This window comes from Xanthomonas sp. AM6 (genome assembly GCF_025665335.1).
Classification (GTDB): Bacteria; Pseudomonadota; Gammaproteobacteria; order Xanthomonadales; family Xanthomonadaceae; genus Xanthomonas_A.
Map to the genome: position 1 here is coordinate 3,422,127 of NZ_CP106869.1, position 52,129 is coordinate 3,474,255.

Annotated in this window: 70 protein-coding genes and 1 tRNA gene (2 of these 71 only partly in view); 50 read left to right on the forward strand and 21 right to left on the reverse strand. The window is 69.4% G+C overall.

Features of this window, described 5'->3' with window-relative positions; all coding sequences use genetic code 11:
- Positions 1-458, forward strand: partial view of an MASE1 domain-containing protein gene (locus tag OCJ37_RS14455; RefSeq protein ID WP_263110356.1) — the end only. The gene continues 1,108 nt to the left of window position 1, outside the view; only the last 458 of its 1,566 coding nucleotides appear in the window; its start codon lies beyond the left edge, outside the window; the stop codon is at positions 456-458.
- Here the strand turns inward: OCJ37_RS14455 and OCJ37_RS14460 are convergent.
- Both OCJ37_RS14460 and OCJ37_RS14465 read right to left on the reverse strand, forming a co-directional pair.
- Positions 386-817 carry a hypothetical protein gene (locus OCJ37_RS14460; protein ID WP_263110358.1) on the reverse strand — a complete coding sequence of 144 codons (432 nt, stop codon included), beginning with the start codon at positions 815-817 and terminating at the stop codon, positions 386-388. The two genes, OCJ37_RS14455 and OCJ37_RS14460, sit on opposite strands and share 73 nt — an antisense overlap.
- A gap of 38 nt (positions 818-855) precedes the next feature.
- Positions 856-1,386 (reverse strand): hypothetical protein, encoded by a 531-nt coding sequence (locus tag OCJ37_RS14465; RefSeq protein ID WP_263110360.1) that lies wholly within the window; start codon positions 1,384-1,386, stop codon positions 856-858.
- 301 nt (positions 1,387-1,687) lie between these two features.
- Here OCJ37_RS14465 and OCJ37_RS14470 point away from each other — a divergent pair, with 301 nt between their 5' ends.
- The 13 genes from OCJ37_RS14470 (at position 1,688) to OCJ37_RS14530 (ending at position 6,535) form a co-directional block, all read left to right on the forward strand.
- Entirely contained in the window at positions 1,688-1,825 is a 138-nt protein-coding gene (locus OCJ37_RS14470; protein ID WP_263110362.1) for a hypothetical protein, read from the forward strand.
- Positions 1,826-1,828: 3 nt separating this feature from the next.
- Entirely contained in the window at positions 1,829-2,158 is a 330-nt protein-coding gene (locus tag OCJ37_RS14475) for a hypothetical protein (protein ID WP_263110364.1), read from the forward strand.
- Positions 2,155-2,358, forward strand: a complete 204-nt coding sequence (locus OCJ37_RS14480) for a hypothetical protein (protein ID WP_263110366.1) — start codon at positions 2,155-2,157, stop codon at positions 2,356-2,358. The genes OCJ37_RS14475 and OCJ37_RS14480 overlap by 4 nt, the downstream gene beginning before the upstream one ends.
- Positions 2,355-2,693: a hypothetical protein gene (locus OCJ37_RS14485; protein ID WP_263110368.1), complete on the forward strand. Its 339-nt coding sequence runs from the start codon at positions 2,355-2,357 to the stop codon at positions 2,691-2,693. Before OCJ37_RS14480 ends, OCJ37_RS14485 begins: the two co-directional genes overlap by 4 nt.
- Positions 2,686-2,946: a hypothetical protein gene (locus tag OCJ37_RS14490; RefSeq protein WP_263110370.1), complete on the forward strand. Its 261-nt coding sequence runs from the start codon at positions 2,686-2,688 to the stop codon at positions 2,944-2,946. The genes OCJ37_RS14485 and OCJ37_RS14490 overlap by 8 nt, the downstream gene beginning before the upstream one ends.
- Complete coding sequence (locus tag OCJ37_RS14495) at positions 2,943-3,143, forward strand: hypothetical protein (protein ID WP_185823152.1); 201 nt, start codon at positions 2,943-2,945, stop codon at positions 3,141-3,143. Before OCJ37_RS14490 ends, OCJ37_RS14495 begins: the two co-directional genes overlap by 4 nt.
- Positions 3,140-3,361 carry a hypothetical protein gene (locus tag OCJ37_RS14500; protein ID WP_263110389.1) on the forward strand — a complete coding sequence of 74 codons (222 nt, stop codon included), beginning with the start codon at positions 3,140-3,142 and terminating at the stop codon, positions 3,359-3,361. Before OCJ37_RS14495 ends, OCJ37_RS14500 begins: the two co-directional genes overlap by 4 nt.
- 112 nt (positions 3,362-3,473) lie before the next feature.
- Positions 3,474-3,731 carry a hypothetical protein gene (locus OCJ37_RS14505; protein WP_263110391.1) on the forward strand — a complete coding sequence of 86 codons (258 nt, stop codon included), beginning with the start codon at positions 3,474-3,476 and terminating at the stop codon, positions 3,729-3,731.
- Positions 3,732-3,769: 38 nt separating this feature from the next.
- The gene (locus OCJ37_RS14510; RefSeq protein WP_263110393.1) at positions 3,770-4,366 is read left to right on the forward strand and encodes a hypothetical protein; all 597 of its coding nucleotides are present in this window, start codon (positions 3,770-3,772) and stop codon (positions 4,364-4,366) included.
- A gap of 180 nt (positions 4,367-4,546) precedes the next feature.
- Entirely contained in the window at positions 4,547-5,443 is an 897-nt protein-coding gene (locus tag OCJ37_RS14515) for an ATP-binding protein (RefSeq protein ID WP_263110395.1), read from the forward strand.
- A gap of 2 nt (positions 5,444-5,445) precedes the next feature.
- Complete coding sequence (locus tag OCJ37_RS14520) at positions 5,446-6,060, forward strand: hypothetical protein (protein WP_263110396.1); 615 nt, start codon at positions 5,446-5,448, stop codon at positions 6,058-6,060.
- Positions 6,060-6,284, forward strand: a complete 225-nt coding sequence (locus OCJ37_RS14525) for a hypothetical protein (RefSeq protein WP_263110398.1) — start codon at positions 6,060-6,062, stop codon at positions 6,282-6,284. The genes OCJ37_RS14520 and OCJ37_RS14525 overlap by 1 nt, the downstream gene beginning before the upstream one ends.
- The gene (locus OCJ37_RS14530) at positions 6,281-6,535 is read left to right on the forward strand and encodes a hypothetical protein (protein ID WP_263110399.1); all 255 of its coding nucleotides are present in this window, start codon (positions 6,281-6,283) and stop codon (positions 6,533-6,535) included. Before OCJ37_RS14525 ends, OCJ37_RS14530 begins: the two co-directional genes overlap by 4 nt.
- Positions 6,536-6,540: 5 nt before the next feature.
- On the opposite strand, the gene OCJ37_RS14535 is transcribed toward OCJ37_RS14530, so the two are convergent.
- Positions 6,541-7,245 carry a hypothetical protein gene (locus tag OCJ37_RS14535; RefSeq protein WP_263110401.1) on the reverse strand — a complete coding sequence of 235 codons (705 nt, stop codon included), beginning with the start codon at positions 7,243-7,245 and terminating at the stop codon, positions 6,541-6,543.
- A 32-nt stretch (positions 7,246-7,277) separates the two neighbouring features.
- On the opposite strand from OCJ37_RS14535, the gene OCJ37_RS14540 reads away from it, so the two are divergent.
- From OCJ37_RS14540 to OCJ37_RS14585, 10 genes are read left to right on the forward strand one after another with little or no spacing between them, the layout of a single operon-like run.
- A complete protein-coding gene (locus OCJ37_RS14540) occupies positions 7,278-7,436 on the forward strand; it encodes a hypothetical protein (RefSeq protein WP_263110403.1) in 159 nt (52 codons plus the stop codon).
- Positions 7,429-10,029, forward strand: a complete 2,601-nt coding sequence (locus tag OCJ37_RS14545) for a DNA methyltransferase (protein ID WP_263110404.1) — start codon at positions 7,429-7,431, stop codon at positions 10,027-10,029. Before OCJ37_RS14540 ends, OCJ37_RS14545 begins: the two co-directional genes overlap by 8 nt.
- Positions 10,026-10,223, forward strand: coding sequence for a hypothetical protein (locus OCJ37_RS14550; RefSeq protein WP_263110406.1), 198 nt, complete (start codon positions 10,026-10,028; stop codon positions 10,221-10,223). Before OCJ37_RS14545 ends, OCJ37_RS14550 begins: the two co-directional genes overlap by 4 nt.
- On the forward strand, positions 10,220-10,441 hold the full coding sequence (locus tag OCJ37_RS14555) for a hypothetical protein (protein WP_263110408.1): 222 nt from the start codon (positions 10,220-10,222) through the stop codon (positions 10,439-10,441). The genes OCJ37_RS14550 and OCJ37_RS14555 overlap by 4 nt, the downstream gene beginning before the upstream one ends.
- Positions 10,438-11,331, forward strand: coding sequence for a hypothetical protein (locus OCJ37_RS14560; RefSeq protein ID WP_263110410.1), 894 nt, complete (start codon positions 10,438-10,440; stop codon positions 11,329-11,331). Before OCJ37_RS14555 ends, OCJ37_RS14560 begins: the two co-directional genes overlap by 4 nt.
- Positions 11,328-11,594 (forward strand): hypothetical protein, encoded by a 267-nt coding sequence (locus OCJ37_RS14565; RefSeq protein WP_263110412.1) that lies wholly within the window; start codon positions 11,328-11,330, stop codon positions 11,592-11,594. Before OCJ37_RS14560 ends, OCJ37_RS14565 begins: the two co-directional genes overlap by 4 nt.
- Positions 11,587-11,964 carry a hypothetical protein gene (locus tag OCJ37_RS14570; protein WP_263110413.1) on the forward strand — a complete coding sequence of 126 codons (378 nt, stop codon included), beginning with the start codon at positions 11,587-11,589 and terminating at the stop codon, positions 11,962-11,964. Before OCJ37_RS14565 ends, OCJ37_RS14570 begins: the two co-directional genes overlap by 8 nt.
- A complete protein-coding gene (locus tag OCJ37_RS14575; protein ID WP_263110415.1) occupies positions 11,964-12,221 on the forward strand; it encodes a hypothetical protein in 258 nt (85 codons plus the stop codon). The genes OCJ37_RS14570 and OCJ37_RS14575 overlap by 1 nt, the downstream gene beginning before the upstream one ends.
- Positions 12,218-12,589 (forward strand): hypothetical protein, encoded by a 372-nt coding sequence (locus OCJ37_RS14580; protein ID WP_263110417.1) that lies wholly within the window; start codon positions 12,218-12,220, stop codon positions 12,587-12,589. The genes OCJ37_RS14575 and OCJ37_RS14580 overlap by 4 nt, the downstream gene beginning before the upstream one ends.
- Positions 12,582-12,857 (forward strand): hypothetical protein, encoded by a 276-nt coding sequence (locus tag OCJ37_RS14585; protein WP_263110419.1) that lies wholly within the window; start codon positions 12,582-12,584, stop codon positions 12,855-12,857. The genes OCJ37_RS14580 and OCJ37_RS14585 overlap by 8 nt, the downstream gene beginning before the upstream one ends.
- On the opposite strand, the gene OCJ37_RS14590 is transcribed toward OCJ37_RS14585, so the two are convergent.
- The 7 genes from OCJ37_RS14590 to murJ all read right to left on the reverse strand — a co-directional run bounded on the left by OCJ37_RS14590 (position 12,841) and on the right by murJ (position 21,487).
- On the reverse strand, positions 12,841-13,812 hold the full coding sequence (locus OCJ37_RS14590; RefSeq protein WP_263110421.1) for a tyrosine-type recombinase/integrase: 972 nt from the start codon (positions 13,810-13,812) through the stop codon (positions 12,841-12,843). The genes OCJ37_RS14585 and OCJ37_RS14590 overlap by 17 nt on opposite strands.
- Before the next feature lie 153 nt (positions 13,813-13,965).
- Positions 13,966-14,041 (reverse strand) — tRNA-Thr (locus OCJ37_RS14595).
- A gap of 35 nt (positions 14,042-14,076) precedes the next feature.
- Positions 14,077-15,027: a 4-hydroxy-3-methylbut-2-enyl diphosphate reductase gene (ispH, locus tag OCJ37_RS14600; RefSeq protein WP_263110423.1), complete on the reverse strand. Its 951-nt coding sequence runs from the start codon at positions 15,025-15,027 to the stop codon at positions 14,077-14,079.
- A gap of 7 nt (positions 15,028-15,034) precedes the next feature.
- Positions 15,035-15,538, reverse strand: a complete 504-nt coding sequence (lspA, locus tag OCJ37_RS14605; protein WP_263110425.1) for a signal peptidase II — start codon at positions 15,536-15,538, stop codon at positions 15,035-15,037.
- A 95-nt stretch (positions 15,539-15,633) separates the two neighbouring features.
- Positions 15,634-18,465 (reverse strand): isoleucine--tRNA ligase, encoded by a 2,832-nt coding sequence (gene ileS, locus OCJ37_RS14610; RefSeq protein ID WP_263110426.1) that lies wholly within the window; start codon positions 18,463-18,465, stop codon positions 15,634-15,636.
- Positions 18,466-18,471: 6 nt separating this feature from the next.
- Positions 18,472-19,494, reverse strand: coding sequence for a bifunctional riboflavin kinase/FAD synthetase (locus tag OCJ37_RS14615; protein WP_263110428.1), 1,023 nt, complete (start codon positions 19,492-19,494; stop codon positions 18,472-18,474).
- A 400-nt stretch (positions 19,495-19,894) separates the two neighbouring features.
- Entirely contained in the window at positions 19,895-21,487 is a 1,593-nt protein-coding gene (gene murJ / locus OCJ37_RS14620; protein ID WP_263113697.1) for a murein biosynthesis integral membrane protein MurJ, read from the reverse strand.
- 116 nt (positions 21,488-21,603) lie between these two features.
- Between murJ and rpsT the strand changes: the two genes are divergently transcribed.
- Positions 21,604-21,876 (forward strand): 30S ribosomal protein S20, encoded by a 273-nt coding sequence (gene rpsT, locus OCJ37_RS14625; protein WP_003469619.1) that lies wholly within the window; start codon positions 21,604-21,606, stop codon positions 21,874-21,876.
- Positions 21,877-22,000: 124 nt separating this feature from the next.
- On the opposite strand, the gene cgtA is transcribed toward rpsT, so the two are convergent.
- The 3 genes from cgtA to rplU form a co-directional block, all read right to left on the reverse strand.
- Positions 22,001-23,056 (reverse strand): Obg family GTPase CgtA, encoded by a 1,056-nt coding sequence (gene cgtA, locus OCJ37_RS14630; RefSeq protein WP_263110444.1) that lies wholly within the window; start codon positions 23,054-23,056, stop codon positions 22,001-22,003.
- A gap of 259 nt (positions 23,057-23,315) precedes the next feature.
- A complete protein-coding gene (gene rpmA, locus OCJ37_RS14635; RefSeq protein ID WP_263110446.1) occupies positions 23,316-23,588 on the reverse strand; it encodes a 50S ribosomal protein L27 in 273 nt (90 codons plus the stop codon).
- A 12-nt stretch (positions 23,589-23,600) separates the two neighbouring features.
- Positions 23,601-23,921: a 50S ribosomal protein L21 gene (gene rplU / locus OCJ37_RS14640; RefSeq protein WP_263110447.1), complete on the reverse strand. Its 321-nt coding sequence runs from the start codon at positions 23,919-23,921 to the stop codon at positions 23,601-23,603.
- 292 nt (positions 23,922-24,213) lie between these two features.
- On the opposite strand from rplU, the gene uvrA reads away from it, so the two are divergent.
- Positions 24,214-27,180 carry an excinuclease ABC subunit UvrA gene (gene uvrA / locus OCJ37_RS14645; RefSeq protein WP_263110449.1) on the forward strand — a complete coding sequence of 989 codons (2,967 nt, stop codon included), beginning with the start codon at positions 24,214-24,216 and terminating at the stop codon, positions 27,178-27,180.
- Positions 27,177-27,608, forward strand: a complete 432-nt coding sequence (locus tag OCJ37_RS14650; protein WP_263110450.1) for an acyl-CoA thioesterase — start codon at positions 27,177-27,179, stop codon at positions 27,606-27,608. The genes uvrA and OCJ37_RS14650 overlap by 4 nt, the downstream gene beginning before the upstream one ends.
- A 359-nt stretch (positions 27,609-27,967) precedes the next feature.
- Here OCJ37_RS14650 and OCJ37_RS14655 read toward each other — a convergent pair whose 3' ends face one another.
- On the reverse strand, positions 27,968-28,456 hold the full coding sequence (locus OCJ37_RS14655; protein ID WP_263110451.1) for a copper chaperone PCu(A)C: 489 nt from the start codon (positions 28,454-28,456) through the stop codon (positions 27,968-27,970).
- Positions 28,457-28,505: 49 nt separating this feature from the next.
- On the opposite strand from OCJ37_RS14655, the gene OCJ37_RS14660 reads away from it, so the two are divergent.
- From OCJ37_RS14660 to OCJ37_RS14670, 3 genes are all read left to right on the forward strand, one after another.
- Positions 28,506-29,285: an enoyl-CoA hydratase/isomerase family protein gene (locus OCJ37_RS14660; protein ID WP_263110452.1), complete on the forward strand. Its 780-nt coding sequence runs from the start codon at positions 28,506-28,508 to the stop codon at positions 29,283-29,285.
- 73 nt (positions 29,286-29,358) lie between these two features.
- On the forward strand, positions 29,359-30,270 hold the full coding sequence (gene tesB, locus OCJ37_RS14665; RefSeq protein WP_263110454.1) for an acyl-CoA thioesterase II: 912 nt from the start codon (positions 29,359-29,361) through the stop codon (positions 30,268-30,270).
- Positions 30,271-30,280: 10 nt separating this feature from the next.
- On the forward strand, positions 30,281-30,805 hold the full coding sequence (locus OCJ37_RS14670; RefSeq protein WP_263110455.1) for a putative signal transducing protein: 525 nt from the start codon (positions 30,281-30,283) through the stop codon (positions 30,803-30,805).
- 368 nt (positions 30,806-31,173) lie between these two features.
- Here the strand turns inward: OCJ37_RS14670 and OCJ37_RS14675 are convergent, their stop codons facing one another.
- The gene (locus OCJ37_RS14675) at positions 31,174-31,773 is read right to left on the reverse strand and encodes an EF-hand domain-containing protein (RefSeq protein ID WP_263110456.1); all 600 of its coding nucleotides are present in this window, start codon (positions 31,771-31,773) and stop codon (positions 31,174-31,176) included.
- Positions 31,774-31,910: 137 nt separating this feature from the next.
- Here OCJ37_RS14675 and OCJ37_RS14680 point away from each other — a divergent pair, with 137 nt between their 5' ends.
- The 7 genes from OCJ37_RS14680 (at position 31,911) to OCJ37_RS14710 (ending at position 37,163) form a co-directional block, all read left to right on the forward strand.
- Entirely contained in the window at positions 31,911-32,750 is an 840-nt protein-coding gene (locus OCJ37_RS14680) for an arginyltransferase (protein ID WP_263110457.1), read from the forward strand.
- A 111-nt stretch (positions 32,751-32,861) separates the two neighbouring features.
- Positions 32,862-34,094: an endonuclease/exonuclease/phosphatase family protein gene (locus OCJ37_RS14685; protein WP_263110458.1), complete on the forward strand. Its 1,233-nt coding sequence runs from the start codon at positions 32,862-32,864 to the stop codon at positions 34,092-34,094.
- Between the two features lie 150 nt (positions 34,095-34,244).
- Positions 34,245-34,628, forward strand: a complete 384-nt coding sequence (locus OCJ37_RS14690; RefSeq protein WP_317633194.1) for a roadblock/LC7 domain-containing protein — start codon at positions 34,245-34,247, stop codon at positions 34,626-34,628.
- 12 nt (positions 34,629-34,640) lie between these two features.
- Positions 34,641-35,141, forward strand: a complete 501-nt coding sequence (locus OCJ37_RS14695) for a PAS domain-containing protein (RefSeq protein WP_263110460.1) — start codon at positions 34,641-34,643, stop codon at positions 35,139-35,141.
- Positions 35,138-35,893, forward strand: a complete 756-nt coding sequence (locus OCJ37_RS14700; RefSeq protein ID WP_263110461.1) for a PhnD/SsuA/transferrin family substrate-binding protein — start codon at positions 35,138-35,140, stop codon at positions 35,891-35,893. Before OCJ37_RS14695 ends, OCJ37_RS14700 begins: the two co-directional genes overlap by 4 nt.
- 8 nt (positions 35,894-35,901) lie before the next feature.
- A complete protein-coding gene (locus tag OCJ37_RS14705; RefSeq protein ID WP_263110462.1) occupies positions 35,902-36,546 on the forward strand; it encodes a hypothetical protein in 645 nt (214 codons plus the stop codon).
- Positions 36,543-37,163 (forward strand): hypothetical protein, encoded by a 621-nt coding sequence (locus OCJ37_RS14710; RefSeq protein ID WP_263110463.1) that lies wholly within the window; start codon positions 36,543-36,545, stop codon positions 37,161-37,163. Before OCJ37_RS14705 ends, OCJ37_RS14710 begins: the two co-directional genes overlap by 4 nt.
- 43 nt (positions 37,164-37,206) lie before the next feature.
- Here OCJ37_RS14710 and purT read toward each other — a convergent pair whose 3' ends face one another.
- A complete protein-coding gene (gene purT / locus OCJ37_RS14715) occupies positions 37,207-38,394 on the reverse strand; it encodes a formate-dependent phosphoribosylglycinamide formyltransferase (RefSeq protein WP_263110464.1) in 1,188 nt (395 codons plus the stop codon).
- 131 nt (positions 38,395-38,525) lie between these two features.
- Here purT and OCJ37_RS14720 point away from each other — a divergent pair, with 131 nt between their 5' ends.
- From OCJ37_RS14720 to OCJ37_RS14750, 7 genes are read left to right on the forward strand one after another with little or no spacing between them, the layout of a single operon-like run.
- On the forward strand, positions 38,526-39,410 hold the full coding sequence (locus OCJ37_RS14720) for an SPFH domain-containing protein (protein WP_263110465.1): 885 nt from the start codon (positions 38,526-38,528) through the stop codon (positions 39,408-39,410).
- A gap of 58 nt (positions 39,411-39,468) precedes the next feature.
- Complete coding sequence (locus tag OCJ37_RS14725; protein WP_263110466.1) at positions 39,469-39,648, forward strand: type II toxin-antitoxin system antitoxin; 180 nt, start codon at positions 39,469-39,471, stop codon at positions 39,646-39,648.
- Positions 39,645-39,824 carry a DUF4177 domain-containing protein gene (locus tag OCJ37_RS14730; RefSeq protein WP_263110467.1) on the forward strand — a complete coding sequence of 60 codons (180 nt, stop codon included), beginning with the start codon at positions 39,645-39,647 and terminating at the stop codon, positions 39,822-39,824. Before OCJ37_RS14725 ends, OCJ37_RS14730 begins: the two co-directional genes overlap by 4 nt.
- Before the next feature lie 60 nt (positions 39,825-39,884).
- The gene (locus OCJ37_RS14735; RefSeq protein WP_263110468.1) at positions 39,885-40,442 is read left to right on the forward strand and encodes a PH domain-containing protein; all 558 of its coding nucleotides are present in this window, start codon (positions 39,885-39,887) and stop codon (positions 40,440-40,442) included.
- A 15-nt stretch (positions 40,443-40,457) separates the two neighbouring features.
- The gene (locus OCJ37_RS14740) at positions 40,458-41,264 is read left to right on the forward strand and encodes a M15 family metallopeptidase (protein ID WP_263110469.1); all 807 of its coding nucleotides are present in this window, start codon (positions 40,458-40,460) and stop codon (positions 41,262-41,264) included.
- Entirely contained in the window at positions 41,261-41,830 is a 570-nt protein-coding gene (locus tag OCJ37_RS14745) for a hypothetical protein (protein ID WP_263110470.1), read from the forward strand. Before OCJ37_RS14740 ends, OCJ37_RS14745 begins: the two co-directional genes overlap by 4 nt.
- A gap of 39 nt (positions 41,831-41,869) precedes the next feature.
- Positions 41,870-43,306 carry an FAD-binding oxidoreductase gene (locus OCJ37_RS14750; RefSeq protein WP_263110471.1) on the forward strand — a complete coding sequence of 479 codons (1,437 nt, stop codon included), beginning with the start codon at positions 41,870-41,872 and terminating at the stop codon, positions 43,304-43,306.
- A 163-nt stretch (positions 43,307-43,469) separates the two neighbouring features.
- On the opposite strand, the gene OCJ37_RS14755 is transcribed toward OCJ37_RS14750, so the two are convergent.
- The 5 genes from OCJ37_RS14755 to OCJ37_RS14775 form a co-directional block, all read right to left on the reverse strand.
- A complete protein-coding gene (locus OCJ37_RS14755) occupies positions 43,470-44,150 on the reverse strand; it encodes a DNA-3-methyladenine glycosylase family protein (RefSeq protein ID WP_263110472.1) in 681 nt (226 codons plus the stop codon).
- A gap of 4 nt (positions 44,151-44,154) precedes the next feature.
- A complete protein-coding gene (locus OCJ37_RS14760) occupies positions 44,155-44,526 on the reverse strand; it encodes a DUF423 domain-containing protein (protein WP_263110473.1) in 372 nt (123 codons plus the stop codon).
- A gap of 97 nt (positions 44,527-44,623) precedes the next feature.
- Complete coding sequence (locus tag OCJ37_RS14765) at positions 44,624-45,790, reverse strand: polyketide cyclase (protein ID WP_263110474.1); 1,167 nt, start codon at positions 45,788-45,790, stop codon at positions 44,624-44,626.
- 442 nt (positions 45,791-46,232) lie between these two features.
- Positions 46,233-46,874: a response regulator gene (locus OCJ37_RS14770; protein WP_263110475.1), complete on the reverse strand. Its 642-nt coding sequence runs from the start codon at positions 46,872-46,874 to the stop codon at positions 46,233-46,235.
- A complete protein-coding gene (locus OCJ37_RS14775; RefSeq protein ID WP_263110476.1) occupies positions 46,874-48,064 on the reverse strand; it encodes a sensor histidine kinase in 1,191 nt (396 codons plus the stop codon). Before OCJ37_RS14775 ends, OCJ37_RS14770 begins: the two co-directional genes overlap by 1 nt.
- Positions 48,065-48,203: 139 nt before the next feature.
- On the opposite strand from OCJ37_RS14775, the gene OCJ37_RS14780 reads away from it, so the two are divergent.
- The 6 genes from OCJ37_RS14780 to OCJ37_RS14805 all read left to right on the forward strand — a co-directional run.
- Positions 48,204-48,797 carry a GNAT family N-acetyltransferase gene (locus OCJ37_RS14780; protein WP_263110477.1) on the forward strand — a complete coding sequence of 198 codons (594 nt, stop codon included), beginning with the start codon at positions 48,204-48,206 and terminating at the stop codon, positions 48,795-48,797.
- Positions 48,798-48,799: 2 nt separating this feature from the next.
- Positions 48,800-49,552 carry a septum site-determining protein MinC gene (gene minC / locus OCJ37_RS14785; protein WP_263110478.1) on the forward strand — a complete coding sequence of 251 codons (753 nt, stop codon included), beginning with the start codon at positions 48,800-48,802 and terminating at the stop codon, positions 49,550-49,552.
- A 35-nt stretch (positions 49,553-49,587) separates the two neighbouring features.
- The gene (gene minD / locus OCJ37_RS14790) at positions 49,588-50,397 is read left to right on the forward strand and encodes a septum site-determining protein MinD (protein ID WP_263110479.1); all 810 of its coding nucleotides are present in this window, start codon (positions 49,588-49,590) and stop codon (positions 50,395-50,397) included.
- A 2-nt stretch (positions 50,398-50,399) separates the two neighbouring features.
- Positions 50,400-50,657: a cell division topological specificity factor MinE gene (gene minE, locus OCJ37_RS14795; protein WP_263110481.1), complete on the forward strand. Its 258-nt coding sequence runs from the start codon at positions 50,400-50,402 to the stop codon at positions 50,655-50,657.
- Positions 50,658-51,122: 465 nt separating this feature from the next.
- A complete protein-coding gene (locus tag OCJ37_RS14800) occupies positions 51,123-51,614 on the forward strand; it encodes a hypothetical protein (RefSeq protein ID WP_263110482.1) in 492 nt (163 codons plus the stop codon).
- 294 nt (positions 51,615-51,908) lie between these two features.
- Positions 51,909-52,129 carry the start of a beta propeller repeat protein gene (locus tag OCJ37_RS14805; RefSeq protein ID WP_263110483.1) on the forward strand. 688 nt of this gene lie beyond the right edge of the window, so the window shows 221 of its 909 coding nt (coding positions 1-221); it begins with the start codon at positions 51,909-51,911; its stop codon lies off the right edge, out of view.

A 52,129-nucleotide genomic window follows, 5' to 3' on the forward strand; every position in this document is an offset into this window, starting at 1 on the left:
TGGATCTGGATAGTCTGGGGCTGTTCGAGGTGCTGCAGTCGGATGAATTTCTTGCCGTCGCCTATGGCCGCGTGACGATGGTGTCGCTGCGCGGCAGCATCGAGCAGCACAGCTCAACGCTACAGCTCGTCGCTCATCGGAGCATCGCGCATGCGATCGAGCTTTTGCCGCATGGGGAGAGTCGGCTCCAGGTTCGCGCCTGGACCCTGCGCAGGCGGCGCGGCATATCGGTGACGCTGCGATCCGAGTCGAAGACTTCGACTCAGCCTGATGCGCAGCGGTTGCGCCTTGCTGAAATGCAGTTGCAGGCCAAGGTGCAGGCATACGGCGGCGCATTCAAACGCCGTCGCATGCGAGTGGTTTTCACGCTAACCGAAGACGTCGATCAGTTCTTGGAAACCGGCACAATCACCCACGAGACGCCATTAGTGCCCTTCAGCGCCCTCACGACGAAGTGATCCGAGCTATAGACGATCGTGCCGACGGTGCTGCTCGGTGCGATGGTCACGGAGTCGACGTCTGAGCCCATCGGCATCACCCACGCTGTGGAGTCGATGCGACCGACTGCGGCGCGCACCACACCTCGGCTATCGTTGATTTGCAAATAGCTGATGCCGTCACGCAGAAACTCGTAGACGCCCCACTCCGGATCCACAGAGAGATTCGTTGTCTGCGGGGAGCTTTCGCCCAATCCCTTTGCTGCCGGCGTGCCGCTGCCGCCCGAAGGGCAGCAGGCTATCGCGGCAACTGGAGAGCCGATCAAAATAGCCCCCATCAAGATCCTCGGCACTCGATAGTAATGCAGAATTCCAGTCATTGATCGATCCCTCAGTGTCGGTAAAAGAAACGGCTGAATCAGTTGCGAGCGTTGCAAGTCTCGCCGCGGCACTCGATGATCAAAGTTGAGCCCGCTGAGCACTTTGCCTGATAAAGCATGGCCCCGGATGACTCGCCCAACGACGTGGGAGCTTGGCATCCTCGTGCGCTAGCGAACCCCTTAGCAGCGGCGGCATTGCCAACTGCTTCCATGCTTCCCGCTGTCCCGATGTCGGTGTAGCGGATAGCCTCACCTTCAACGGTAATAAGGCGCCGCCCATCGTTAGCCTGCGTGTGGCGAACAATCACTGCATCAGCGCGCACCTGGCTGCCAGCGGCTCGCAACTGCTCAAGGGCGTCGCTGATAGTTGGATCAGTAAAGCCCGGCTTGTATTTCTTGGCGGACACCATTCCCACGGACTGGAATGGTCGCTGAGGCGTCGAATAGAGAATATCCACTTGTCCACTACGCGCACCGGGCTCGCTGTTGGTCGTAGGCACGACCTGATAGCTGGTACACCCGGCCAGCAAAAGCGCAACGACACTTAATCCGACAAACCCCTTTTTCATATCTATCCCCCTGTTTGCGTAGCTTCGCTGCCGAGCCGCCACCGGCTGCGCATTGCACGCAACTTTCGCAGCCCTGATCGATGTCCCAATCGCCGCATCGATGGTAGCAGCCGCCGAACCGAACCAAAGGCCCGTCCAGTTGGGCTGAAATCTTGTCTACGAAGAAATCTATGGGATTCCATTGACATGCAGTTATGGCATCCCATAGGATAGGAGCCGTCAGCCCACCAAGGGCACCCGACGGGACCAGGACATGGCACACGCAGGAGTCAGGCAGTACGCAGAACCGGTTACGGCCGGGGTGGTGGACACGACCGGAGAGGTCCAGGTCGTCTCCGGCTGCATCTACATCAGGATGTCGGTGGCAGACGCCGCTGAACTGGCCCGCCAGCTGGCCGTGGCCGTCGAGCGCGCCACCTGCGCGACGCTGGAGGCCTGAGCCATGGCCCGCCTCTACATCCGCAACACGCCGACCGAGCGCCAGTGCCCGACGTGCCTGGGCGCTGGGGAGCTGATCCGGAACACCAGTTCGAACGGCGACCCGCAGCGCGAGTACACCGTGGCCTGCACCGAGCCGGGCTGCTGCGACGGCTGGGTCCGCTGGGCGGCGATCGATCCGCTGGAGCGGCTGGCCGCGGCGCGCGCCGGGCATCTGCGGCGCAATCCGATCCAGTCCCAGCGCTACGGCGCGGCGTTCGCTCAGGCTTTCAGCGACGTGCGGCTGCCGCAGTGGTCGCCGGCGCCGGCCATGCCGTGGAGGCACGCGGCGTGAACTACTTCGACCCCTTCGCATCGCTGTTCGGCGGCCTGTTTTCCGTTCGCCCCGAGCCGACCACCAACGCCGGCCGCTATCTGCAGCAGTTGGACCACGGAGACAGCCGGTTCGCGCGCACGGGCGAAGAAGTCAGCGACGAGCTGCTGGCTGGCCTGCGCCGCATCCAGATCGTCACCGCCAAGGAGCAGCGGGCATGAGCGCGCAGACCAAGGGCGTGGATGTGCTGGCGGTGATCGCGAAATACGTTGACCAGCGGCATACGGAACTAGCAGAACTGAAGAGCTACATCCGAGGCGGCGTGGTAAGCAAGTTCGAAAAGGAACTGGCCGATCTGACCGGCTGGCACCAGGAGGCTGTGGAGGCCCACGCCGCCGTGGCCGAGCTGATCTCGCTGCTGCGAATCAGCGCCGGGAACGTGCGCTCTCTTGGCCCGGCCGGTGCGCTCGAAGCGCTCCCCCACGGTCCATACGGCGAGTGGCTGCGCCAGTTGGACGCCGCTCTCGCCCGCTGCGGGAGCCAGTCCCATGGGTGAGATCGCCGACATGATGCTGGAAGGCGACCTGTGCGAGTGCTGCGGCGGATACCTGCCCGGCCAAGGTCAGGGCTTCCCGCGCCGCTGCCAGGGCTGCCAGCCGACCAAGGCCGAACGCAAGGCCGAGAACATCGCACGCCACGAAGCGTTGATCGCCCAGCAGAAGAAAGCGCCCTGCCCGACGTGCGGGAAGCGCGTGCGCATCGTCGGCATGGCCGACCACCAGCGTGATGCACATGGGAGCCAGCCATGAGCGCCTACGAAATCAAGGTCACTTTCACCGCTTTGTGCCCTGCCTGCGGAGCTGAGTGCGAGGCGTACACGACGGAGGCGAAGCGGACCACAAGTGTCTTCGATCGCGACAACCCCTACGAGCGGTGCGACCGCCGCGTGTTCGTGAAGCCTTGCGACAAGTGCTTCCAGTTCAAGCCACAGGAGAAGTCGGAATGAGCGCGCAGATCCTGCAGTTCCCGATCCGGGACAGCTACGACAAGCACCAGGTCTCGCACGTGCGCCGGCTGGCCGCCGAACTCGGCCATGACCCGAGGCAGGCCGAGCGCGACTTCCTCGCCGCCGGCTGCCCGCAGGCCCGGCGCAACGAACTTGCGGAGCGCGCGCGCCGCGCCCACATGCACACCCCTGACGACGACGGCCCGGAGGCCGCTTGACCATGGACCTTTTTCTCCTCGGCGCCGGTGCCGGCGTCGTCGGCGGCTTCATCGCCGGCCTCGTGTTCGCATACCGCGCATCGACCCGCCTGATCGCGGAGCTGATGCCGTGATGCGCGCTTTCGCCCTGCTCCGCGTGCTGGCATGCGGCTTGGCCCTGGGCTTCCTGGCCGACCTGCTGCGCCGCTGCGTGATCGTCGAGGCCTGGGCCGTCGGCCCGGTCGTCGCGGTGCTGCTGGTGCTGGCGCTGATCGCGACGCGTTGGTCCTGGCGCGCTGCTCGCCGCGCGTGGCTGCCGGCAGAACCTGCGGCGCCGGCCGCTCCCGCCGCCCCCGACTTCCCCAACCAGCCGCGCCGCGGCATCCGCTGATCCCCGCCGGCGCGGCCGGCACTACCGACGAGGTTCCCATGTTGAACGTGCAAAACCACCCGGCGAAGGTGACCAAGGTCAACCCGCTTTCCGAGAACCACGGCGACGAGGTCGAGCCCGCCGGCTCCATCACCGTCGAGGTGATCGCCAGCAACCAGAAGCTGGACGAACTGCAGCCCGGTCTGCGCGACGCGCTGTGCCGCGCGCCGACGGCCGGCGACCAAGGCTCGCTGATCGAGGCCAAGACCTCGGACGGCAAGACCGCGGTGCGCTTCCCGCTGCTCGGGACGACCTGGGCCGGTGAATACCCCGGCTACGAGGTGCAAATTGCCGGCGGCCTGGGCCTGGAGGATCCCATCGTGCTGGTGGACGCGAAGCTGAAGAACATCAGCTGGAAGCTGCTGGAAGGCGGCAGCGTGGCGTTCAAGGTCACGATCATCGCGCACCCGGATGCCGACGAGGCCGGGCAGCTCTGGTATCTGCAGAAGCGCGAGATCGACCTGACGCTGACCCCGCCCGCGGCGCAGGCGCAACAGGACGACCTCGGCGGCGGCGACACGCTCGACGCCCAGGACGCCGCCGACGCTGCCGCGGAAGCCTCCAGCCTGATCGAAGCCGGCAAGAAGGCCGCCTAACCCCCGCAGGCCCCTCCCCTGGGCCTGCAGCACCCGCGCCGGCCGGGTTCCCCAACGCCGGCAACTGGATACCGCCATGCCAACCGACGAGGACGTGTTCCCGGACGTCACCGATCCGCGCGAACCCGATCTGCCCGACCCGACCTACCCCTTCGACCCAACGCCTTTGGAGTTCTAACAATGGCCCTTCGCATCGTCCGTTCTGCCGACCCGATCAAGGTCACCCGCCTCAACGTCTGCATCTACGCCGCCCCCGGCCTGGGCAAGACGTCCATCTCGTTCACCGCCGACAAGCCGCTGCTGCTGGACTTCGACCGCGGCGCGCACCGCGCCACGAACCGCAAGGACACCGTGCAGGTGGAGTCGTGGGAGGACGTGGCCAGCATCACCGCCGACGACCTGGCCGACTTCAACACGGTCATCGTGGACACCGCGGGCCGCGCGCTCGACGTGCTGACCGCCGACATCATCCGCCGCAATCCGAAGGCCGGCCGCGGCGGCGCGCTGACGCTGCAGGGCTACGGCACGCTCAAGGCCGAGTTCGTCGCCTGGCTGAAGCACCTCAACGGCCTGGGCAAGGACGTGGTGCTGATCGCGCACATGGACGAGCAGCGTAACGGCGACGAGATCATCGAGCGCCTGGACGTCCAGGGCGGCAGCAAGGGCGAGATCTACAAGGCCGCCGACGCGATGGGCCGGCTGTCGATCCGCGACGGCAAGCGCGTGCTGAACTTCAGCCCGACCGATGCCGCGTTCGGCAAGAACCCTGGCCAGCTGGACCCGCTGGACGTGCCGCGCCCGGACCTGGCGCCCACGTTCCTGGCCGACGTGATCGATCGGATCAAGGCCCGCTTGAACGAGCTGACCGAGGAGCAGCGCGAGGCGCAGGCGCTGATCGAGAAGTGGCGCATGAGCCTCGCCGACGTTGAGGACGCGCAGGGCATCAATGCGCTGGTCGCCAGCGCCGGCGACGCGCCGCTGGTGGTCAAGGCGCTGATCAACGACCGCGCCAAGAAGCTGGGCCTGAGCTTCGACAAGAAGGCCGGCGAGTACGCATTGCCCGAGAAGGCGGCCTGACCATGCGCGTGTCTGCCACCGATATCGATGCGTTCCGGTACTACCGGGACAACGAGGACGCTGAGCTGGAGCCGTTGCTGGCCCAGCTGCGGCGACAGATGGCGCCGACCGAGCCCATGCTGGCCGGCCGTGCCTTCCACAAGGCGCTCGAGCTGGCGCCGCCGGGTGAGGTGGGCGTGTTCGAGCAGGACGGCTATCGGTTCGAGATCGCCGCCGACGTGGAGATCGACATCCCCGACGTGCGCGAACTGAAGTCGACGCGGGACTACGTGATCGGCGGCGTGCCGGTGACGCTGGTCGGCATGGTGGACGCGATCCACGGCCGCCGGGTGGACGACCACAAGACCACGACGCGCTTCGATCCGGAGCGCTTCCTGGACAGCTACCAGTGGCGCATCTACCTGGAGGTGTTCGGCGCGGACGAATTCCGCTGGAATGTGTTCGAGTGGAGCAATTCGGAGCGCGAGCCTCAGACCTACGTGGTGCGCGCAGTGAATCCGCTGACCATGTACCGCTACCCCGGCCTGGCCGCCGACGTGGAGCGCGAGCTGGCCGAGTTCGTGGCCTTCGCCCGGCAGTACCTGCCCGAGCGCTTCGCTCTGGAGGAGGCCGCCTGATGCGCCGGACCTGCACCCACTGCGAGCGCCGGCTGCCGGAGAGCGAGTTCAACTGGGCCGGCGGCAAGCGCCGCGGTGCCTGCCGGCTCTGCGACAACGACGTGCAGCGCACGCGCGCGCCGCTGGCTCCGGTGCGCGTGGACGCGGTGCAGGTCCGGCTGAACAACACCTTCAACCTGTGGCACGGGCCGGTGAGCCGCGCGCCGCTGAGGATCGCTGCATGACCCGACACCTCGGCCGCCGCGCGCCGCGGCGCAATGGCGGCTTCAGCTGGGGCCGCGTGCTGCTCAGCGACACGACGGTCACCTACCGCCTGTTCCGGCGCGACCACACCGGCCATTGCCACTTCTGGCCGCTGGAGTTCGACGCCGCCACCCCGCGCCGCTCGATCGCCAACGACCTGCGCCGCGCGCGCCACAAACTGCGCGACAAGGTGGACGAGATCGACCTGGCCGCAATGGGAGTCACCGGATGAACCGCCTAGCTGTGGAGAGCAGGCACCGGCTCCATGGGTGGGTACTCGTGGATCGTCATACCCACGTATGCCTGGAGGGCATGGGCGCAGCCAACCGCGTCCGCATAGACCTTCAGCAGCATCACCTCCAACGCCTCGAAGGTCTCGGGAGCGCTTCGCTCGAGGTAGTAGCAGCGTCCCTCGTGTCGGACGATCGGCTTGGTGATCACATTGGCGGCAACGTGGAGCTCACGCACCAGGCTCATCAGCAGAGAGAGCTTGTTACCGAGCCCAGGCGGCAGGGTATGCAGCCTAGGCTCCGCGAGTTCAGCTCCAGGAAGTTGGATCCTCTCCACTCTCGGGGCTATATCAAAAGCAATCTCCGCGACACGGAACGGGTACGGCATGCCCCGCCTGGGGTCTTCCTCAAAGGAGAGCCGTGCCCCTCTTACCGCAAGCAGGCCGCCTTCGATCTTGATCGGCAGACCGGTCAGTTCCGCGACCAGCAGATGCGCGATGATTCTTGCCGTCCCATCGCGTTGCGACTGCACCTCATCGTGTTGCGCCGCGGCTATCTCGGTTGCCCTCTTCGCGGTTTCCTTGGCTTCCAACGACGTTCGCCACGCCAGCAGCCCCACCGCCCCGGTGAGGATCGCCGACCACGCCTCCCAGTCTATGCCGCACGTGGGACTCAGGCTCCAGCATCGCGACAACCCATAGATCCAGTCCATCTGATCCCCCTTTGTCAGGAGGCGATTTTGCCATGACCAGCATCCACCAGAACGACCGCCTGGCCGCCCTGCAGTGGGCCGTCGAGCGCGCGCGCCAGGCCGCAGCCAGCGACGAGCTGGTCCGCCTCAACGTCCTGCCGGCGCTGCAGCAGCTGCGCGACGAAGCGCAGAGCGAGGCGCGCGGTGGCTGACCCCTACCGCGAGTTCCTGGAGCGCAAGGTGCGCGTCGCACCGTCCCTGGGCTTCGACGTCGCCGCGGAGGACGTGAACCCGATCCTGACGCGACACCAGCCCGATGCCGTGCGCTGGGCATGCGCTGGCGGCCGCCGCGCCCTGTTCGAGGCCTTCGGCCTGGGCAAGTCGGTGCAGCAGATCGAGATCCTGCGCCTGGCACGCGCGCATGCCGGCGGCGCCGTGGGTCTGGTCCTGCCGCTGGGCGTGCGCCAGGAGTTCGCCGCGGACGCCCGCATGCTGCGCACCGGTGACCACGAGCGCGTAACCGACGAGCAGCGGCGCCAGCTTGCCGCGTGGATCAAGCAGGATCCGCGGCGCGCGCCGGACGTGCGGTTCGTGCGCACGACAGCGGAGATCGATCCGAGCTTCGACGGCATCCACATGACCAACTACGAATCGGTGCGCGACGGGAAGATCGACCCGGCGGCGTTCACCGCCACCAGCCTGGACGAGGCTTCGGTGCTGCGCAGCTTCGGCTCCAAGACCTACCAGGAGTTCCTGCCGCTGTTCCAGTCGGTCCGGTACCGGTTCGTGGCCACCGCCACGCCCAGCCCGAACCGCTACAAGGAGCTGATCCACTACGCCGGCTACCTCGGCGTGATGGACACCGGGCAGGCCCTCACCCGCTGGTTCAAGCGCGACAGCAGCAAGGCCGGCAACCTGCAGCTCTACCCGCACAAAGAGCGCGAATTTTGGTTGTGGGTGGCCAGCTGGGCGCTGTTCCTGCAGAAGCCCTCTGACCTCGGCTACAGCGACGAAGGCTACGACCTGCCGCCGCTGAAGGTGCATTACGTCGAGGTACCGGTGGACCACTCCACCGCCGGCGCGGAACGCGACGGACAGCACAAGCTGTTCCGGGACGCCTCGCTGGGCGTTGTGGACGCGGCGCGCGAGAAGCGGGAGACGATCGGGCCGCGCGTCGCCGCGGTGCGCGGCATCCTCGACAAGTACCCGGAATCGCACTGGCTGGTCTGGCACGACCTCGAAGCGGAGCGGCACGCGTTGCAGGCCGCCATCCCGGATGCGGTCAGCATCTACGGCGACCAAGACCTGGAGCAGCGCGAGCAGGCGGTGATCGACTTCAGCCAGGGGCGCATCCGGATCCTGTCGGCCAAGCCGGTCATCGCCGGCAGCGGCTGCAACTTCCAGCGGCACTGCCACCGCGCCGTGTTCGCCGGCATCGGCCACAAGTTCAACGACTTCATCCAGGCGGTCTACCGCATCCAGCGGTTCCTACAGGAGCACGCCGTCGAAATCTGGATCGTCTACGCCGAGTCTGAACGCGAGACGCTGGCCAGCCTGCAAGAGAAGTGGAACCGAGACACGGAGATGCGAGCACGCATGAGCGAGATCATCAGGGAATACGGCCTCAGCGAGGCCGCCATGGCGCAGGTACTGCAGCGCTCGATCGGCGTGGAGCGGATCGAAGCCAGCGGCACCGGTTGGCTGGTCGCGAACAACGACTGCGTGGACGAGACCAGGCGCATGGACGAGAACAGCGTCGACCTCGTGGTCACGTCGATCCCGTTCGCCAACCACTACGAGTACAGCCCTAGCTACAACGACTTCGGGCACACCGACGACAATGCGCACTTCTGGGCGCAGATGGACCACCTGACGCCCGAGCTGCTGCGGATCCTCAAGCCCGGCCGCATCGCGACGATCCACGTCAAGGACCGGATCCAGTTCGGCGCAGTCACCGGCGCCGGCGTGCCGACGGTCAGCCCGTTCCATGCCGAGGCGATCTTCCACTACCGCTCCCACGGCTTCGACTACATGGGGCTGATCACGGTGGTGACCGACGTGGTGCGCGAGAACAACCAGACCTATCGCCTGGGCTGGTCCGAGCAGTGCAAGGACGCGACGAAGATGGGCGTCGGCTCGCCCGAGTACGTCGTGCTGCTGCACAAGCCGCAGACGGATCGCTCCCGCGGCTACGCCGACGTGCCGGTGCGAAAGGAGAAGGCCCACTACACCCGGGCGCGCTGGCAGGTCGATGCGCATGCCTTCTGGCGGTCCAGCGGCAACCGCCAGCTCACTGCCGACGACCTGGCGCAGCTCGGGCCGGACAAGCTCGCCAAGCTGTTCACCGAATACAGCCTGCGCGAGATCTACGACTACGAGACCCACGTGCGCATCGGCGAGGAACTCGAAGCGCGCGGCGCGCTGCCCTCGACCTTCATGTCCCTGGCGCCGGGCAGCCACGACCCGGACGTCTGGCACGACGTGAACCGCATGCTGACGCTCAACGGCGAGCAGACGCGCCGGGGCTTGGAGAACCACATCTGCCCGCTGCAGTTCGACATCGTCGATCGGCTCATCCAGCGCTTCAGCAATCCGGGCGAGCTGGTGTTCGATCCATTCGGAGGCCTGTTCACCGTGCCCTATCGCGCGCTCAAGCTCGGCCGCCGGGGCCGCGCTGCGGAGCTGAGCACACCCTACTTCATGGACGGCATCCGGTACCTGCAGGCGGCAGAACGGGAGATCGCCATGCCCGGCCTGTTCGATGCGATCGAGGTCGACGCCTCCGACATGGACCGCGCCGCATGACCGACCAGCTTTTCCCCCGCCCGCCCCGCCGCATGCGCCAGCCGCCGAAGTCGCTTCTTCGGGAGCAGCTGGCGGCCACCGTCGACGAGAACATTCGGCTCCGCGCCGAGGTCGAGCGGCTGCGCTCGGCCTGGTGGCGTCGCTTCCTCAACACGATACGCAACTGGCGCCGTGCGCCGAAGGACATTGCATGAGCAAGTACACCGAACTCGACGCGGCCATCGTGCACGCGATCGAGAACCACGAAACCCAGTGCGCTGGCATCGTTGCGCGCGTGGAGGCCGAAGTGCTGGCTGTCGCCGCCACCGGCCCGAAGGCGAAGCCCCTGGGCCGCTACGTGGACGCCCGCCTGCAGGCCCTGCGCAAGGCCGGCCGCATCAAGTTCGCCAAGGGCCACTGGAGCATCGCATGAACACCACAATCACCCCCGAGGCGCTGGCCGAGCTGATCGCTAAGCAGTGGGACGGCTGTATGTACGACAGCGTTGGCGAGACCATCAACATCGGCGAAGCAATCCGAGCCGCCGGGAAGCGCCTCGCCGCCCTCCCCGAGCTACTGGCAGTGCAGGCGGCGAGCAGCGCGGGCGGGCAGGAGCCGGTCGGAGAGGTTGTACAGCTTTTCGCCACCACGAAGGCCGGGCAGATGTTCAAAGACCTGCCTCTAGGAACACAACTGTTTGCCGCCCCCGTCGCCGGTGAGGCTGCAGAGCTGTCGCCCGAGTTCACGGACACGGCGCGCGCGGCTATCGCGTGGGTGCTGTGGCATCACCAGGGCGGAAGCAGCGCAGTAGGCCAGCCTCTGCGGTATGCGCTCGGCATGGGCGACCATGAGCCGCTGAACGATCAGCGGATCGCCGAAGCAAAGCGCTATGCCAGCTTGGTCGGCGCCAAGACCGAAGACTTCAAGCGGCCCGCGCCTGCTGCTGTGCCGGTGGAAGAAAGCCCCATCGTCGCCGCACTGAAAAGCGGGGCGATGGCCGGAGTGATTGCCTCCGAAAAGTCGGCAGCGCCGCGCGTTTGGGCCGAGCGCACCGAGAATTGGATGGGCGCACGACGGAGCAAGCAGCCGGCAGCGCAGGGCGTGGACCTGGCTCCTGGCATCGAAGCTGCCGCGAAGCTGATCCGGCAGGAGGCTGATGACTATGCGGAGCAATTCGGTCACGACGACATGGGCGGCCTGTCATTTGGGAGCGGCCGCCACGCTGACGTGAAGTCGGACCACCACAATTTCATGCTGGAACTTGTGGATGAGCTGCGCGCCCTGATCGACAGCCAGCACCAGCAGCAGGAGAGCGGCGCATGAGCCAGATCGTCGTTTTCCCGCGCGGGCAACTCAGCGACGCTGACCGGGCAATCCTGACCGAGGCGGGCGTGGTGGCCGTCGAGGCGGACGACCCGAGCAAGGTCGTCACCGTTCTACCGGGCGCGCCGCTGGCAACGCCGAACGACTTAACCATGGCGGCCTTGTCAGCGGTTGCCGCCTGCCCGATGGACAGCACCCATCGGCGGTTCGTGGTCGAGCTGCATCGGCGCATCGCACGGCGTGAGGAGAAGCTCAATGGCTGACATCGAACAGCAGGCCCACATTGCGGAACTGGCCGCTCTGCGCCGCAACTCTCGCGCCAGGTCTGCTCAACGTTCCGCGCTCGATGCGGCGATCGCCGCGCTGGCACCGAAGCCTCAGGCCCACGGCTTGCCTCCGCTCCCCATTGCATTCTTCGATGAGTTCGGCGCCGGTGCCGATGATCAAGTCCAGGACTACGCGCGCGCCGCTCTCGCATCGCAGCCCCAGGCGCCCGCAGTGGTGGTGCCGGAGGAATGGCGCGCGTTCGTCGAGTCCTGCGCCGACATGCGAGGCCTATCGGTGGACGGGAACAGGCTCGCCCTGAAGGCCCGCGAATTGCTCGCCGCCGCGCCGGCGCCGGAGGTGCGGTGATGGGCTACACAAACCCACTTCTGCAGCTGGAGGCAGGCAAAGCGTTGCTTGCGTTACCCGCGTCCGATCGCTCTCGCATCGAGGCCGTCATGCGCGATCTGCGCCACCAGGCCAACGCCGAGGCTGAGAAGGCGTGGCGAAAGCGCAAAGGCCCCATGGCTGCGTATTGGCGCGCCGTTGCCACCTACGCCCGCCATGTCGCCCACGCCCTATCGAAATCGGAGCGCGCCGCGCCGGCGCCGGAGGTGTCGCGATGACCCTGCAGCATCTTGTCGCTGAAGCGATCAGCCTGGCCGGCGGCAACACCTGCGCCTCTGGCCACGACTGGCGTTCCGACGGTGGACGGGCCTGCCCTCGTGGTGGAAGTCGCTGCAGCCAGGCGGTCTATCGGTGCGCTCGGTGCGGCGCCGAGGACTACGGCGATCCGGGCGGCCCTGGGCACGCCGACTGCAGCGGCATGCGCCTGTGCTCCGGAGAAGACGAGCCAGTGATCGCGTGCGAACACTGCGGCCGGGTCTGCGAGTCGAACGACGACCGCGACGCCACCCGCGCCGGATGGCGCAACACCTGGGACGGCTGGGAATGTCCCGAGCATCAACCGCCGGAGGGTGGCAGCCATGGCTGAGCGTCCCGACCAGCATTCCGATGCTCACTTGCTCGCGACCCTGGCCGCGCTGATCGAAGGCGACCGATGGCTCAATGCCGACGCCTCGGCGGTCTTCTTGGGGCTGGTGACGCCAAGCGGCGATCCGAATCGGCGCGGATTTCTGGAGCGCGTAGCGTGTCGGCCAAGCTTCCCGGCGCCCCTGATCATCGGCAACGAGAAGAAGTGGAAGAAGTCCGAGATTGCGCGGTGGGCTGACGACGAGCGGAAGATCAGCCGAGCTGCCTAGCCAGCGACGAGGCCGGCTCGTTGTAGTAGATCATGAGCGACTTGAGGTCGCGGTGCCCGATCACTCGGGCCAACTGCAGCACGTCCAGCTTCTTGGACAGCCTCCAAATGGCCTCGGCGCGGCTGTCATGGAAATGGACCAACCGGTGCGGCGTCTTGTCCCGCACCTTGCGCCAGAGTGCGTCGCGCGTGGCCGCATCGATCGCAAAGACTGGCCCAAAGCCGAGCGGCAGCGCCCGCAGGATCTCGCAAGCGCGCAGCGTCAGGGGCACGTCGCGAGAATCCCCGTTTTTCGTCTTGGGAAGATGCACGTAGCGATCATCCAAGTGGATGTTCGGCCAGGTCAACGCCAGTATCTCCCCCGAGCGCATCGCCGTCTCCAGCGCGAACAGGAATGCTAGGCCGGTACGCTGGGTCGCCGTCTCGGCAGAAAGCTTGTCCCATACCCCGAACGCTGCGGCCAGCGCCGCCACCTCCTCCGCACTGACGCGACGCGCCCTGCCCTTGGGTGTCTGCGGCCACCGCACATCGGACATCGGGTTCTCGCGGATCCAGCGCCAGTCGCGCCGGGCCACCTCGAGCACGGCGCGCAGCAGGTTCATCTCGCGCGCCACCGTGCCGGGCTTGACTTGGGTCAGGCGGTCATCGCGCCAGCGGGAGAAGTCCTCCGGCCCCAGTGCAGCGATCCGGCGGGCCGCGATCGGGTCGCGCTTCAGCGCTTTCAGGCGGATCAGCTCCCAGTGGGAACCGCCCCGCTTCGGCGCCACCTCGTCGCTGTAACGCTGCATGGCGTCGCTGTAGGTCTTGTCGGGCAGCTTCGTGCCGCGCAGCTCGGCCTCACGCTCCAGCGCCCACTGGGCGGCCTCCTGGCGCGTCTTTTTCGTCGCCGAGTCGCGAACGCCGTCGACATAGACCTGGACCCGGTACTTGTTGCCTGATTTTTGGATGCTCGCCATGGGCCCCATCGTATGGGGAAATTTTGGGGAATGGGGGCGGGCAACCCCGGGCAAATCGTTGCGGCAACGGAAAATGAAAACGCCCGAAACCGTTGCGGCCCGGGCGTTTCGTTGTGAATCGTGCCGATGATGCAATCCGGCAGATTCGGGTCCTGGTGCCGGAAATAGGAATCGAACCTACGACCTACGCATTACGAATGCGCCGCTCTACCAACTGAGCTATTCCGGCTGAACCGCAAATTCTAGGGGGCCGCGGGCGTCCGGTCAATTGACCAGGCGCAGGCGCAGTTCCTTGGGCAGGGCGAACACCATCGACTCCGGTTCGCCGGCCAGTTCGCCGACGCCGTCGGCGCCCAGTTCGCGCAGCCGCGCGATGACGCCGTCCACCAGCACCTGCGGGGCGGAGGCGCCGGCGGTCAGGCCGATGCGGCGCTTGCCGACGACCCAGGCCGGGTCGATCTCGTCAGCGCCGTCGATCAGGTAGGACTCCACCCCGTCGCGCCGCGCCAGCTCGCTGAGCCGGTTGGAATTGGAGCTGTTCGGCGAGCCGACCACCAGCACCAGGTCGCACTGCCTGGCCAGGTCGCGCACCGCGTCCTGGCGGTTCTGGGTGGCGTAGCAGATGTCGTCGTTCTTCGGCCCCTGCATCGCCGGGTAGCGCGCGCGCAGCGCGTCGATGATGCCGCGGGTGTCGTCCACCGACAGCGTGGTCTGGGTGGTGTAGGCCAGGTTCTCCGGCTGCTGGATGTCCAGCGTGGCGACCTGCTCGATGTCCTCGACCAGGTAGATGCGCCCGACGCCGCGTTCGCGGTTCCATTGGCCCATCGTGCCCTCCACTTCCGGGTGGCCGGCATGGCCGATCAGCACCACGTCGCGGCCGGCGCGGCAGTGCCGGGCCACTTCGAAATGGACCTTGGTGACCAGCGGGCAGGTCGCGTCGAACACCTTCAGCCCGCGCCGCTCGGCCTCCTGGCGCACCGCCTGGGACACGCCGTGGGCGCTGAAGATGACGGTGTTGCCGTCGGGCACTTCGTCGAGCTCCTCGACGAAGATCGCGCCGCGCTGCTTCAGGTCGTCGACCACGAAGCGGTTGTGCACCACCTCGTGGCGCACGTAGATCGGCGCGCCCAGGGTCTCGATGGCGCGCTTGACGATCTCGATCGCGCGGTCGACACCGGCGCAGAAACCACGGGGATTGGCGAGCAGGACGTCCATGCCCCGATTATCCCGCTTTTCGCTTCGACTTGCCGTCGAACACGCCGAACAGGGCGATGCCCACGGCGCCGGCGACGATCGCCGAGTCGGCGATGTTGAACGAGGGCCAGTAGTGGTCGCCCACGTACCACTGGATGAAATCGACCACGTGGCCGTGCATCAGCCGGTCGATCACGTTGCCGATCGCGCCGCCGATGACCAGGGCGTAAGGCATCGCGCTGCGCCAGTCGCCGCGCGGGGTGCGCGCCAGCCACCAGGCCAGCAGGCCGCTGATGCCCACCGCCAGCGCGGTGAAGAACCACAGCTGCCAGCCGCCAGCCTGGCTCAGGAAGCTGAACGCAGCGCCGGTATTGTAGGTGCGGTACCAGTTCCAGAAGCCGGGGATCACCGGCACCGCGGTGAACTCGGGCAGGCTGGACAGCACCCAGGCCTTGCTCCACTGGTCCAGGCCGATCACCAGCGCGGACAGCAGCAGCCAGATCAGGGCGGAGGGGTTGGGTCGTACGGTCATGCGCGAGGTCCGCCTTGGGCGAAGGATCAGGTGGAGGGACGGCTAGGTGCGACGCGGCAACGGCACGGGACGCGCCGCCGCCGCGCCAGGGCGGATCAGAACCAGCGGCGCTCCTCGCCCGGCCCGGCGATGTTGCTGACGCAGCGGCCGCACAGTTCCGGATGCGCCGGGTCCACGCCGACGTCGGCGCGGTGGTGCCAGCAGCGCACGCACTTCTGCTTGGAAGTGGCCTGGGCGCTGACGAAGATCTCGTCGGTGCTGGCCTCGCGCACCACCACGTCGCCGCTGATGAACAGGAAGCGCAGTTCCTCCTGCAGCGGCTGCAGCTTGGCTGCCGTGGCCGCGTCGGCGGCGACGGTGATCTCCGCCTCCAGCGCCGCGCCGATCACGCCGTTGCCGCGCATCGGCTCCAGCACCTTGGACACCTGCTCGCGCAGCGCCAGCAGCTGCTCGAAGTCGGCCGCGCTCAGCGCCGCGTCTTCCGGCAGCGGCGCCAGGCCTTCGTACCAGGTGGCGAACAGCACGTTGCCGACGTGCGCGCCGGGCAGGTAGCCCCACAGTTCGTCGGCAGTGAAGCTCAGGATCGGCGCGATCCAGCGCACGAACGCCTCGGCGACATGGAACATCGCGCTCTGCGCCGAACGCCGGCCGCGCGAGTCCTCGGCCATCGTGTACAGCCGGTCCTTGGTCACGTCCAGGTACAGCGAGCCCAGGTCCACGCTGCAGAAGTTCAGCAGCGCCTGCACGATCGCGGCGAAGTCGTAGCGCTCGTAGGCGGCCTTGATCTGCTCCTGCAGCTCGTAGGCGCGATGCACGATCCAGCGGTCCAGCGCCACCATCTCCGCCAACGGCAGCAGGTGCGTGGCCGGCGCGAAGCCGTGCAGGTTGCCGAGCAGGAAGCGCGCGGTGTTGCGCAGGCGCCGGTAGGCGTCGGCGTTGCGCTTGAGGATCTCCTGCGACAGCGACATCTCGTTGCTGTAGTCGGCCGAGGCGATCCACAGGCGCAGGATGTCCGCGCCCAGCGTCTTCATGATGTCCTGCGGCTCGATGCCGTTGCCCAGCGACTTGGACATCTTGCGGCCGTGCTCGTCCACGGTGAAGCCGTGGGTCAGGCACTGCCGGTACGGCGCCGCGTGGTCCAGCGCCACGCCGGTCAGCAGCGAGGACTGGAACCAGCCGCGGTGCTGGTCCGAGCCTTCCAGGTACAGGTCGGCCGGCTTGGGGATGCCGCGCTCGGCCAGCACCGCCTCGTGGGTGACGCCCGAGTCGAACCACACGTCGAGGATGTCGGTGATCTTGTCGTAGTCGGCGGCCTCCTCGCCCAGCAGTTCGGCGGCGTCGAGCGTGTACCACACGTCCACCCCGCTCTCCTCGACGCGGTCGGCGACCTGGCGCATCAGCTCGGTGCTGCGCGGATGCGGCTCGCCGGTCTCGCGATGCACGAACAGCGCGATCGGCACGCCCCAGGTGCGCTGCCGGGAGATGGTCCAGTCCGGGCGCCCGGCGACCATGCCGGCGATGCGCGCCTGGCCCCAGGACGGATACCAGTGCACGCCCTCGATCGCCTTCAGCGCGTCGGCGCGCAGGTTGGCCTGCTCCATCGAGATGAACCACTGCGGGGTGGCGCGGAACGCGATCGGGGTCTTGTGCCGCCAGCAGTGCGGGTAGCTGTGGGTCATCGTCGCGTGCGCCAGCAGCGCGCCGCGCGCGGCCAGCACCTCGGCGATGACGTCGTTGGCCTTCCAGATGTGCAGCCCGGCCAGCGCCACGCCATCGGCCGGCGGGGTCGACGGCAGGTACACGCCGCGGCCGTCAATCGGGTTGATCTGCGCGGCGGTGTAGCGCTCGATCAGGCCGTACTGCCTGGCCGCCACGTAGTCTTCCTGGCCGTGCCCGGGCGCGGTGTGCACCGCGCCGGTGCCGTCCTCGTCGGAGACGTGGCTGCCCAGGATCAGCGGGATGTCGCGCTCGTCGTAGAACGGATGCGCGAGCACTTGATTTTCCAGCGCCGCGCCGGCGACGCGGCCGTGCACCACCACCTCGGCCACGCCATAGCGCTGCAGCGCGCGCTCGGCCAGCGCATCGGCCAGCACCAGCCAGCGGCGGCGGCCGGCATGCGCCGGGCCTTCGACCAGCGCGTAGACCAGGTCCGGCCCCAGCGACACCGCCAGCGAGGCCGGCAGCGTCCAGGGCGTGGTGGTCCAGATCGGCACCGCGACCTCCACACCGTCCGGCAGCGCGGCGCCGAACGCGGCGGCCAGCGCCGCGCCGTCGCGCGCGGTGTAGGCCACGTCCACGGTCGGCGACTGCTTGTCGGCGTACTCGATCTCCGCCTCGGCCAGCGCCGAGCCGCAGTCGAAGCACCAGTGCACCGGCTTCACCCCGCGGGTCAGGTGGCCGTTGTCGACGATGCGCGCCAGCGCGCGGATCTCGTTGGCCTCGAAATGGAAGTCCAGCGTGCGGTACGGGTTGTCCCAGTCGCCGATCACGCCCAGGCGCTTGAAGTCGCGGCGCTGGATGTCGATCTGCTCGTTGGCGTATTCGCGGCACTTCTGCCGGAACTGCGCCGCGTCCAGCTTGACCCCGACCTTGCCGAACTTCTTCTCGATCGCGATCTCGATCGGCAGGCCATGGCAGTCCCAGCCCGGGATGTACGGCGCATCGAAGCCGGCCAGGTACTTGGACTTGACGATGATGTCCTTGAGGATCTTGTTGACCGCGTGGCCGAGGTGGATCGCGCCGTTGGCGTACGGCGGGCCGTCGTGCAGCACGAACAGCGGCCGGCCCTGGGCGTTGTCGCGCAGCTGCGCGTACAGGCCCTCGCTCTCCCAGCGCGCCAGCGTGTCCGGCTCGCGCTTGGGCAGGTCGCCGCGCATCGGGAAGTCCGTCGCCGGCAGGTGGAGGGTGGCTTTGTAGTCCTGGGTCACGGGGATTTACCGGTTGTCTTCAGTGGAGAGTCCGCGCGGGCGCGCGGGCTGGTGCGTGCGGCTGGCGCCATCGGCGTTCGCGCGCGGCGGCGCGGCTTCCGGCGCGGCCGCGAGCAGGCGCCGGGCCAGCGCGGCGTCGCGATGCATCTGTTCGGTCAGCGCCGCCAGGTCGGAGAATTTCTCTTCGTCGCGCAGCTTGGCGACGAATTCCACGTCGATGTGGCGCCCGTACAGGTCGCCCTGGAAATCGAACAGATGCGCTTCCAGCAACGGCTCGACGCCCTGCACGGTCGGCCGCGTGCCGAAGCTGGACACCGACGGCCACGGCCGCTCACCCACCCCGTGCACCCAGGTCGCGTAGATGCCCGACAGCGCCGGGGTGCGGTTGAAGCGCAGGTTCGCGGTGGGATAGCCGAGCGTGCGCCCGAGCTGCTTGCCGCGCACCACGCGGCCGTCGATCGCGTACGGGCGGCCGAGCAGTTCGGCGGCATGCGCGAACTCGCCGGCCACCAGCAGCTCGCGGATGCGGGTGCTGGAGATGCGTTCCTCGCGCAGGTGCACCGGCTCGATCTCGCCGGCGGAAAAGCCCAGCTGCGCGCCCATCTCGCGCAGCAGCGCGATGTCGCCGCCGCGCTTGTGGCCGAAGCGGAACGCCGGGCCGATCCACACCTCGCGCGCCTGCAGCCGCTCGACCAAGGTGCGCCGCACGAAGTCCTGCGCGCTCATCGACGACAGGCGCAGGTCGAAGCGCAGCAGGCCGACGCTGTCCACGCCGAGCGCATGCAGGCCTTCGACCTTGGCCCGCGCCAGGGTCAGCCGCGGCGGCGGCGCGGACGGGGCGAAGAACTCGCGCGGCAGCGGCTCGAAGCTCAACGCCACCGCCGGCACGCCCAACGCGCGGGCACGCGCCAGCGCATGGCGCACCAGCGCACGGTGGCCCAGATGCAGGCCATCGAAGGCGCCGATGCAGACCACGCTTCCCTGCGGGAACAAAGTCCCGCCCTCGACGTCTCTAAACAGCCTGCTCATTCCTCGGTCCGAAGCGCCGGCGCGCGTGCGCCGGCCGATGATGCGTAACCGTCGAGTATAGCGGGGTGGCGTGGGGGCCGGGATTCGGGATTCGGGGACTGGCGGGACTGGCGGGACTGGCGGGACTGGCGGGACTGGCGGCACGCTGCCTGGGTGGAACCTGTCGTCAAGCGATTTGACAAGAAAGCGCCATACCTGCCTGAACGAGGCGGCAGCCCGGTTACCCAGCCGCCGCTTTTCTGTAGGGGGGCTTCAGCCCCGACGCCTTACCGGCAAAGCGTCGGGGCTGAAGCCCCTCCTACAGAAAAGCCCAGCTGCGCCAGCGCCGCGGATCCCGAATCCCGGCCCTCCGCAACCAAACGGCGGACCATCCCCAATCCCCAATCCCCAATCCCAGCCCTCAGTGTTCCCTCAAATCCCGCGGCCGGAACCCCAGCGCCAGCAGCGCCAGCAGGTACACCGCCCCGCCGCCGCCGACCAGCGCCAGCAGGCTGCCGATGCGGTGCCACTTGTCCATCGTGCTGAAGTCCGGCAGCCAGTGCAGGCCCAGCCCCAGCACCGCGGCCATCGCCGCGCAGGCCAGGCCCAGCCGCAGCAGGTAGCCGGCCCAGCCCGGCCGCGGCCGGTACACCTCGGCGCGGCGCAGCCAGCGCCACAACAGCGACAGGTTGATGTAGCTGGCCACCGCGCTGGCCAGACCCAGCGCCAGGTGCAGGCCCGGCACCGCCGCCAGCGCCGCACGCACGCCCTGCGCACGCAGTTCGGCCGGCACCCACAGCTGGTACAGGATCGCCAGGAACAGCAGGTTCAGCACCATGTTGGCGACCAGCGCGACCACGCCGGCGCGCACCGGCGTGCGCGTGTCCTGGCGCGAGTAGAACGCCGGCAGCAGCACCTTCAGCAGCGCGAACGCGGGCAGGCCGAAGCTCAGCCCGAACACCGACATCGCCGCCATGCGCGTGTCGAACGCGGTGAACTTGCCGTACTGGAACAGCGTGGCCACCAGCGGCTGGCTCAGCAGCATCAGCCCCAGCATCGCCGGCACCGCGATCAGCAGCGTGGTGCGCAGGCCCCAGTCCAGCGCGTTGGAGAACCCGGCGTGGTCGGTCTTGACGTGGTGGCGCGACAGCGCCGGCAGGATCACCGTGCCCAGCGCCACGCCGAACACGCCCAGCGGCAGCTCCAGGAAACGGTCGGCCTGCGACAGCCAACTCTGCGAGCCGGCGAACAGGAACGAGGCGATCACCGTGTCCAGCAGCAGGTTGATCTGCGCGATCGAGGAGCCGAACAGGGTCGGCACCATCAGCGTCAGCACCCGGCGCACGTCCGGGTGGCGCCAGCCCCAGCGCGGCAGGGTCAGCAGGTCGATGCCGCGCAGCGCCGGCAGCTGGAACAGCAGCTGCAACGCGCCGGCCACCAGCACCGCCCAGCCCATCGCCAGGATCGGTACCTCCAGCTTCGGCGCCAGCCACAGCGCGCCGGCGATCATGCACAGGTTGAGGATCACCGGGGTCAGCGCCGGCAGGCCGAAGCGGTGGAAGCTGTTCAGGGCGCCGCCGGCCAGCGCCGTGAGCGACACGAACAGCAGGAACGGGAAGGTCAGCCGCAGCAGGTCCACGATCAGGCCGAACTTGGCCGGATCGTCGCTGGAGCCCGGATTGAACAGCAGCGCCACCTGCGGGGTGAAGATCAGCCCCAGCGCGGTGACCAGCAGCAGGATCCCGCCCAGCGTGCCGGACACCCGCGACATCAGCGCGCGCAGGTCGGCGTGCGGCCGGGTTTCCTTCACCTCGGTGAACACCGGCACGAAGGCGGTGGCGAACGACCCTTCGGCGAACAGCCGGCGCAGGAAATTGGGAATGCGGAACGCGACCCAGAATGCGTCGGTGGTGGCGTTGGCGCCGAACGAAATGGTGATAGCCTGATCGCGTACCAGCCCCAGCACGCGCGAGACCATGGTCATGCTGCTGAACGAGAGCAGCCCGCGGAGCATGCGCGGCGCGCTCATGCAGCGACCCTCTTGACAATTGGCTTGACGCAGTTGTTTGGACGCTTCATACTCTCCCGCTTGTTTTTATCCACCACACAGCTTTCCAGGAAACCACCACCGTGGCCAATATCAAGTCCGCCAAGAAGCGCGCCAAGCAGACCGTCGTGCGCAACGCGCGCAACACGGCTCAGCGTTCGATGCTGCGCACCGCCGTCAAGAAGGTCATCAAGGCCCTGGACGCCAACGACGCCGCCGGCGCCGAAGCCGCTTTCGCCGTCGCCCAGCCGATCCTCGACCGTTTCAGCTCGCGCGGCCTGATCCACAAGAACAAGGCTGCCCGTCACAAGAGCCGCCTGACCGCCCGCATCAAGGCGATCAAGACCGCCGCCTGATCGGCTGCGGTTGTTGCCGGGGGCGCCAGCGCTTCCGGCACTACGAAAAAGCCCGGCCTTGGCCGGGTTTTTCGTGTGCGCGTGATCCGCTCCGGGCAGTGCCGCGGCGGACCGGCCGCCGCGCTCAGGGCGCATTGGCGGCCGCGTCCAGCGCATCCTCGCGCTGGCGGTCGAAGAACGCCATCACGTCCTTCATGATCGGCCAGGTGCCGTCGCGGCCCAGCGCCGAGACCAGGTACCACGGCTGGGTCCAGCCCAGCTCGGCGACGACCTGTTCGGCCAGCGCGCGCGCCTCGTCCTCGAACATCAGGTCGGCCTTGTTCAGCACCAGCCAGCGCGGCTTGGCCAGCAGCTCGGCGTCGTGCTTCTCCAGCTCGCGCTCGATCGCGCGCACCTGCTCGATCGGCGCCACCCCGTCCACGCCGCCTTCCATCGGCGCCAGGTCCACCAGGTGCAGCAGCAGGCGGGTGCGCTGCAGGTGGCGCAGGAACTGCGCGCCCAGCCCGGCGCCGTCGGCCGCGCCTTCGATCAGGCCCGGGATGTCGGCGATCACGAAGCTGCGGTAGGCCTCGACGCTGACCACGCCCAGGTTCGGATACAGCGTGGTGAACGGATAGTCGGCGACCTTCGGCGTGGCCGCGGACACCGCGCGGATGAAGGTGCTCTTGCCGGCGTTGGGGAAGCCGAGCAGGCCGACGTCGGCCAGCAGCTTCAGCTCCAGCTTCAGCGTGCGCTCCTCGCCCTCCTCGCCCGGCGTCGCCTTGCGCGGCGCGCGCGTCACCGAGCTCTTGAAATGCATGTTGCCCAGGCCGCCCTTGCCGCCCTGCGCGACCAGCAGCCTGTCGCCATGCGCGACCAGGTCGCCGATGGTCTCGTCGGTATCGACGTTGATGACCACGGTGCCGACCGGCACGGTGATGACCAGGTCTTCGCCGGCCTTGCCGTACATCTGCCGGCCCATGCCGTTCTCGCCGCGCTGCGCGCGGAACGCGCGCTGGTGGCGGAAATCGACCAGGGTATTGAGGTTCTCGTCGGCGACCAGCCACACGCTGCCGCCGTTGCCGCCGTCGCCGCCGTCCGGCCCACCGAGCGGGATGAACTTCTCGCGGCGGAAGCCGATGCAGCCATTGCCGCCATTGCCGGCACTGACCTGGATTTCTGCTTCGTCTACCAACTTCATGGATTAACAACCGGGAATGGGGAATGGTGAATCGAGAATCGGAAAAGCGAACCGGGCCGTGGCGTCGATTCTAAGTGGCAGCACCCGATCGGCAAAATCCGATCAGCTGCATGACCAGGCAAGGGAGCGAGCCGACGGGAGGCGCTTTTGCCATTCCCGATTCCCCATTCCCGGTTCCCGGCCGCCAAAACAAAAACCCCGCCGAAGCGGGGCTTTCGTCAGCAAGCCTGCGCGGGCGCAGGCCCTGGAGGCGAAACGCTTACGCCTCGGCGGTCGCTTCGGCCACCACGCTCACGGTGCGACGCTTCTTGGCGCCCTTCACCGAGAACTCGACCTTGCCGTCGACCAGCGCGAACAGGGTGTGGTCGCGGCCCAGGCCGACGCCGGTACCCGGGTGGAACTGGGTGCCGCGCTGACGCACGATGATGTTGCCGGCCTCGATCGCCTGGCCGCCGAACATCTTCACGCCCAGGTATTTCGGGTTGGAGTCGCGGCCGTTGCGCGAGGAACCTACGCCTTTTTTGTGTGCCATGACTGCTGCTCCTTACTTCTTGTCGCCACCGGCAATGCCGGTGATCTCGATTTCGGTGTAGTGCTGACGGTGTCCCTGACGCTTCATGTGGTGCTTGCGGCGGCGGAACTTGATGATGCGCACCTTGTCGGCGCGGCCATGGGCCACGACCTTCGCGGTGACGGTGGCGCCCTTCAGCGCGTCACCGAACTTGATGCCGTCGCTGTCGCCCAGCATCAGGATGTTGTCGAACTTGATCTCGTTGCCGGCTTCGACTTCGAGCTTTTCCACGCGGAGCGTTTCGCCCTGCGCGACGCGGTATTGCTTACCGCCGGTTACCAGTACTGCGTACATGACCAGACTTCCTCTGTAGTTATTGTGGTCGCCCCTGCCGTGCCTCTTCGGGCAGACAGGAGCGGAATTGTAATGGCTTCAGCGGGTTAGGGTCAAGCCCCCGCCCCGCCGCCGATCCGGCCCCGGCATCGCGCCGCGATTGGCTGAACCGGCCAGCCGCGCGCCCGCCCGGCGCCTGGCAAATCCGGCAATTGCCCCCACCTGACAAGCTGGGTACGCTGATCGATTGCCGTCCCCTCTCCGCCCCCACGCTGGCCCGGGCCGACGCCCGCCGGCACAACACGGATTCCTCATGGCGATGGATTTCATCCGCATCCGCGGCGCGCGGACGCACAACCTCAAGAACCTCGACCTCGACCTGCCGCGCGACAAGCTGATCGTGATCACCGGCCTGTCCGGCTCGGGCAAGTCGTCGCTGGCGTTCGACACCATCTACGCCGAAGGCCAGCGCCGCTACGTGGAGTCGCTGTCGGCGTACGCGCGGCAGTTCCTCAGCGTGATGGAAAAGCCCGACATCGACCACATCGAAGGCCTGTCGCCGGCGATCGCGATCGAGCAGAAGTCGACCTCGCACAACCCGCGCTCCACGGTCGGCACCATCACCGAGATCTACGACTACCTGCGCCTGCTGTACGCGCGCGTGGGCCAGCCGCGCTGCCCGGAACACGGCTACCCGCTGGAGGCGCAGACCATCAGCCAGATGGTCGACCATGTGCTGACCCTGGACCCGGAGCAGCGCTACATGCTGCTGGCGCCGGTGATCCGCGAGCGCAAGGGCGAGCATGCGCAGGTGTTCGAGCAGCTGCGCGCGCAGGGATTCGTGCGCGTGCGCGTGGACGGCGAGCTGTACGAGATCGACTCGGTGCCGGCGCTGGCGCTGCGCCAGAAGCACACCATCGAGGCGGTGATCGACCGCTTCCGCCCGCGCGAGGACATCAAGCAGCGCCTGGCCGAGAGCTTCGAGACGGCGCTGAAGCTGGCCGACGGCATGGTCTCGGTGCAGTCGCTGGACGACACCGCCGCCGCGCCGCACCTGTTCTCCTCCAAGTACAGCTGCCCGGTGTGCGACTACTCGCTGCCGGAGCTGGAGCCGCGGCTGTTCTCGTTCAACGCGCCGATGGGCGCCTGCCCGAGCTGCGACGGCCTGGGCGTGGCCGAGTTCTTCGATCCCGAGCGGGTGGTGGTGCATCCGGAGCTGTCGCTGTCGGCCGGCGCGGTGCGCGGCTGGGACCGCCGCAACGCCTACTACTTCCAGCTGATCGCCTCGCTGGCCAAGCACTACAAGTTCGACGTGGACGCGCCGTGGCAGTCGCTGCCGGCGAGCGTGCGCCAGGCGGTGCTGTACGGCAGCGGCGATGAGACCATCACCTTCACCTACTTCACCGACGCCGGCGGCCGCACCCAGCGCAAGCACCGCTTCGAGGGCATCATCCCCAACCTGGAGCGCCGCTACCGCGAGACCGAATCGCCGGCGGTGCGCGAGGAACTGGCCAAGTACATCAGCGAGCGGCCGTGCCCGGACTGCAAGGGCGCGCGCCTGAACAAGGCCGCGCGCAACGTGTTCGTCGCCGACCGTCCGCTGCCGGACCTGGTGGTGCTGCCGATCGACGATGCGCTGCGCTTCTTCCGCCAGCTCGACCTGCCCGGCTGGCGCGGCGAGATCGCCACCAAGATCGTCAAGGAAATCGCCGAGCGGCTCGGCTTCCTGGTCGACGTCGGCCTGGACTACCTGACCCTGGAACGCAAGGCCGACACCCTCTCCGGCGGCGAGGCGCAGCGCATCCGCCTGGCCAGCCAGATCGGCGCCGGCCTGGTTGGGGTGATGTACGTGCTCGACGAGCCGTCGATCGGCCTGCACCAACGCGACAACGAACGCCTGCTCGGCACGCTCACCCGGTTGCGCGACCTGGGCAACACGGTGATCGTGGTCGAGCACGACGAGGACGCGATCCGCCTGGCCGACTACGTGCTGGACATCGGCCCCGGCGCCGGCGTGCACGGCGGCGAGATCGTCGGCCAGGGCACCGTGCAGGACCTGCTGAAGGCGCCGCGTTCGCTGACCGGCCAGTACCTGTCGGGCAAGCGCCGCATCGAGATCCCGGCCAAGCGCCACAAGCCCAACCCGAAGATGACCCTGCACCTGCGCGGGGCCACCGGCAACAACCTCAAGAACGTGGACCTGGACATCCCGGCCGGGCTGCTGACCTGCGTCACCGGCGTGTCCGGCTCGGGCAAGTCGACGCTGATCAACGACACCCTGTTCACCCTGGCCGCCAATGAGATCAACGGCGCCTCGCATGCGGTGGCGCCGTTCCGCGAGATCGAGCATCTGGACCTGTTCGACAAGGTCGTGGACATCGACCAGTCGCCGATCGGCCGCACCCCGCGCTCCAACCCGGCCACCTACACCGGCCTGTTCACCCCGCTACGCGAGCTGTTCGCGCAGGTGCCCGAGTCGCGCGCGCGCGGCTATTCGCCGGGCCGCTTCAGCTTCAACGTGCGCGGCGGCCGCTGCGAGGCGTGCCAGGGCGACGGCCTGATCAAGGTGGAGATGCACTTCCTGCCCGACGTGTACGTGCCCTGCGACGTGTGCCACGGCAAGCGCTACAACCGCGAGACGCTGGAGATCCTGTACAAGGGCTTCAACATCAACGACGTGCTGCAGATGACCGTGGAGGACGCGCTGCGCCTGTTCGAGCCGGTGCCGAGCATCGCGCGCAAGCTGGAGACGCTGGTCGACGTGGGCCTGAGCTACATCAAGCTGGGACAGAGCGCGACCACGCTGTCCGGCGGCGAGGCGCAGCGAGTGAAGCTGTCCAAGGAACTGTCGCGACGCGACACCGGCCGCACCCTGTACATCCTCGACGAACCGACCACCGGCCTGCACTTCCACGACATCGAGGCGCTGCTCGGCGTGCTGCACAAGCTGCGCGACGAAGGCAACACCGTGGTCGTGATCGAGCACAACCTGGACGTGATCAAGACCGCGGACTGGGTGGTGGACCTGGGTCCGGAAGGCGGCCACCGCGGCGGCACCATCCTGGCCACCGGCACCCCGGAGGAGATCGCCGCGCATCCGGATTCCTACACCGGCCAGTTCCTGGCCAAGCTGCTGCCCGCCGGCACCGTGGCCAAGCCGACCAAGCCGGCGGCGATGGCCAACAAGCCCGACGCGCTGCCGCCGCGCAAGAGCAAAGCAGAGAAGGCCGCCGCCAAGAAGGCGGCCAAGAAGACCACGACCAAGAAGGCCGCACGATGAGCGCATCCCCCGCCGATTCCTCCTCCACGTCGCACAAGCCGCTGGCGCGCGTGCCGATCAGCGTGCGCTGGCGCGACATGGACAGCATGGGCCACGTCAACAACGCCAAGTACATTTCCTACCTGGAGGAAGCGCGCGTGCGCTGGCTGCTGCACGTGGAGGGCTTCTCGATGCGCAACCGCATCGCCCCGGTGGTGGCGGCGACCAACGTCAACTACCGGCGCCCGATCGTGTGGCCGAACGACATCGTGGTGGAACTGTTCGTCGAGCGCATGGGCAGCAGCAGCATCACCGTCGGCCACCGCATCGTCGACCAGAACGACGACAGCGTGCTGCACTCGGACGGCAACGTGGTGGTGGTGTGGATCGACACCCAGACCGGCAAGAGCGCGCCGCTGCCGGAGGAGATCCGCGCGGCCTGCGGGTGAGGCCGGGGTTCGGGATTGGGGGATTGGGGATTCGTAAAAGCGGCGAGTCCCGCATGCCGCAGGAGCGCTGCATCCGCGACATGGGCAACGCGAAGTAAACGGGCGCCGACGGCTGTCGGGGCTGAAGCCCTCCCACAGTGCGCCCAGCGGGCTGGCCGCACCCCCCTGTAGGAGCGGCTTCAGCCGCGACGAACGGCGCCTTGAACGCAACGGGCTTCGGGATCGGCCGGACTAAAGCTCCCTACGGTGCGCCGGGTTGCCGGCCGCAAGCTCTTGTGGGAGCGACTTCAGTCGCGACGCGCCGAACCCAACGGCTGCCGCGGCATCGGCAATCACACCGACACGCCGCAGCCAAGGCGCTACGGCTTGGCCGCTCCCACCTTCATCTCGCCCCGCACCTCGCGCCCATCCTCCAGCACGAAGGTGATCGGCACGCTGGCGCCCTCGCGCAGCGGCTGCGCCGGCTGCATCAGCATCAGGTGCAGGCCACCGGGCTGCAGCACCGCGTCGGCGCCGGCGGCCAGCGGCAGGCGCTCCAGTTCGCGCATCTTGCTGACCCCGTCCACCTGCGTGCTCTGGTGCACGCTCACCTCGCCGAACGCCGGGCTGCGCGCCGACACCACCGCCAGCGCCTGCGCGCAGGGGTTGTGCAGGCGGCCGAAGCCGGCGGCCATCGGCATCATCGCCCCGTTCGGCGGCAGCCGCACCCAGCCCTCGCGCCATTGCGGCACGCAGCCGTCCTTCCTGGCCGCCGCCGGCGCCGCAAACGCGGCCCCCGGCGCCGACAGCACCAGACACGCCAGCGCGATGGCCAGCCCCCGTACGCATGCGGATGGTTTGAGCTTCATGGCTCTATGATAGCCGTCCCCGCCCCTGGCCGCCTTCGGACCCTCCCCCATGACCTCGCTGATCCAGGTTCTCGACCACGGCCCCATCCGCCAGCTGCGCCTGGCGCGCGCGCCGGTCAACGCGCTCGACACCGCCCTGTGCGCCGAACTGGCCGCGGCGATCGCGCAGGCGCAGGCCGACGCGGTGCATGCGCTGGTACTGTCCGGCAGCGAGCGCATCTTTTCCGCCGGCATGGACGTGCCGCACCTGCTCGGCCACGGCAGCGACCGCGCCCGGCTGCTCGACAGCTGGCGGCAGTTCTTCGGCGCGGCGCGCGCGCTGGCCGACAGCGCCATCCCGGTGGTGGCGGCGTTGACCGGCCACGCGCCGGCCGGCGGCTGCGTGCTGGCGCTGTGCTGCGACTACCGGGTGATGGCGCGCAGCCCGGAGCCGGCGCACCCGGTCACCATCGGCCTCAACGAGACCCAGGTCGGGCTGGTCGCGCCGGAAGGCATCCAGCGCCTGCTGCGGCGCGTGGTCGGCGCGCACCGCGCCGAGCGGCTGCTGGTCGCCGGCGAGCTGGTCAGTGCCGAGCGCGCGCTGGAGATCGGCCTGGTCGACGAGCTGGCCGATGCGGAACTGGTGGTCGCGCGCGCGGTGGCCTGGCTGCAGGAGCTGCTGAAGCGCCCGCGGCAGCCGATGCTGCAGACCCGCGCGATCGCCCGCGCCGACCTGCGCGCGGCGCTGGCCGACGAACACATCCAGCTGGAGCGCTTCGTCGACGACTGGCAGGCACCGGACACCCAGGCCGCGCTGCACGCGCTGGTCGCGCGCCTGGGCAAGGGCTGAGCGCCGCAGCGCGCGCGGGCCGGCGCAGGCGGCCCGCTATAATCGCGGCCAATCCTCGCCCAGGCCCCGCCTCTTGTCCGCCAAGCCGCCCGCCCCCGTCGTGTCCGAACTGATCGAACTGCTGTCGCTGGAACGGCTGGAGGACAACCTGTTCCGCGGCCAGAGCCGCGACATCGGCACCAAGTACGTGTTCGGCGGGCAGGTGCTGGGCCAGGCGCTGTCGGCGGCGCAGGCGACGGTGGACAACGGGCGCCGCGCGCATTCGCTGCACGCCTATTTCCTGCGCGCCGGCGACATCGACCACCCCATCGTCTACGACGTGGACCGCACCCGCGACGGCGGCAGCTTCTCGGTGCGCCGGGTCACCGCGGTCCAGCACGGCAAGGTGATCTTCTTCTGCGCCGCCTCGTTCCAGGAGCAGGAAGACGGCGCCACCCACCAGCTGAAGATGCCGGAAGTGCCGCAGCCGGAGGACATCGAACCGACCCAGGCCGCGCGCCCGGAGGTGCTGGCGACGCTGCCGACCAAGGTGCAGCGCTGGCTCTCGCGCGGCGGCCCGTTCGAGTTCCGCCACGTGTACCCGCGCGACGAACTGAACCCGCCCAAGCGCCCGCCGTTCCAGCACATGTGGATGCGCCTGAGCGAACCGGTCGGCGACGCGCCGGAACTGCACCAGGCGCTGCTCGCCTACGCCTCGGATTTCCACCTGCTCGGCACCGCGACCTTCCCGCACGGCATCAGCTACTACACGCCGAACGTGCAGATGGCCTCGCTCGACCACGCGCTGTGGTTCCACCGCCCGTTCCGCGCCGACGACTGGCTGCTGTATTCGCTGGACAGCCCCAGCGCGCAGGGCTCGCGCGGCCTGGCGCGCGGCCAGTTCTTCACCCGCGACGGCGTGCTGGTGGCCAGCACCGCGCAGGAAGGCCTGATCCGCGTGGTGCCCGATGCCGGCGCCGCGGCGCAGGTCCCGGCCAAACACTGAGGCGACGACGATGCGGCAGATCTTCAGCAGCCAGCGCGTGGAAACCGCCGAAGGCGTGGCCAAGCTGCTGCGCGAGCAAGGCATCGAGGTGCGGCTGAGCAACGGCCGCTCCTACCGCAGCCGGCGTAGCGGCCAGTTCAGCTACCTCGAGCCGATGGCGACGCAGGCGCAGCCGACGGTGTGGGTGGTGCATGCCGACGACCAGCCGCGCGCGCGTGCGCTGCTGCGCGAATCCGGCCTGATCGACAGCACCCGCCAGGACCCGGCGCAGACCCTGCCGTACCTGAGCGAATTCCGTTCGCAGGCGGTGCCTGACAGCGGCAAGCGCTGGGCGTGGCGCATCCGCGTCGCGCTGCTGCTGGCGATCGGCGCGGTGGCGCTGGTGACGGTGCTGCGCCATCGCGGCAACCAGGCGCCGGCGCCGGTCGCGGCGCCGGTCGCGGCGCCGGCCAACGCACCGGCGGCGCAGCCCGCGCCGGCCACCGACGACGACGAAGTGCGGGTACGGGTGCAGCCGGCGCAGCGCGGCAACTGAAACGCGGCAACCGAGCCGCCTGGCAGAAAAACCTTCCTGTTCTTGCGGAAGGCTTCGGATGGTCTCGGGCGCTCGGTCGTCAGCCTCGGCGGGGCTGTGCAAGTCCGTTCCCCAGGGCCGGTTCCTGTCGCGGTTGAAACCGCTCCTACAAACGCGCGCTGAACTGGCTGGTGCACTGCTGGAGCGGCTTCACCTCCGACAGCCGCCGAAGCCGCTATCCCGCAGCCGCGGGATGTGTTCGCCAGCGTTGGTTGTGGCTGGCGCGCGCAAGCGACTCCGGATGCGTTCCGGTACCCGGCAATAAAAACGCCCCTGCGCATTGCGGCGCAGGGGCGGTGTCGATCGGCGCCTTGTTGCGGGTGGAGCGGTCAGTTCGCGTCGGGTGCGCCCGGCGCCGGCTTCGCGCCCGGCTTGTGGCCAGGCATCCGGTCCGGCTTGTGCATCCGCATGGACTGCGCGGCATCGAACTCGGCGCGGCTGAGCATGCCGTCCTTGTTGGTGTCGGCCTTGGCGAACCATTCGTCGCGATGCTGCTTGGCGCGCAGCTCGAAATCGGCGCGGTCGACGAAGCCGTCCTTGTTCGCGTCCATCTTGTCGAAGCGCTCGGCGAACTTCGGATCGGCCTTGGCTTCTTCGCGGCTGATGCGGCCGTCCTTGTTGGTGTCCAGCTTGGCCAGCAGCGCGCCATGCCCGCCGCGCTCGCCACGGCGGCCGTGGCGCGGGAATTCGTCGGGGGTCAGCTTGCCGTCGTGGTTCTTGTCCAGCGCATCGAAGTGCTCGGCCAGGCGCGGGTTGGCCGCGGCCTCGCTGCGATCGACGACGCCGTCGCCGTTCTTGTCGAGCTTGGCGAAGCCGCCGGCATCGGCCGGCGCGGCCGGGCCCGACGGCGGCGGCGGGTTGGCGGCATAGGCGCCGCCGGACAGCACGGCGAGCATGGCCAGGGCGAGCAGCGGATTGCGATGATTCATGGAAAACTCCCTGAGGGAAAGCTAAGGAACGGTGCCGGCTCAACAGGCGCGTCCGGCATCACCAGCGCAGAACGCCCGGACCGCGACGCGGGCCGGCGCAGCGGCGCCTTCACTGCAATCAACGCCCCGCTGCCGGCGTGGTTGACCCGCGCCCGGGCGCATTCATGCGGCGGACAGTCGCGGCCGCTGCGATCGCGAAGCGCTATGCTCCTCGCATGGCCATCCATACCGACGTCAGCGACGACCTGCGGCTGTTCCAGACCGGCCAGCACGCGTGCGGCTACTGGCCCGAACGGCAGGCGCGCGACCTGGTGCTGGACCCGCACGACCCGCGCCTGGGCGCGCTGTATCCGCTGGCGCTGAGCTGGGGCTTCCGGCGTTCCGGCGACCTGGTCTACCGGCCGCATTGCGACCACTGCCGCGCCTGCGTGGCGGTGCGCATCCCGGTCGCCGAGTTCGTGCCCGACCGCAGCCAGCGCCGCTGCCTGGCGCGCAATGCCGACATCGACATGCGCATCGTCGCCGCCGAACGCAGCGAGGAACAATTGGCCCTGTACCAGCGCTACCTGCGCATGCGCCACCCCGGCGGCGGCATGGACGAACACGGCGCGCACGAGTTCGACCAGTTCCTGATCGGCCGCTGGTCGCACGGGCGTTTCCTGGAAATGCGCCAGAAGACCGCGGACGGGCAGCGCGGCCCGCTGCTCGGCGTGGCGGTGACCGACATCGCCGAACAGGCGCTGTCGGCGGTCTACACCTTCTACGATCCCGACGCCGCCGGGCGCGGTCTGGGCACGCTGGCGATCCTGCACCAGATCGAATGGGCCAGGCGCGAAGGCCTGAGCCACCTGTACCTGGGCTACTGGATCCGCGGCCACCAGAAGATGGACTACAAGCGCCGCTTCCGGCCGCTGCAGGCCTACGACGGGCGCAGCTGGCGCGCGTTCGACGACTACGCCGGCCGCCTCGGCGACTGAGCGCGGCGGCGCGCCCGCACGCGCCCTCCCCTGGCCCGCACCGCTCGGCAAGCGACCGCCCGCCGCCGCGACGCCATCGTTCGGACATGCGCCGCATGCGAAACTGCGCGCATGAACCCACGTGCCCTGTTGCTTGCCCTGACCCTGCTGTGCGGCGCCTGCGCGCACACCGGGCCCACCCCGACCGCCACCACCGCCGCACCCGCCGCGCCTGCGACTGCGACTGCGACGCTGCGCCTGGCCACCTACAACACCTCGCTGTACTCGGACGAGGACGGCGGCCTGATCGCCGAACTGCAGGGCGACAGCGCGCACGCGCGCAAGATCGCCGCGGTGCTGCAGCAGGTGCGCCCGGACCTGGTGCTGCTCAACGAGTTCGACTACGACGAGGCGCACCGCGCCGCCGACCTGTTCCAGCAGCGCTACCTGGAAGTGGCCCAGCCCGGCGGCGGCGCCGCGCTGCGCTATCCCTACCGCTACCTGGCGGCGGTGAACACCGGCGTGCCCAGCGGCCTGGACCTGGACAACGACGGCAGCGTCGGCGGCGCCGGCCGCGCGCGCGGCAACGACGCCTGGGGCTACGGCCTGCATCCCGGCCAGTACGGCATGCTGCTGCTGTCCAAATACCCGATCGACGCCGACGCGGTGCGCAGTTTCCGCCTGCTGAAGTGGAGCGCGATGCCCGACGCGCTGCGGCCGACCGATCCGGCCAGCGGCCGCGCGTTCTACCGCGACGCGATCTGGGCGCAGCTGCGGCTGTCGTCGAAGTCGCATTGGGACGTGCCGGTGCGCACGCCGCTGGGCGTGGTGCACGCGCTGGTCGCGCACCCCACCCCGCCGGTGTTCGACGGCGCGGAGAAACGCAACGCGGCGCGCAACCACGACGAGCTGAGGCTGTGGCGCGAGTACCTCGGCGGCACCGGCACCGCGTCCTGGCTGTGCGACGACGCCGGCCGTTGCGGCGGCCTGGCCGCCGACGCGCGCTTCGTGATCCTCGGCGATCTCAACAACGATCCGGTCGACGGCGACGGCCGCCACGACGCCATTCGAGAACTGATCGAGCACCCGCGCGTGCTGCGCTACCCGACCCCGCGCAGCGCCGGCGGCGAGGAAACCGCGCGCGCCTATGCCGCCCAGGGCATCGCCCGCCGCGGCTCGCCGGCGCAGGTCACCGGCGATTTCGGCCCCAAGGCCGGCGCGATGCGGCTGGACTACGTGCTGCCGTCGGTCGGTTTCCGCTACCTGGACAGCGGCGTGTTCTGGCCGGCCTCCAGCGCTCCGGCCGCGGCGATCGCCGACGGCAGCGACCATCATCTGGTGTGGGTGGATGTTGGGGGGCCGTGATTCGGGATTCGGGATTGGGGGTTCGTGCCGCTGGCGGGCAGGCGGCGCCTGAGCTGACCCGGGCCGGCGCGAATCCAGCGCCCCGGCCTTGATCCAGATCAAGGGCAAGCGCGCGCAAACGCTATCCAATGCATCCCGCACCCCGTCGGGATGCGTCACCGGATAGCGAGCATGCGAACGCAACAGCTGCAACAGGCGCTGGAGGGACTCAACGGCGCCACCGCCGACATCGAGGCCTCGGCGCTGATCTCCCTGGATGGCCTGATGATCGCCTCGGCGATGCCGCAGGGCATGGACGAGGACCGCGTCGGCGCGATGTCCGCGGCGCTGCTGGCGCTGGGCGAGCGCAGCGCGCGCGAGCTGGCGCGCGGGCCGCTGGAACGGGTGCTGATCCAGGGCGACCTCGGCTACGTGATCATGAGCGCGGCCGGGCGCGAGGCGGTGCTGACCGTGCTGGCCAAGCCCAGCGCCAAGCTCGGCCTGGTGTTCCTGGACATCAAGCGCGCCGCCCAGGCGCTGCAGCAGATCCTCTAGGAGCGCACCGCCATGCCGCTGCCGCCGATGGATCCGCCGCACGAACCGCACCGCAGCGCCGAGCTGCGCTACCACGACGGCAACCGCCGCCGGGTGTACTGGAGCGAACGCGAGGTGCCCTACCCCGACGGGCGCCTGATCGTCTCGCGCACCGACCTGGACGGCGTCATCACCCATGCCAACGACGCCTTCGTCGAACTCAGCGGCTGGCCGCGAGAGGCGCTGATCGGCGCGCCGCACTGCATCCTGCGCCATCCGGACATGCCCAGGCGCGCGTTCGCCGACCTGTGGGACACGGTGCTGGGCGGCGAGAAATGGCACGGCTACGTCAAGAACCTGCGCCGCGACGGCGCCTGCTACTGGGTCTACGCCACCGCGCTGCCGAACGTGCGCAACGGCAAGGTGGTCGGCTTCACCTCGGTGCGGCGCAAGCCCTCGCGGCGCCGGATCGAGGCGCTGCAACCGCTGTACGCGCAGTGGCTGCAGGACGAACGCGCGGAGAGCCCGGCATGAGCCTGGATTTCCTGGTCGCGCCGGACTTCGCGCCGGAGAACTTCGGCGGCTGGTACCTGCTCAGCACTGCGCTGCAGCGCCGCGCAGGCGTCCGCCTGCACCTGCTGATGCCGGCCGACGCCGCCGAGCAGAAACGATGGCTGGACCATGGCGAGATCGATCTGGTGTATGCGAGCCCGTTCGACGCCAGCCACCTGATCCGCGCGCGTGGCTACCTGCCGCTGGCGCGTCCGCGTGGCCGCGCCGACGAAGTGGTGATCGCCACCGCCGCGGACGCGCCGGCGCACTGCATCGAAGACCTGGCCTACGGCTGCCGCATCGCGCTGACCGACAACCACGACGTGCGCCTGATCGCGCTGCGCCTGCTGGAGCCGGCCGACCTCGATCCGGAACGCATCGCCTGGCGGCCGGCCAGCAGCTACGCCGCGGTGGCGCGGCTGCTGCTGGAAGGCGAAGCCGATGCCGGCCTGTTCCTGGCCGACGCCTACCGCCGCCTGTCGCGGCTGACCCGCGAGCGGCTGCGGCCGCTGGTGGAGAGCGCGCTGTGCGACATCGGCCACGTGCTGTTGGCGCATCCACGCGTCGCCGCGCAGCTGCCCGCGCTGCAGGCGCAGTTGCTGGCGCTGGGCGATGCCGCGCACCGCGAGGACCAGACGCTGCTCGACGCGCTCGGGCTGGAGCAGGGCTTCGAGGCGATGGGCATGGAGGACGCGGAATTCATGATCGACCTGATCGACACCCTGCTGGATTGAGCACCGCCATGGCCAACCGTGTTGTTCCCGATCCGGCCCGCTTGGTGATGCGCACCCACGCGCGCGCGCTGCTGCGCGATCCGCGCGACGCCGCCGCGCACCTGGCGCGCCTGCATGCGGCGCTGCAGTTGCGCGACAACGAGCCGGCGCAGGGCGTGCTCGCCGACCTGTTCGTGGCGCTGCCGCGGCACGATGCGGCGTTGCGCCAGGTGGCGCTGCAGATGGCGGCCGCGCATCTGGCCCCGCACGTGGCCGAAGCCTTCCAGCGCCACAGCCAAGGCCATGCGCTGCTGCCGATCAATGCCCTGGCCACGCGCTGGAGCGTGCTGGCACGGCCGTCCGCCGATGTGCCGGCGCGGGTGCGCCGGGCCAGCCCCGACCATTCGCGGCGCATGGTGCGCGAGGTGGTGGAGGCGCTGTGCGACGGCGCGCCGCTGACCGCGGCGCGCTGCGAGCGCGAGTTCCTCGACTACTGCATCAGTTGCCAGGACAAGCTCGCCTTCATGCTCGCCAGCCGCGAACTGCGCCGCCACGCGCTCGCCCTGGGCGACCGCTGGGACCGTACCGCGCGCTGGCTGCAACAGCGCGATCTGCTCGGCGGCCGCAGCGTCGGCGCCGAACTGCCCCTTTCCAACGCAGGCCAGCGGCCATGAACGACGAAGATCCCCTCTGGCTGATGCCCACGCCGCATGGCGTGCTGCATGGCTTCGCCAGCGCCGCGCCGGACCGCATGCAGCGCGCGTTGCAACTGCTGCTCAGCGCGCACGGCGCCTTGTCGCTGCCGGAGTGGCGCACGCGCGTGGAGGGCGACGCGCAGCGCCTGCTGGCCGAGGCGCGCGAGCGGCAGTGGATCCAGTTGCTGCGTCGCCCGGTGCCCGGCCCGGAGATCCGCCTGGACGATTTCGCCCAGCACGTGATCGCGCCGCTGTCGGCCGAACGCCGCGCGGTGCTCGCCTCCGACGGCGGCTTCTGCCTGGGCCAGTCCGGGCTGCGCCAGGACGAGGCCGACACGCTGAGCGTGGCCGCGGCCGATTTCTCCGGTTTCGCGCAGCGGCAGAGCGCCCGCGGCTGGAGCGGGGCGCAAGGCTACGTGTCGTTCTACAGCGAACCGCAGCTGCTGCTGCCGGACTGGTCGTTCGTCCCGTTCTGGGTGGATGGCGCCGGCTATTGGCTGATCCTCGGCGGCGAGGCGCTGCTCAACAACCTGGCGATGGTGGAACTGGTGTGGAGCATCCGCCTGGCGGCGGCACGGTTCGCGCCACCGGGGTGAAGAGCAGCGATTGGGGGATTGGGGATTCGGAAAGGCTGCGCGCTCAGACCTTCAGCTCAATGCTCAGCGCGGCGGCGGCGTCGCGGGCGGTCTGCCGCGCTTCGTCGATGCTGGCGCCGCGCGCCAGGGTCACGCCGACGCGGCGGTGGCCGTGCACGCTGGGCTTGCCGAACAGGCGCAGCGCGGTGTCCGGGGCCTGCAGCGCGGCGGCGACGTTGCCGAACAGCGGCACGCCTTCGCCATGCGCCAGCAGCGCGCAGGAGGCCGACGGCCCGCTCTGCCGGATGACCGGGATCGGCAGGCCCAGGATCGCGCGCGCGTGCAGCGCGAACTCGCTCAGTTCCTGCGAGACCAGGGTGACCAGACCGGTGTCGTGCGGCCGCGGCGACACCTCGCTGAACCACACCGCATCGCCCTTGACGAACAGTTCCACGCCGAACAGGCCCCAGCCGCCGAGGTCGTCGGTGACTGCGCGCGCGATGTCCTGCGCGCGCTGCAGCGCCAGCGCCGACATCGGCTGCGGCTGCCAGCTCTCGCGGTAGTCGCCGTCCTTCTGCCAGTGCCCGATCGGGTCGCAGAACGACGTGCCGCCGGCATGGCGCACGGTCAGCAGGGTGATCTCGTAGTCGAAGTCGATGAAGCCCTCGACGATGCAGCGGCCGGCGCCGGCGCGGCCGCCGGTCTGCGCGTATTCCCAGGCCGCGTCGATGTCCGCCTCGCTGCGCAGCGTGCTCTGGCCCTTGCCCGAGGACGACATCACCGGCTTGACCACGCACGGCAGGCCGACCGCGGCGATCGCGGCGCGGTATTCCTCCGGCGTGTCGACGAAGCGGTACGGCGAGGTCGGCAGGCCCAGCGTCTCGGCGGCCAGGCGGCGGATGCCTTCGCGGTCCATGGTCAGCCGCGCCGCGCGCGCGGTCGGGATCACCCGCTGGCCGTGGTCGCGCTCCAGCGCCACCAGCGTCTCGGTGTGGATCGCCTCGATCTCCGGCACGATCAGGTGCGGCTGCTCGCGCGCGATCAGCTCGCGCAGCGCCATCGCGTCGAGCATGTCCAGCACGTGCGAGCGGTGCGCGACCTGCATCGCCGGCGCATCGGCATAGCGGTCGGCGGCGATCACCTCCACGCCGAAGCGCTGCAGCTCGAGCGCCACTTCCTTGCCCAGTTCGCCCGAGCCCAGCAGCAGCACGCGGGTGGCGGAAGCGGACAGCGGGGTTCCCAGGGTGGTCATGGCGGCGGTGCCTGCACGGAAAGAGGGGCGCCATTCTAACGGCCCGGGGGGGCGCCCCATCGCACGCGGCACCCTCTTGCAAACCGATATCAAAGTGATATCTTTCCATCACACACTTGGGGGACACCGCCATGAAAGAACGCATGCTTCGCTCGCTACCCGGCATTCCGCTCCTGCTCGGCGTCCTGGCGCTGGCCGGGGTGGCGCTGTGGCTGTTCGTGGTCGGCATCATCAAGGACCCGGCCACCGGCGGGCCGACCTCGCTGCCGCTGGCGCTGCTGGCCCTGCTGCTCGGCGCCGCGGCCCTGCTCGGCCTGTGCGGCCTGTATACGGTGCAGCCGAACCAGGCCGCGGTGCTGAGCCTGTTCGGCAAGTACGTGGGCACGGTGAAGGACAACGGCCTGCGCTGGAACAACCCCTTCTATTCGAAGAAGAAGGTCAGCCAGCGCGTGCGCAACTTCGAGAGCGGCCGGCTCAAGGTCAACGAACTGGACGGCAGCCCGATCGAGATCGCCGCGGTAATCGTGTGGCAGGTGATCGATGCGTCCGAGGCGGTGTACAACGTCGACGACTACGAGAGCTTCGTGCACATCCAGTCCGAATCGGCGCTGCGCGCGATGGCCACCAGCTACCCCTACGACCAGCACGAGGACAGCCAGATCTCGCTGCGCAGCCATCCGGTCGAGATCAGCGAGCAGCTCAAGCGCCACCTCGACGAGCGCCTGACCCAGGCCGGCGTGGACGTGATCGAAGCGCGCATCAGCCACCTCGCCTACGCGCCGGAGATCGCCCAGGCGATGCTGCAGCGACAGCAGGCCAACGCGGTGATCGCCGCGCGCACGCGCATCGTCGCCGGCGCGGTGGGCATGGTCGAGATGGCGCTGGCCGAACTGCAGAAGAGCGGCGTGGTGCAGCTGGACGAGGAGCGCAAGGCGCACATGGTCAGCAACCTGCTGACCGTGCTGTGCTCGGACCGCGGCGCGCAGCCGATCGTCAACGCCGGGTCGCTGTACTGATGCACCAGTTGCATTCCTTTCGCGCGGCCGCCGCCGCGCGGACGCAATGGATCCCCGCATGAGCGAGAAGAAGGCCTATCCGCTGCGCATCAACGCCGACGTGCTGACGGCGGTGCAGCGCTGGGCCGACGACGAGCTGCGCAGCCTCAACGCGCAGATCGAATACGTGTTGCGCGACGCGCTGCGCAAGGCCGGCCGGCTGCCCAAGCCCGGCGAGGACAAGGAACCCACGCCATGAGCACACGCTGGAACTACCTCACCGTCGAAGTGAAGCCCACCTTCCTCGGCGGCCTGAACACCGAACTGATCCAGGCCGAACTGGACCGGCACGGCGCGCAGGGCTGGGAACTGGTCAACGTGATCAGCGCCGCGCCGCTGCTGCCGACCCTGCTGGTGTTCAAGAAGGCGAACTGACATGCGTGCGCAGCTGATCGCCGACACCGCGCAGTGGATCGGCGCGCAGCGATGATCGCCATGGACAGGACCTCCCGCACCACGCCTGCCGCCCGCGACTACCGCGTCGCCACGCCCGGGCGCCTGCCGCTGCTGGGCCTGTGGCTGCCGCTGCTGCTCGCCGCCGGCCTGGTCGTCGCCGCCGCGCTGGCCGACGCCGGCCGCGTGCACGGCGCGCATTGGATCGCCCCGGCGTTGCTGGCGGCGACCGGCGCGTTCCTGCATGCGTTCTACCTGCGGCGGGGCATCCGATTGCATGGGCGCTGCCTGCTGGTCCGCTCCAGCATGTTCACGTCCCGCACCGACATCGCGGCGATCGACCTGGCGCGCGCGCGCGTGGTGGACCTGGCCGAACACGGCGAATTCGCGCCGGCCCGCAAGACCGTCGCCTACACATTGCCGGGCTTCAAGTCCGGCCACTTCCGGCTGCGCAACGGCACCCGCGCGTTCTGCCTGCTGACCGACGCCAGCCGGGTGCTGGCGCTGCCGCTGCGCGACGGGCGCTGGCTGCTGCTGAGTCCCGAACAGCCGCGGCAACTGCTGCAGGACCTGCAGCGGCTGGCCGCGCGCAGCGCTTAGCCCTACCCTGTGCGGATGCGCCCCGTTCCCGCCCTGCTGCTCAACACCGAATGCATCGAACTGTGGCCGGCCGCGCTGCTGCGCGCGCGCGGCAACGCCGACGCGCGCCTGCTGGCCCAGGCGACGTGGCTGCTGCGCCGCAAGCGCGACGGCCGCTATCTCGCCGTCGCTTCCGCACCCGGCCTGCATGCGCTGGTGCCGCGGCTGATGCACGAACCCGGCATCGACGCGGCGCTGGACCGCCTCGACGCCCTGCCCGCACGCCGCCAGCCGGACGACGATGCGTTGCTGCCGCTGAGCGCCCTGCACGAACGCCTGGCCAGCCTCGGCCTGGACGCCGGGGACTACGCGCGCCGCACCGGCCTGCCGATCCAGGCCGAGCCGGCGACCCTGTGCGCCGCCGGCCGCGACCGCTACCGGCGCCCGCTGTGGCTCAGTGCCGGCGCCGCGCGCGCCTGGCAGGCGCTGCAACGCGCCGCCGCGCGCGAGGGCGTGGTGCTGGAGGCGATCTCCGGCTACCGCAGCCACGACTACCAACTCGGGATCTTCGCGCGCAAGTTCGCGCGCGGGCAGAGCCTGCCGCAGATCCTGCAGGTCAACGCCGCGCCCGGCTACAGCGAGCACCACAGCGGCGACGCGCTGGACATCGGCACGCCCGGCGAGCCGCCGGCCGAGGAGAGCTTCGAACGCACCCCGGCCTTCGCCTGGCTGCGCGCGCATGCCGCCGACTTCGGCTACCGGATGAGCTATCCGCGCGACAACCCGCACGGCATCGTCTACGAGCCCTGGCATTGGCGCTGGCATGCGCAGGCGCAGGCATGAGCGGCCGGTCGCGGTTCGCCCTGCCGTGGCTGGCGCTGTGCCTGGCCCTGCCGTGGCCCGCCTCCGCGCAGTGGCACGACCGCCACGGCAAGCCGCTGCCCGACAGCGCCGAGCGCGCGCACGACAAGCAGTTCGCGGCGACGCTGCAGGTCGCCGACGAAGCGGCGTTCGCCCGCTTCGCGCAGGAGTGGGCCGAGACCGATGCCGGCCACGGCCCGCAGCTGCGCACGACCGCCCGGGTGCGCCGCGGCGAGCCGCTGCGCGTGGTCGTGCTGTATTCGGGCTGCGCGCCCAGCCCCAACAACGGCGGCGCCTGCGACGCGCAGATGCGCCTGCAGATGCTGGGACCGGACGGCCGCGTCGCGCTGCAGGAACCGATGCGGCCGCTGACCACCGGCGGCAAACCGGCCGCCGCGGGCCTGCTGGAACTGGCGCCGCTGTCGCTGCAGCTGCGCTTCGAACCGACGGACGCGCTGGGCGCCTACACCCTGCAGGCCACGCTCAACGACCCCAGCCAGGATGCCTGGGTGCGCGTGCAGACCCAGCTGGACCTGGTCGCGGATTGATGGCCCGCACCTACCGACATCACTGAGAGCGCACCGCTTATGGACGAGCACATCGACACCCGGCGTCGCGCCGCAACCGCCGCCCTGCTCGGCGCGGGCGCGGCATTGGCGCTGCCCGGATGCGGGCGCGATGCCGCCGCCGCGCCGCAGGTCGCCGACATCGCCGGCATCGACCGCACCGCGGTCGCGCGCATCGCGCGGCCGCGCAGCGTGGCCGAGGTCGCCGCGCTGCTGCGCGACAGCCGCGGCGCGGTCTCGATCGGCGGCGCGCGCTACAGCATGGGCGGGCAGATCGGCGCCGCCGGCTCGCTGCACCTGGACCTGCGCGACCTCGTCGGCCTGGTGCGCCTGGACCCGGCCGCGCAGCGCATCCGCGTGCGCAGCGGCATGCGCTGGCGCGACCTGCAGGACCTCATCGACCCGCACGACCTGGCGGTGGCGGTGATGCAGAGCTACAGCAACTTCAGCGTCGGCGGCTCGGTCGCGGTCAATTGCCATGGCCGCTATCTGCATGCCGGGCCGATCGCGCACACGGTGCAGGCCTTGCAGCTGGTCGATGCGCAGGGCCAGGTGCACGAACTCGACCGCGCCCACGATGCCGAACTGTTTGCCGCGGCGATCGGCGGCTACGGCGGGCTCGGCGTGGTCACCGAGGTGGAGCTGTCGCTGGCGCGCAACGACATGCTCGAGCGGCATGCGCAACAGGTGGCGCTGGCGGAGTATCCGGCGTTCTTCGCCGAACGCATCGCCGCCGATCCGCGCGCGGTGCTGCACAACGCCGACCTGCTGCCGCCGCGGTTCGACCGCCCGCTGGCGGTGACCTGGTCGCGCAGCGACGCCGCGCCCACCGATGCGCGCCGGCTGGTGCCGCGCGGGCAGGACTACGCGCGCGAACAGAACCTGATCTGGGCGGCCTCGGAGCTGCCGCTGGGCGGCGCGCTGCGCGAGCGCTACCAGACCCGCCCGCTGCTGCACACGCCGGCGGTGATGCGCCGCAACTGCCAGGCCAGCCTGGACGCGCGCTCGCTGGAACCGCGCACGCGGCGCATGTCCACCTACCTGCTGCAGGAATACTTCCTGCCGCTGCCGGCCTTCGCCGCGTTCGCGCGGCAGATGGGCGCGATCCTGCGCCGCCACGAGGTCAACGCGCTCAACGTCTCGATCCGCCACTCGCCCGCCGACACCGTGTCGTTGCTGCGCTGGGCGCCGCAGCCGGTGTTCTCCTTCGTGCTGTACTACAAGCAGCGCAGCGGCGCCGCGCCGGACCGGGACGCGGCGGTGTGGACCCGGCACCTGATCGACGCGGCGCTGGCGCACGGCGGCCGCTACTACCTGCCGTACCGGCTGCATGCCACGCCGCGCCAGTTCGCCGCGGCCTATCCCGAGGCCGAGGCGTTCGCGCGGATCAAGCGCCGCGTCGATCCGCAGCGGCGTTTCCGCAACCGGCTGTGGGACAAATACCTGCCGCAGGGATGACGCAGGCTCGCGAACGGGCGCGACCGATGGCCCGCTGTGCACCACGGATGCACGCCTCGCAGGAGCGGCTTCAGCCGCGACCGTGACCTTGCCAGGAGGCGACGGTCGCGGCTGAAGCCGCTCCTACAGAACGCCAGGGCCGTCTGCGCCCGCGTCCGCTGCCCTACGCCTGCGAGCGCGGCGTCGGCGCCTTGGTCATCGCCGCCAGCTCCGCGTGGGCGATGCGCCACAGGTAGAAACTCGCGTAGCTGCGGTACGGCCCCCAGCGCTCGCCGCGGGCCAGCAGCTCCTTCGGGGTCGGCGGCAGTTCCAGCCCGTCCACGCGCTGGGCGCCCTTGCGGATGGCCAGGTCGTCCACCGGCAGCAGGTCGGGGCGGCCGAGGCGGAACATCAGCATCATCTCCACCGTCCAACGGCCGATGCCGCGGATCGGCAGCAGCGCCGCCACGATCGCGTCGTGGTGCATCGTCGCCATCCGCCGCAGGCCGGGGATCTCGCCGGCCGCCTCGCGCCGCGCCAGGTCGCGCAGCGCCAGCGTCTTGTTGCCGGACACGCCGCAGGCGCGCAGGCCGGGATCGTCGATCCGCGCCAGCGTGTCGGCGTGCAAGCGGTCGCTGCCGATCGCCGCTTCGACGCGGCCGACGATGGTCCCGGCGGCCTTGCCGCTGAGTTGCTGGAACAGGATCGCGCGCGCCAGCGCATCCACCGGGTCGAACGGCTTGGCCCAGCCCGGCTGCGGCGCGATCGGGCCGATCCGGCGCATCCACGCGCCGAGCTTGCGGTCGCGCCGGCGCAGATGGTCGTAGGCGGCCTGGGTGTCGAATCCGCGCGAATATCTAGGCAACGCTCTACCGCCTCAACGCATCCAGCGCCCACAGCACCCAGCCCAGCATCAGCGTCGTGCCGCCGACCGGGGCCAGCCGGGTCGGCCAGTGCGCCAGCGCGTTGCCGGCCAGGCTGCCGGCGAACAGCAGCGTGCCCAGCAGCAACAGCGCCAGCGCGGCGCGGCCGAGCAGGCGTTCGCTGCCGCGGGCCAGCGCCGCCAGCGCCAGCCCGTGGCCGAAGGCGTACAGCGCCGCGGTCTGCAGGTGCGACTGCGCCAACGGCTCGGCCACGCCGTGCGAGGCGTAGGCGGACAAGCCGATCGCGGCAGCCGCCAGCAGGCCGCCGGCACTGGCCAGCCAGGACCGCTTGCGCGGGCGACGATCGAAATTCAGCATGGCGATGCTCCGTTGCGGCCGGTTTCCGGCCCCACAAACGAAACGCGCCGCAAGATGCGGCGCGTTTCGGGGTCACTCATCCATCCGGGCGGCTGGCTTACTTGATCGCCCAGTAGATGTCGTACGTGCCTTCCGGCGAGAACGACTTGTCCACGCCGCCCTTCCAGGCTTCGTACGGACGGTCGGTCACGTCGTAGCCGCTGGTCGCGGCCCAGGCGCGGACCGCATTGCGCGCCGCATCCAGGCCCGCCATGTGGCCGGTGTAGCCGGCGAACGCGGAGCGGTGCGCTTCGGTCCGCAGGTAGGTCACCGGCGCGCCCTGCGGGATGGTCAGCTTCAGCGGCTCGCCGCTGGCGGCGACCGGGGTGGCGTCGACCGGAGCGGCAGGCGCGGCCGCGTCGTCCTTCTTCTCTTCCGGCTTGGCGGCGGCGTCCGGCTTCGGCGCGCCACCGGCACGCTTGCGCACCGGCTGGCTCACGTCGAAGGCGTACTTGTCGGCGCCGAAGTCGGTGGTGACGATGCGCACCGGGCCGGCCGCTTCCAGGCCGTTGGCGTCCATCACCCGCTTGATCCACTCCTGGTTGTCCTTGATGGACTTCTTGATGGCCTCGTTGTCGCGGTCGATGTTGCCGGCGTTGACCACCAGCAGGTCCTCGGCCGGAACGTCGACGACCTTCAGGTCCTTCAACGGGGTTTCCTCGGCGCGGTAGTCGACGTTCGGCACGGTGGCCAGCACGTTGCTCAGCCGCGACAGGCCCAGCTTGATGTCGTCGCCCACGTGGCGGCTCACGTACAGGCCGGCATAGCGACCGAACAGGTCCCAGCCGTACTTGACCGTGTAGTCCTGGGTGATCTTGACGTTGCGGCCGCTCTTGCCGGTCGGCTCGAGCTTGAACGACGTGGTCTTGTCGGTGCCCTTGCTCTCGTCTTCGATGCCGATGACGACCTGCTTGTTCTTCTCGGTCGAGGTGATGGTCCAGCTGCCCTTGCCGATGTAGCCCTCGTTGGAGGCGTAGTCGAGACGGGCGCCGACGCCGGCTTCGGGACCGGAGAGCTTCAGTTGGATACGCGGATCGCGCAGCACCAGAGGGTTCCAGTCCTTGAACCGACGCAAGCTGTTCACCGTGTCATAGACGATGGTCATGCGCCGGTTGGTCTCGACGCTCTCGGACATGTGACGCTCCGAGGGCAGCACCACGCCCACGAGGACGAACAGGCCAGCCACGATCCCCAGTGCGATCAGGAATTCGATAATACGGGTCATTCAGGAGGTCTCCGGGGCCGATCCCACGGCCGGGTTAATGAAGCGAAGCGGCCATCCTAGCAGGCTTCGCGGCTCGTGGTCATGCAGATCGCGGCGCGGAATTCGGCACAGTGGCGAAAACCCCGCGAAGGCGCCGTGCACGGCGCCGCCGCGCGGCGCTGCGGGCGACCAGACCATTGTCGCCAGGGCAACGGGGGACAGGCTGGAGCGAAGGCCGGTCCGCGCTGCGGCAGGGCAGCTGCGGCGAAGCGTTGGCGGCGGCGCGCGGGCGCTGCCGCCGGGTCGGGCGGCCAGACCACTGCCCGGGGGCTGGGACGTCGGGGGGTCGGTATGGACCGTTTCCAGGGTCGGTACGCGTACGGCTTCGTTCGTCGCGACTGAAGTCGCTCCTACAGGGCTTGCGTGGGTGCGGGCGCCCGGTGCCTGGCCGGGCGTCCCGTCTTCACACCAGTTGCAGCTCGAACGCCTTCAATACCGCCCGGGTACGGTCGCGCACGCCCAGCTTGGACAGGATGTTGGACACGTGGTTCTTGATCGTGCCCTCGGCCACGCCCAGCGAGTTGGCGATCTCCTTGTTGGAGAAGCCGCTGGCCATCAGCCGCAGGATCTCGGTCTCGCGGTCGGTCAGCGGGTCCGGCCGGTCCAGGCTGACGAAGTCGTTGCGCATGTGCTCCAGGCCCGACAGCAGGCGCTGGGTCACCGCCGGCTGCACCAGCGATCCGCCAGCGGCGACCGCGCGGATCGCGCCGACCAGCTGTTCCAGCGACACGTCCTTGAGCAGGTAGCCCTTGGCCCCGGCCTTGAGCCCGGCCAGCACCAGCTGGTCGTCGTCGAAGGTGGTCAGGATGATGGTCGGCGGCAGCGTGCCGTTGCGCGACAGCATCTGCAGCGCCTCCAGCCCGGACATCGCCGGCATGCGCATGTCCATCAGGACCACGTCCGGCTTCACCTGCGGGATCAGCTCCACCGCCTGGCGGCCGTCGTTGGCCTCGGCGACCACCTCGATCCCCCCGTCCAGCGCCAGCAGCGAGCGGATCCCCTGCCGCACCAGGGTTTGGTCGTCGACCAGGCAGACACGGATCATCACAGCACTCCTTGTGGAACGGCGGACGGCAGCAACGCGGCCGCGCTCGGGACCGCGGCGCGCAGGCGGAAGCCCGTGCCCTGCGGCGCTTCGATCTCCAGGCTGCCACCATACTGGCTCAGCCGCTCGCGCATGCCGCGCAGGCCGTTGCCGGGCAGCAGCGTCTCGCAGCCCTGGCCGTCGTCGTGGGCCTGGATCACCACCAGCGGGCCGTCGCGGCGCACCTGGATCCACAGGTTGTCGGCCTGGGCATGGCGCACCGTGTTGGTGATGATTTCCTGGGTGCAGCGCAGCAAGACGTGCGCGCGCTCCGGGTCCTCGACGGTCAGCGGCTCGTCCACCTGCAGGTGGATCTGCAGCGCCGGCACCCGCTCGGCCAGCGGCCGCAGCGCCGCGGCCAGGTCGATCGCGCCGCTGTCGCGCAGCTGGCTGACCGCCTCGCGCACGTCGGTCAGCAGCAGCTTGGCCAGGGTGTGCGCCTGGTGCACGTGCTCCTGGGCGCGGCCTTCGGTGATGTGGCCGGCCACTTCCAGGTTCAGGCTCAGCGCGGTCAGGTGGTGGCCGAGCAGGTCGTGCAGCTCGCGCGAGATGCGGGTGCGCTCGTTGATCCGCGCGCTCTCGGCCAGCAGCGCGCGGGTGGCGCGCAGCTCGGCGTTGAGCTGGCGCTGCTCCTCGCGGGCCTGGGTCTGCTGCCGGGCGACCAGGCTGGTGACGAAGATGAACATCGAGAAGCCGCCGTACAGCAGCGACTGCATCAGCGCCTCGAACACCTGGAAGCCCATCACCAGGTACACCGGCAGCACCGCCAGCTGGCTGAGCAGCAGCCAGGCCACCCCGGCGCGCACCGGCAGCAGCCACGGAATCACCCCGGCCGCCACCATCATCAGGATACTGCCCAGCCCGGACCGGTGCAGGTAACCCACCGCCAGCGCGCACACGGTCAGCAGCACCAGCATGCCGCGGTCGTACCAGCGCGCGCCGTCGCCGCTGTGCAGGCGCCGGGTCAGCAGGAAATAGCCCAGGCCGAAGCCCAGATAGCTGGCCAGCAGCAGCCACACCTCGCCGCTGGGCATCCGGCTCGATTCCTCGACCGGCTCCCAGTACAGGTACAGCAGCGGCATGCAGATGATGGCCCAGGTGAACAGGCCGGCATAGCGCAGGACGCGGGTGTGGCTGAGATATCCCAACATGCACGCATCTTAGGATGAACGGCGCGCATTGCACTCCCACGGAAGTCATGCATGCGCGGCTCGCCGCCCCGGGTCCCGCGTGCGATAATCCGGCAGGCGGTCCGCATCTGGCCGCGCGCGCATCAGCAACGGAGTCCCAATGTCGATCGTCATCCGCGACGTGCGCGAGCACGAGCTCGATTCGGTCCTGGCCCTGAACAACAACGCCGGACTGGCGATCCTGCCGCTGGATTCGGCCAAGCTGCACCGCTTCTACGAGACCGCAGAATACTTCCGCGTCGCCGAGCGCGACGGCAACCTGGCCGGGTTCCTGGTCGGCTTCGGCGGCGACGGCGACCACGACAGCAGCAATTTCGCCTGGTTCCGCGAACGCTACCCCGCGTTCTTCTACATCGACCGCATCGTGGTGGCCAGCCGCCGCCGCGGCGGCGGCGTCGGCCGCGCGTTCTACGCCGACGTGCAGAGCTATGCCGAGCTGCGCTACCCGCAGCTGGCGTGCGAGGTTTTCCTGGACCACGGCGCGGATGCGGCGCTGCTGTTCCATGGCAGCTTCGGTTTCCGCGAAGTGGGCCAGAACACGATGAACGAAGTGGAGGTGCGTGCCAGCATGCTGTTGAAAGATCTGTGCAGTTACGCCTGGGTCCGCGAGACCTACGGCGACCAGTTGCCCGACCTGCCCTGGGTCGGCCACGCCCGCCGCCTGCAACGGGCCCAGCGCCCGACCGGGACCTGAGCGTGTCGTCGGTGACCGTGGATTTCGAGCAGGCGGGCGAACTGAAGATCGGCCAGGTCGGCATTGCCAACCTGCGCATCCGCACCCTGGACGTGGCGCGCCTGACCCAGGAGATGCGCGAGCGCGTGCAGCGCGCGCCCAAGCTGTTCGGCCGCGCCGCGGTGATCATCGATTTCGGCGGCCTGGCCCAGGCGCCGGACACCGCCACCGCGCGCGCGCTGCTGGAAGGCCTGCGCGAGGCCGGGGTGCTGCCGGTGGCGCTGGCCTACGGCACCCGCGAGATCGAGGAGCTGTCGGTGGCGCTGGGCCTGCCGCTGCTGGCCAAGTTCCGCGCCCAGTACGAGCGCGTCGACGGCGGCGCCCCCGCCGCGGCGCCCGCCCCGGTCTCGCCGCCCCCGCCGCCGCCCGCACCGGCGGCGCGCCCGCAGCCGGGCCGCATGCAGAAGACCGCGGTGCGTTCGGGCCAGCAGCTGTACGCGGAGAACTGCGACCTGACCGTGGTGGCCACGGTCGGCGCCGGCGCCGAGGTGATCTCCGACGGCAGCATCCACATCTACGGCAGCCTGCGCGGACGCGCGCTGGCCGGCGCGCAAGGCAACACCGAGGCGCGGATCTTCTGCCGCGACTTCCACGCCGAACTGGTCGCCATTGCCGGCCACTACAAGGTGCTGGACGATATTCCCAAGGAACTGCGGGGCAAGGCCGTGCAGGTCTGGCTGGAGCAGGACCAGATCAAGATCGCCGCGCAAGACTGACGCGGCCCTACCACTGAACATCAGGAGACATTCCTTTGGCTGAAATTATCGTAGTCACCTCCGGCAAGGGCGGCGTCGGCAAGACCACCACCAGCGCGAGCCTGGCCTGCGGGCTGGCGCGACGCGGCAAGAAGGTCGCGGTGATCGACTTCGACGTGGGCCTGCGCAACCTCGACCTGATCATGGGCTGCGAGCGCCGGGTGGTGTACGACTTCGTCAACGTGGTGCATGGCGAGGCCACGCTCAAGCAGTCGCTGATCAAGGACAAGCGCTTCGACAACCTGTACGTGCTGGCCGCCTCGCAGACCCGCGACAAGGACGCGCTGACCCAGGACGGCGTGGAGAAGGTGCTCAAGGACCTGGCCGCCGACGGCTTCGACTACATCGTCTGCGATTCGCCGGCCGGCATCGAGAAGGGCGCGTTCCTGGCGATGTACTTCGCCGACCGCGCGGTGGTGGTGGTCAACCCGGAAGTGTCCTCGGTGCGCGACTCCGACCGCATCATCGGCCTGCTCGACTCCAAGACCCGCAAGGCCGAGGAAGGCCAGACCGTGCCGGCGTTCCTGCTGCTGACCCGCTACAGCCCGGGCCGGGTGGAAGGCGGCGAGATGCTCAGCATCACCGATGTGGAGGAAGTGCTGGGGCTGAAGGCGATCGGCGTGATCCCCGAGTCCGGCGACGTGCTCAACGCCTCCAACAAGGGCGAGCCGGTGATCCTGGACGGCGAGTCCCCGGCCGGCCAGGCCTACGACGACGCGGTCGCCCGGATCATGGGCGAAGACCGCCCGATGCGCTTCATCTCCGTGGAGAAGAAGGGCTTCTTCACCAAGTTGTTCGGAGGGTGAGCATGGGACTATTCGACTTCCTCAAGGCCAAGAAGACCACCGCCGAGACCGCCAAGAACCGCCTGCAGATCATCATCGCGCAGGAACGCAACCACCGCGGCGGCCCGGATTACCTGCCGCTGCTGCAGCGCGAACTGCTGGAAGTGATCAAGAAGTACGTCAACATCGACGCCGACGCGGTCAAGGTGGACCTGGTCAAGGACGGCGAACACGACGTGCTCGACATCTCGGTGGCGCTGCCGGAAGGGCCGACGCCCTGATTGGGTGAGGCCGGGGCGGAATGGAGGTCGGCAGGCGCGTGCCGAGCACTCTCACTCGCCAACCGGACTGGCCAACTAGTGGCGACACGGGGAGCGGCCTTTGCGATCGCCATTCCCGTTGCACTTCGTCCCGCAGCGGCATATCCCGCAGCGATGGCAGCCGCCGCGCTCGGTCGCCGCAAACGGCGCTCCGCGGTGCGCGGCGCTGTGGAATGCGCCGCCAACGCCGACAGGATGCCGGCCACGCCGGTCGCGTTGCCGACCGCGCCGTTGTAGACGTGCGCCGAGGGGCCGGCCCGTCGGACGAGGATGTGTTGCGGGGCGTCTGTCTTTCGCCAGCATCATGTGCGTGCAGTCAGCCACGTCCACTAGCCTCGGCGATGCACCGATTAGACTGTCCGCTCGCTCGTCCGTCCGCCAGACGCGTTCACCGCTTTCGCGCCGCTCTTTCTCCCTCGCCTCCCGATGCAGACCCACGACTCCCCTCCCGCTCCCGCTGCCGACGTGCTGACCGTCGGTGCCATCGGCCTGGACGCGCCGCGCGCGCTGCTGGCCGGTTACGGGCTGACCCTGCACCGCGTGGCCGACGGCGCCCCCATTCCCGGCAGCTACTGGGGCGAACCGGAAGCCGGGGTGATCGCCAGCGACGTGTATGTGCGCGACGACACGCCGGTGCATTCGCTGCTGCACGAAGCCTGCCACCTGATCGTGCTGCCGCCGCAACGGCGCGCGCTGGTGCACACCGACGCCACCGATTCGGTCGAGGAAGAGGACGCCACCTGCTACCTGCAGATCGTGCTGGCCGAGGCCCTGCCCGGCGTCGGCAGCGCGCGGCTGATGGCCGACATGGACGCATGGGGCTACACCTACCGGCTGGGCTCCACGCGCGCCTGGTTCGAACACGACGCCGAGGACGCGCGCGCCTGGCTGCTGCAGCGGGGGTTGTTGCCGCGATGACGCCGCCCCAACTACAGAAAAAGCGCATGGGCCATGGACGCATCGGCCGGAGCCGCGCAATAACGGGACGAGATGTCGAACGGTCGTGATGACCCCGCCTCCGCGGAACTCCGCGACACTGCAGTGCAAGCGTCGCCGATGGGATCGGCGGCGGCGAGGCGGCCAAAGGCTCAGATTGACGAAGGCCAAGAGGACCTGTGTTGGCCCGGAGTCGGGTGTGCGCAGGGGGGACGTTCGCGTATCCGTCTTTGAAAAAAGCCGGAGAATCCAGCCTCTTCGATATGGAACACCATCATGGACAACGAAGACTCCCTGCTTTTCACCTGCGGCCTGATCGTAAAGGCGGGCACGATCGTGGTTCCTGCGCAGTACAACTCCCTGCCGGGCGAACGCATGTCCAGGGTCGCCTTTTGCTTCGATGGACACTGGGTCTACCACGATGTGGACGACGATGTCATAGGAGCCATCTGCTTCAGGCGCAGCGACAACAGCCTGTGGATGCTCGGACGACATGG

Coding starts and splice junctions, on each gene's coding strand:
- OCJ37_RS14485 (WP_263110368.1), top strand. CDS start 2,355: ATGAGCGCGCAGACCAAGGGCGTGGATGTGCTGGCGGTGATCGCGAAA.
- ispH (WP_263110423.1), bottom strand. CDS start 15,027: ATGGACGTCCTGCTCGCCAATCCCCGTGGTTTCTGCGCCGGTGTCGAC.
- OCJ37_RS14570 (WP_263110413.1), top strand. CDS start 11,587: ATGGCTGACATCGAACAGCAGGCCCACATTGCGGAACTGGCCGCTCTG.
- OCJ37_RS14475 (WP_263110364.1), top strand. CDS start 1,829: ATGGCCCGCCTCTACATCCGCAACACGCCGACCGAGCGCCAGTGCCCG.
- lspA (WP_263110425.1), bottom strand. CDS start 15,538: ATGACCGTACGACCCAACCCCTCCGCCCTGATCTGGCTGCTGCTGTCC.
- OCJ37_RS14770 (WP_263110475.1), bottom strand. CDS start 46,874: ATGATCCGTGTCTGCCTGGTCGACGACCAAACCCTGGTGCGGCAGGGG.
- OCJ37_RS14585 (WP_263110419.1), top strand. CDS start 12,582: ATGGCTGAGCGTCCCGACCAGCATTCCGATGCTCACTTGCTCGCGACC.
- OCJ37_RS14465 (WP_263110360.1), bottom strand. CDS start 1,386: ATGAAAAAGGGGTTTGTCGGATTAAGTGTCGTTGCGCTTTTGCTGGCC.
- OCJ37_RS14735 (WP_263110468.1), top strand. CDS start 39,885: ATGGACAGGACCTCCCGCACCACGCCTGCCGCCCGCGACTACCGCGTC.
- OCJ37_RS14505 (WP_263110391.1), top strand. CDS start 3,474: ATGCGCGCTTTCGCCCTGCTCCGCGTGCTGGCATGCGGCTTGGCCCTG.
- OCJ37_RS14460 (WP_263110358.1), bottom strand. CDS start 817: ATGACTGGAATTCTGCATTACTATCGAGTGCCGAGGATCTTGATGGGG.
- OCJ37_RS14565 (WP_263110412.1), top strand. CDS start 11,328: ATGAGCCAGATCGTCGTTTTCCCGCGCGGGCAACTCAGCGACGCTGAC.
- OCJ37_RS14700 (WP_263110461.1), top strand. CDS start 35,138: ATGAGCCTGGATTTCCTGGTCGCGCCGGACTTCGCGCCGGAGAACTTC.
- OCJ37_RS14750 (WP_263110471.1), top strand. CDS start 41,870: ATGGACGAGCACATCGACACCCGGCGTCGCGCCGCAACCGCCGCCCTG.
- OCJ37_RS14590 (WP_263110421.1), bottom strand. CDS start 13,812: ATGGCGAGCATCCAAAAATCAGGCAACAAGTACCGGGTCCAGGTCTAT.
- OCJ37_RS14525 (WP_263110398.1), top strand. CDS start 6,060: ATGCGCCGGACCTGCACCCACTGCGAGCGCCGGCTGCCGGAGAGCGAG.
- OCJ37_RS14780 (WP_263110477.1), top strand. CDS start 48,204: ATGTCGATCGTCATCCGCGACGTGCGCGAGCACGAGCTCGATTCGGTC.
- OCJ37_RS14535 (WP_263110401.1), bottom strand. CDS start 7,245: ATGGACTGGATCTATGGGTTGTCGCGATGCTGGAGCCTGAGTCCCACG.
- OCJ37_RS14510 (WP_263110393.1), top strand. CDS start 3,770: ATGTTGAACGTGCAAAACCACCCGGCGAAGGTGACCAAGGTCAACCCG.
- OCJ37_RS14800 (WP_263110482.1), top strand. CDS start 51,123: ATGCAGACCCACGACTCCCCTCCCGCTCCCGCTGCCGACGTGCTGACC.
- OCJ37_RS14560 (WP_263110410.1), top strand. CDS start 10,438: ATGAACACCACAATCACCCCCGAGGCGCTGGCCGAGCTGATCGCTAAG.
- OCJ37_RS14690 (WP_317633194.1), top strand. CDS start 34,245: ATGCGTCACCGGATAGCGAGCATGCGAACGCAACAGCTGCAACAGGCG.
- OCJ37_RS14540 (WP_263110403.1), top strand. CDS start 7,278: ATGACCAGCATCCACCAGAACGACCGCCTGGCCGCCCTGCAGTGGGCC.
- OCJ37_RS14745 (WP_263110470.1), top strand. CDS start 41,261: ATGAGCGGCCGGTCGCGGTTCGCCCTGCCGTGGCTGGCGCTGTGCCTG.
- OCJ37_RS14490 (WP_263110370.1), top strand. CDS start 2,686: ATGGGTGAGATCGCCGACATGATGCTGGAAGGCGACCTGTGCGAGTGC.
- minE (WP_263110481.1), top strand. CDS start 50,400: ATGGGACTATTCGACTTCCTCAAGGCCAAGAAGACCACCGCCGAGACC.
- OCJ37_RS14670 (WP_263110455.1), top strand. CDS start 30,281: ATGCGGCAGATCTTCAGCAGCCAGCGCGTGGAAACCGCCGAAGGCGTG.
- OCJ37_RS14740 (WP_263110469.1), top strand. CDS start 40,458: ATGCGCCCCGTTCCCGCCCTGCTGCTCAACACCGAATGCATCGAACTG.
- cgtA (WP_263110444.1), bottom strand. CDS start 23,056: ATGAAGTTGGTAGACGAAGCAGAAATCCAGGTCAGTGCCGGCAATGGC.
- OCJ37_RS14710 (WP_263110463.1), top strand. CDS start 36,543: ATGAACGACGAAGATCCCCTCTGGCTGATGCCCACGCCGCATGGCGTG.
- OCJ37_RS14530 (WP_263110399.1), top strand. CDS start 6,281: ATGACCCGACACCTCGGCCGCCGCGCGCCGCGGCGCAATGGCGGCTTC.
- OCJ37_RS14580 (WP_263110417.1), top strand. CDS start 12,218: ATGACCCTGCAGCATCTTGTCGCTGAAGCGATCAGCCTGGCCGGCGGC.
- OCJ37_RS14760 (WP_263110473.1), bottom strand. CDS start 44,526: ATGCTGAATTTCGATCGTCGCCCGCGCAAGCGGTCCTGGCTGGCCAGT.
- OCJ37_RS14675 (WP_263110456.1), bottom strand. CDS start 31,773: ATGAATCATCGCAATCCGCTGCTCGCCCTGGCCATGCTCGCCGTGCTG.
- OCJ37_RS14730 (WP_263110467.1), top strand. CDS start 39,645: ATGAGCACACGCTGGAACTACCTCACCGTCGAAGTGAAGCCCACCTTC.
- OCJ37_RS14500 (WP_263110389.1), top strand. CDS start 3,140: ATGAGCGCGCAGATCCTGCAGTTCCCGATCCGGGACAGCTACGACAAG.
- OCJ37_RS14615 (WP_263110428.1), bottom strand. CDS start 19,494: ATGAGCAGGCTGTTTAGAGACGTCGAGGGCGGGACTTTGTTCCCGCAG.
- rplU (WP_263110447.1), bottom strand. CDS start 23,921: ATGTACGCAGTACTGGTAACCGGCGGTAAGCAATACCGCGTCGCGCAG.
- OCJ37_RS14650 (WP_263110450.1), top strand. CDS start 27,177: ATGAGCGCATCCCCCGCCGATTCCTCCTCCACGTCGCACAAGCCGCTG.
- OCJ37_RS14725 (WP_263110466.1), top strand. CDS start 39,469: ATGAGCGAGAAGAAGGCCTATCCGCTGCGCATCAACGCCGACGTGCTG.
- OCJ37_RS14655 (WP_263110451.1), bottom strand. CDS start 28,456: ATGAAGCTCAAACCATCCGCATGCGTACGGGGGCTGGCCATCGCGCTG.
- OCJ37_RS14515 (WP_263110395.1), top strand. CDS start 4,547: ATGGCCCTTCGCATCGTCCGTTCTGCCGACCCGATCAAGGTCACCCGC.
- OCJ37_RS14705 (WP_263110462.1), top strand. CDS start 35,902: ATGGCCAACCGTGTTGTTCCCGATCCGGCCCGCTTGGTGATGCGCACC.
- OCJ37_RS14660 (WP_263110452.1), top strand. CDS start 28,506: ATGACCTCGCTGATCCAGGTTCTCGACCACGGCCCCATCCGCCAGCTG.
- murJ (WP_263113697.1), bottom strand. CDS start 21,487: ATGCTCCGCGGGCTGCTCTCGTTCAGCAGCATGACCATGGTCTCGCGC.
- uvrA (WP_263110449.1), top strand. CDS start 24,214: ATGGCGATGGATTTCATCCGCATCCGCGGCGCGCGGACGCACAACCTC.
- OCJ37_RS14575 (WP_263110415.1), top strand. CDS start 11,964: ATGGGCTACACAAACCCACTTCTGCAGCTGGAGGCAGGCAAAGCGTTG.
- OCJ37_RS14775 (WP_263110476.1), bottom strand. CDS start 48,064: ATGTTGGGATATCTCAGCCACACCCGCGTCCTGCGCTATGCCGGCCTG.
- OCJ37_RS14555 (WP_263110408.1), top strand. CDS start 10,220: ATGAGCAAGTACACCGAACTCGACGCGGCCATCGTGCACGCGATCGAG.
- OCJ37_RS14685 (WP_263110458.1), top strand. CDS start 32,862: ATGAACCCACGTGCCCTGTTGCTTGCCCTGACCCTGCTGTGCGGCGCC.
- OCJ37_RS14765 (WP_263110474.1), bottom strand. CDS start 45,790: ATGACCCGTATTATCGAATTCCTGATCGCACTGGGGATCGTGGCTGGC.
- OCJ37_RS14720 (WP_263110465.1), top strand. CDS start 38,526: ATGAAAGAACGCATGCTTCGCTCGCTACCCGGCATTCCGCTCCTGCTC.
- OCJ37_RS14550 (WP_263110406.1), top strand. CDS start 10,026: ATGACCGACCAGCTTTTCCCCCGCCCGCCCCGCCGCATGCGCCAGCCG.
- OCJ37_RS14695 (WP_263110460.1), top strand. CDS start 34,641: ATGCCGCTGCCGCCGATGGATCCGCCGCACGAACCGCACCGCAGCGCC.
- OCJ37_RS14495 (WP_185823152.1), top strand. CDS start 2,943: ATGAGCGCCTACGAAATCAAGGTCACTTTCACCGCTTTGTGCCCTGCC.
- rpmA (WP_263110446.1), bottom strand. CDS start 23,588: ATGGCACACAAAAAAGGCGTAGGTTCCTCGCGCAACGGCCGCGACTCC.
- purT (WP_263110464.1), bottom strand. CDS start 38,394: ATGACCACCCTGGGAACCCCGCTGTCCGCTTCCGCCACCCGCGTGCTG.
- OCJ37_RS14520 (WP_263110396.1), top strand. CDS start 5,446: ATGCGCGTGTCTGCCACCGATATCGATGCGTTCCGGTACTACCGGGAC.